Origin of the sequence: Paraburkholderia sp. SIMBA_030, from assembly GCF_046535245.1 — a bacterium.
Lineage (GTDB): Bacteria > Pseudomonadota > Gammaproteobacteria > Burkholderiales > Burkholderiaceae > Paraburkholderia.
In genome coordinates this window covers 1-57,671 of record NZ_JAWRXB010000003.1, presented here as the reverse complement: position 1 = coordinate 57,671, position 57,671 = coordinate 1, and the positions used below count along the sequence as shown (strand labels likewise).

The following is a 57,671-nucleotide window of genomic DNA, read 5'->3' as shown; positions in this document are numbered from 1 at the left end:
TGCCCGCACGCGCCATTGCGGTGTGGGGCGCGCCGCGGATCGACGCTGGATGAGCGGCGGAAGCGGCCAGCTTCAGGACAAACCCGCATTCGGGAGAGAGTCTATTGACCGTGGATGATGCAGAACGCAATACTACTAACATGTTAGTGGTTTGTATGCGCGCAAACACACGCACAAAATCGCAGTAGCGGTACGCAGCAGGGGAGAGGGTATTCGCGCTGAGCAGGGAAAACCATGCTTGGCATGCCTGAACCCTATAACTAGATTCAGACACCCGGTTCGTGAGCCGGATTACAGCTACGCGCTTCAAAGCGTTTGGAGACTTGCAATGAAAAAGACAAAGCAATGGGTGCGCACCGGCGTCGCAATGGCACTGATGTGCGGCGCGGGCGCAACCTTCGCGCAGGTGAAAATCGGTGTCACGTTGTCCACGACGGGGCCGGCCGCATCGCTCGGGATTCCTGAGAAGAACACGATTGCGCTGCTGCCGAAGGAAATCGGCGGCAAGACCGTGCAGTACATCGTGCTCGACGACGCATCCGACACCGGCAAGGCCGTGCAGAACACGCGCAAGCTGATCGATGAAGACCACGTCGACGCGATCATCGGTTCGACGGTCACGCCGAACTCGCTTGCGATGCTCGATCCTGTCTCCGAAGGCAAGACGCCTATGATCTCGCTGGCGGCCTCCGCGGCGATCATCTCGCCGATGGATGCGAAGCGTAGCTGGGCCTTCAAGACGCCGCAGAACGACGATCTGATGGCCGACGCGATCGCCGACTACATGGAAAAGCATGGTATCAAGACGGTCGGCCTCATCGGCTTTGCCGATGCCTATGGCGACAACTGGAGCAAGGTGTTCGGCGCGGCGGCCGCCGCGCATCACCTGAATATCGTGTCGAGCGAGCGCTACAACCGCACCGATGCGTCGGTGACGGGCCAGGTACTGAAGACGATGGGTGCGAATCCGGATGCGGTGCTGATCGCCGGTTCGGGCACGCCGGCGGCGCTGCCGGCCAAGACGCTCAAGGAGCGTGGCTACAAGGGCAAGGTCTACCAGACTCACGGCGTCGCCAACAACGACTTCCTGCGCGTGTGCGGCAAGGATTGCGATGGCGAGCTGTTGCCGGCCGGCCCGATCCTCGTGGCCGATCAGTTGCCGGAATCGAATCCCGTGAAAAAGTCGTCGGAAGCGTACAAGAACGCCTATGAGAAGGCGTACGGTGCGGGCTCGGTGTCGACCTTCGGTGGCCATGCATGGGATGCCGGCCAGTTGTTGCAACGGGCGATTCCCGAAGCGCTGAAGACCGCGCAACCGGGCACGGAAGCGTTCCGCGTCGCACTGCGCGCGGCGCTCGAGAACGTCAAGGAGCTGCCGCTCGCGCACGGCATCATGAACACCACCACGACCGACCACAACGGCCTCGACAAGCGTGCACGCGTGATCGTGCAGATCGTCGACGGCAAGTGGAAGCTGCAGAACGACTAAAGCCAAAAACGGTACGCGCCTCTCGCGCAACGTGCGGCTGCTGACGCCGCATTGCCATTCTGTTCGATGACAATGGCAACGACCGCCGCGCCGTGTTCCGGCGCGGCGGTCGCCTTTTCAGGCATTGCAGGTCGATGGCCGGCCGCAGGTTTTGCCGCCACGACGCTTTCCCGGTTTCGATTTCGACGCTTCAGGACGAGGAAGTATGGATCTATCAATTGCGGCGATCCTCGCGCAGGATGGCATCACCACCGGCGCGATCTACGCGCTGCTCGCGCTCGCGCTGGTGCTGGTGTTCTCCGTGACGCGGGTGATTTTTATCCCGCAGGGGGAGTTTGTTTCGTACGGCGCGCTGACGCTCGCTGCACTGCAGACACAAAAATTTCCGGCGACGTGCTGGTTGCTGATGGCGATGGGCGCCGCCTGTTTCGTCGTCGAGACGGCGGGGCTGGTGCGGCATCCCGAACGGCGCCGGCATGCAGCACGCACGCTGGTGATGCTGGTCAGCAAATATCTGCTGTTCCCGATCGCCGTGTATGCGCTCACGCGCGGTGTTTTCCTACAACCGCTGCCGATGCTCGCACAGATCGCGCTGACGCTGCTGATCGTGATTCCGATGGGACCGTTCGTGTACCGGCTCGCGTATGAGCCGATCGCGGAGGCGACCACGCTGTTGCTGCTGATCGTCGCGGTGGCGGTGCACTTCGCGATGGTCGGCCTGGGGCTCGTGATGTTCGGCGCGGAAGGCTCGCGTACCACCGCATTCTCCGATGCGACCTTCAATCTCGGCAGTCTGTCGATCTCCGGGCAGAGCTTGTGGGTGGTCGGCACGGCAGTCGTACTGATCGGCGCGCTGTACCTGTATTTCGACCGCTCGATCTCGGGTAAGGCTTTGCGCGCGACGTCGGTGAATCGCCTCGGCGCGCGACTGGTGGGCATAGGCACGACGCAAGCAGGGCGCCTCGCGTTCACGCTCGCTGCGGGGCTCGGTGCGCTGTGCGGGATTCTCGTTGCACCCTTGACCACCATCTACTACGACTCGGGCTTCCTGATCGGTTTGAAGGGCTTCGTGGGCGCCATTATCGGCGGCCTGGTCAGCTATCCGCTAGCGGCGGCCGGCTCGGTTCTGGTCGGCCTGCTGGAGTCGTATTCGTCGTTCTGGGCGAGCGCTTATAAGGAAGTGATCGTGTTCACGCTGATCATCCCGGTGCTGCTATGGCGAAGTCTTGCCAGCCCGCACGCCGAAGAGGACGAGGAGTGACACGATGAAACGGATCATGCAAAACAAGTTCTTCTGGCTGTTCCTCGTGGTGCTGTTCGCACTGCCAGTGTTGCCGCAGCCGATCCATGTGCCCGAGTACTGGGTGACGCTGCTTAACTATATCGGCCTGTATTCGATTGTCGCCATCGGGCTTGTGCTGCTTACCGGTATCGGCGGGATGACGAGCTTCGGGCAGGCGGCGTTCGTCGGTATCGGCGCGTATGCGACCGCGTATCTGACGACGCGGTATGGCATGTCGCCGTGGCTCGCGCTGATCGCGGGTGTGGTGGTGACGGCGTTGATCGCGCTGATGCTGGGGCTCGTGACGATGCGCCTATCCGGTCACTTTCTGCCGCTCGGCACGATCGCGTGGGGACTCGCGCTGTTCTATCTGTTCGGCAATATGGAGATGCTCGGCAAGTACGACGGCATCAACGGCATTCCGGTGTTGAATGTTTTTGGCATCAATCTGGAGTCGGGCCGGCATATCTATTACCTGATCTGGCTGGCCGTGCTGGGCGCGGTGATCTCTGTTCAAAATCTGCTTAATAGCCGGCCTGGGCGGGCGATTCGCGCATTGCGCGGCGGCGGCATGATGGCCGAAGCGATGGGCGTGAATACAGGCTGGATGCGTGTGGTGATCTTCGTCTACGCAGCGGTGTTGGCGTCGATCTCGGGCTTCCTGTACGCACACTTGCAACGCGCGGTGAATCCGACGCCGTTCGGTCTGAACCATGGCATCGAGTTTCTGTTTATGGCGGTGGTGGGCGGGGTGTCGCATGTGTGGGGCGCGGTGCTCGGCGCGGCAATTCTCACCGTGTTGCAGGACTACCTGCAAACGCTGCTGCCGAAGCTGCTCGGTGAAAACGGCAACTTCGAAGTGATCGTGTTCGGCATCTTGATGGTGCTGTTGCTGCAATACGCTCGCCAAGGCGTGTGGCCGTTCGTCGCGCGGTTTTTCCCGCGCGGGCCACGCGCGCATCTGCCGGATCATGCGGATCCGTTGCCGCAACGCAGCAAGCCTGCGGCCGGCGAAAGCCTGTTGATCGTCAATAAAGCACGCAAGCAATTCGGCGGACTGGTGGCGGTGAACGACGTCAGCTTCGAGGTGAACGCAGGGCAGATCATCGGTTTGATCGGGCCGAACGGGGCGGGCAAGTCTACGACCTTCAATCTGGTCACCGGTGTGCTGCAAGCGACCAGCGGTGAGATCACGTTTCGCGGCGAGCGGATCGACGCGCTGAGTTCACGTGAAATCGTCAAACGCGGGATCGGCCGGACCTTCCAGCACGTCAAGCTGTTGCCGGCAATGACGGTGCTGGAGAACGTCGCGATCGGCGCACATCTGCGCGGCCATGCCGGCGTCTGGCGCAGTGTCGCGCGGCTGAACGGTGCGGAAGAAGCACGCCTGATGGCAGAAGCGGCCCGGCAGATTCGCCGTGTCGGACTCGAGCAGCATATGTACGATGAAGCCGGCAGCCTGGCCTTGGGGCAGCAGCGGATTCTCGAAATCGCTCGGGCGTTGTGTTGCGATCCCACTTTGCTGCTACTGGACGAACCGGCGGCGGGTCTGCGTTATCAGGAAAAATTGCAGCTTGCCGACTTGTTGCGCCGGCTCAAAGCTGAAGGGATGAGTGTGCTGCTGGTCGAGCACGATATGGATTTTGTGATGAATCTGACCGACCGCCTGGTGGTCATGGAGTTCGGCACCCGGATCGCGGAAGGCTTGCCGCAGGACGTGCAGCAGGATCCGGCCGTGCTTGAGGCGTATCTGGGCGGGGTGGAATGATGGAGACAACAATGAGCCACACTACGCCCATTCTCGACGTCGATGGATTGTCGGTTCGCTATGGCAAGGTCGAGGCGTTGCATGGCGCGGGGATCAAAGTGCAGCCGGGGCAAATCGTCTCGGTGATCGGTCCGAATGGCGCGGGTAAGTCCACGCTGCTCAACGCGATCATGGGCGCACTGCCGTCGACCGGACACGCCCAGGGCACAATCCGTTATCAGGGTGAAGACGTCAGCGTGGTGCCGGTTGAAAAACGGGTGGCGCGCGGCATGTGTCTGGTGCCGGAAAAGCGCGAGCTATTTTCAACGATGACGGTCGAGGACAATCTCGTCCTCGGCGCGTATCGGCGCAAGCGGGCAGGGGAGCGTAACTTTCTCGACCAGATCGAGCCGGTTTTTACGTTGTTTCCGCGGTTGAAGGAGCGCCGCAAGCAGGCGGCGGGGACGTTGTCCGGTGGCGAGCGGCAGATGTTGGCGGTTGGGCGCGCGCTGATGGGTAAGCCCGATTTGCTGATGCTCGACGAGCCGAGCCTGGGTCTGGCGCCGTTGATCGTTAAAGAGATTTTTCACATCATCAGTGCGCTGCGGCAAACAGGTGTAGCGACACTGTTGATCGAGCAGAATGCGCGCGCTGCGTTGCAAATTTCCGACTATGGCTATGTTCTGGAAACTGGGGAACTGGCGCTAGAAGGGCCCGCGGCGGATCTGGCGCAGAATCCGCGGGTTATCGAGACGTATCTGGGGTTGGCCAAGAAAGTGGCTTGATTCCGCAGTCTGCGTTTGCTCGCGTTTGTTCAAAGCGGTGTGTTTCACGTGAAACACACCGCTTTTTTTCATGGTTAGGCGTTCGGCCGAAATTCGGGCCTAAACCGAACCCGCTATAATTCGCCCATACATTTTCCTCTGAAAGGCTCACGCGACGATCTGGCGTGAGATCCGCAATGCTTTATCCCACAGAATTTGACGTAATCGTCGTCGGCGGTGGTCATGCCGGTACCGAAGCCGCCTTGGCCTCGGCGCGTATGGGCAATACCACCCTCCTGCTGACGCATAACATCGAAACCCTCGGTCAGATGAGCTGCAACCCGTCCATTGGCGGTATTGGCAAGGGCCATCTGGTGAAAGAGGTCGATGCGCTCGGCGGGGCGATGGCCGCTGCGACGGATGAGGGCGGAATCCAGTTCCGTATCCTCAATTCGTCGAAGGGTCCGGCCGTCCGTGCCACGCGCGCACAGGCCGATCGTCTGCTGTACAAGCAGGCGATCCGGCATCGTCTGGAGAATCAGCCTAACTTGTGGCTGTTCCAGCAAGCCGTCGACGATCTGATGGTGGAGGGCGACCGCGTCGTCGGTGCCGTCACGCAGGTGGGAATTCGCTTCCGCTCGCGCGCTGTCGTGCTGACGGCCGGGACGTTCCTCGACGGCAAAATTCACGTGGGTTTGAACAACTACACCGGCGGCCGCGCGGGTGACCCGGCCGCAGTTTCGCTGTCGGCCCGGTTAAAGGAGTTGAAGCTGCCTCAAGGTCGTCTCAAGACCGGTACGCCGCCACGGATCGACGGCCGCACGATTGATTTCTCGAAGCTCGAAGAGCAGCCGGGCGATCTTGATCCGGTGCCGGTCTTCTCGTTTCTCGGGCGCGTCGAGCAGCATCCGCGGCAAGTGCCGTGCTGGGTCACGCACACGAATGAGCGCACGCACGACATCATTCGCGGCGGGCTCGACCGGTCGCCGATGTACACGGGCGTGATCGAAGGGGTGGGGCCGCGCTACTGTCCGTCGATTGAAGACAAGATCCATCGCTTCGCATCGAAGGAATCGCACCAGATCTTCCTCGAACCAGAAGGGCTGACGACCAACGAGTTCTACCCCAACGGTATCTCGACCAGCCTGCCGTTCGATGTGCAGTTGGAACTCGTGCGTTCGATGCGCGGGTTGGAGCACGCCCATATTCTGCGACCCGGCTATGCGATCGAATACGATTATTTCGATCCGCGCGGGTTGAAGGCATCGCTGGAAACCAAGGTTATCAACGGGTTGTTCTTTGCCGGTCAGATCAACGGTACGACCGGGTATGAAGAAGCCGCGGCGCAGGGGCTGCTGGCGGGGATCAATGCCGGCTTGCACGTGCAGGGCAAAGAAGCCTGGTGCCCGCGTCGCGATCAGGCATACCTTGGCGTTCTGGTCGACGATCTGGTGACGCGCGGTGTGTCGGAGCCGTACCGGATGTTCACGAGCCGCGCCGAGTACCGCCTGAGCTTGCGTGAAGACAATGCGGATATGCGTCTGACTGAAATAGGGCGCGAACTTGGCGTCGTCGATGACGTTCGCTGGGATGCGTTCAGCCGCAAGCGCGACGTTGTTTCACGTGAAACAGAACGTCTTCGCGCGACGTGGGTTAATCCTAAGACGTTACCGGCCGAAGAAGCGACTGCATTACTCGGCAAGCCGATCGACCACGAATACAGCCTCGCCGATCTGTTGCGCCGTCCGGGCGTCACCTACGACGGTGTCTGCGGTTTGCGGGAAGGTGGATGCGCCGCGCCCGAAACGCTGGCCGAGGACGAATTGCTGCTTGCCCAGATCAAGGAGCAGATCGAGATCGGCATCAAGTATCAGGGTTATATCGACCGTCAAGCTGACGAGATCGAGCGAAATGAGGCGCATGAAAGTACCCGTCTGCCAGAGGGATTGGACTACGCGGAAGTAAGAGGGCTGTCGTTCGAGGCCCGCCAGAAGCTGACGCAATTCCGCCCGGAAACAATCGGCCAGGCATCACGGATCTCGGGCATTACACCGGCGGCGATCTCGCTATTGATGGTGCACTTGAAGCGCGGCTTGGGGCGTCGTTCGACAAAGCTGGCCGAACCCGGCACCGACAGCGGCACGCCGGTGACGCAATGACGGTACGCCAGAAGGGAAGCGGCGGAGAAGCGTTGGCGCCGTTGTTGGCGGACGGCGTTCGCGAACTTGGCCTCGATTTGACTGACGCCCAACTTGGCCAACTGCTCGACTACGTCGCATTGCTGGGAAAGTGGAATGCGGTCTACAACCTGACGGCGATCCGCGAGCCGCGTCAAATGCTGATTCAGCACATTCTGGATTCACTGTCGATCGTGCCGCATCTGGCGACGCGCGGCCCGTCCTCCGTGCTCGACGTGGGTTCCGGTGGCGGCTTGCCGGGAATCGTGCTGGCCATCGTCATGCCCGAATGGACTGTCACCGTGAACGACATCGTTCATAAAAAGACGGCTTTTCAGGCCCAGGCCAAGGCCGAGCTCGGTCTTGTGAATCTGTCGGTTGTCACCGGCCGGGTCGAAACATTGCAGCCCGGCGCCGAAGTACCGGCAAAGTTCGACGTAATCGTCTCGCGCGCATTCGCAGAGCTCGCGGATTTCGTTACACTGGCCCGTCACCTGGTCGCGGAGCGGGGCGCGATCTGGGCGATGAAGGGGGTGCGCCCGGACGGCGAGATCGAGCGCTTGCCTGCGGGCGCCCACGTGGAGCAGATCATTCGCCTGAATGTGCCGTCACTCGACGCCGAGCGGCATTTGATCAAGGTGCTGGTGGATGCCGAAAGTTGACGACGGCCGGTAGCCCGGCACCGCACCGAATACCAGAAGCACGAGCGCTTTCCAATTTACTCAAGCAGCAAAAGGGACACACCAACGATGGCAAAAATCTTTTGCGTTGCGAACCAGAAGGGCGGCGTCGGCAAGACGACGACAACGGTCAATCTGGCCGCTAGCTTGGCAGCGCAGGGGCAGCGTGTCCTTCTTATCGACCTGGATCCGCAGGGCAACGCCACGATGGGCAGCGGTATCGACAAGGCCGCTTGCGCGAACACCGTCTACGAAGTGCTTGTGGATGGCGTGTCGGTGGCAGAGGCGCGGGTGCGTCCTGAGGCTGTTAATTACGACGTGTTGCCGGCCAACCGTGAGCTGGCTGGCGCCGAGGTCGAGCTGGTCAGCGTGCAGAGCCGCGAGCGCCAATTGAAGGTTGCGCTGGCGGTTGTCGAAGGCGAATACGATTTCGTGCTGATAGACTGCCCGCCGGCTTTGTCGTTGCTCACGCTCAACGGCTTGTGCGCCGCACACGGCGTGGTGATTCCGATGCAGTGCGAGTACTTCGCGCTCGAGGGTCTGTCGGACCTTGTCAACACGATCAAGCAGGTGCACGCAAACCTGAATCGGGATCTGAAGGTAATCGGCTTGCTGCGCGTGATGTTCGATCCGCGTATCACACTGCAACAGCAAGTCTCCGATCAGCTGAAAGAGCATTTCGGCGACAAGGTGTTCGACGTGGTGATCCCGCGCAACGTACGTCTTGCCGAAGCGCCGAGCTACGGTTTGCCGGGCGTGGTGTTCGACCGGGCGTCGCGCGGTGCGCAAGCATATGTGCAGTTCGGCGCAGAAATGATTGAGCGGGTGCGCGCGCTGAATGACGCGCCCCAGGCATCCTAAGCGGATCGAGGAAGCACGATGAATGCAGTAGCAAGAAAGAAGGGACTGGGCCGGGGTCTGGAAGCATTGCTCGGCGGCAGCCCGGATATCACCGAGGCAGTAGTGATCGAGGGCGCGCCCAATGTGCTGCCGCTCAGTAAACTTCAAGCAGGTAAGTACCAGCCGCGCACGCGCATGGACGAGGGCGCGCTGCAGGAGCTAGCGGCGAGCATCCGCGCGCAGGGGTTGATGCAGCCGATCCTCGTGCGGCCCGTTTCGGCGGACAGGTACGAGATCATCGCCGGCGAGCGGCGTTTCCGTGCGGCGCGCCTCGCCGGACTCGACGAGGTGCCGGTACTGGTGAGGGACGTGCCGGACCAGGCCGCTGCCGCGATGGCGCTGATCGAGAATATTCAGCGCGAAGACCTGAACCCGCTTGAAGAGGCGCAGGGCATTCAGCGCTTGCTCGACGAATTCAACTTTACGCATGAGCAGGCGGCTGAATCGGTCGGCCGTTCGCGCAGCGCAGTGTCGAACCTGCTGCGCTTGCTGAACCTGGCGTCGCCCGTGCAAACGATGCTGCTGGCCGGCGACCTCGACATGGGGCACGCGCGCGCGCTGTTGGCCGTCGACGCCGCAACACAGATCACGCTGGCCAACCAGGTCGTCAACAAGCGCATGTCGGTGCGCGAAACCGAAAAGCTGGTGACCACCACCACCAAGGCGGCGCCGGCAGTGAAGGCGCGCGCGAATCAGGACGGCGGCCGTGATACACGACGCCTCGAAGAAGAATTGTCCGATTTGCTCGCCGCAACGGTAAAGATCAAGCTCGGCCGGCGCGGCCGCGGCCAGGTGCTGGTGGATTTCGGCGACCTCGATGCGCTGGAAGGCATCCTGGTCCGGTTGCGCGGCAACGCCACGGCCTGATCGCGACGGCGAGTTGAACGTGAAGAGTGCCGAACGTGCTTGCGGACTGTCCGGATGGATACCGCTCGCAAGCTGTTCGGCAGCGGTAGGTTTATTGCAGCGGCTGCAATCGCAAGCTTGGGCGGTTCACCGCGCTCCCTGATTGTTTGCAAGCCGTATTGATATCTGGCGAATTCCTAAGTTTTAAATCAGCAGAATATACTTTGGATTCCTAATGTAAAAGCTTTGTTGCGCTTGTGGCATCTTGTCTGACCGCCACGCAGCCGAATGTCCCGTAGCTGCTGCGAAGTCATCGCGCTGCGGCGAAAGAGTATCCGCAGTAACAATGCGCGCTCTGCCAAAAGCGCCAGCATTCGGACGCCCCTTTCACCGCTAGCCGGTACAGTCCTACAAATCCACCGCGCCACGCCAGAATTTACTTCTGTTGCATTTTTGAGACGCACGCCATAGCGTCGAAACGACGCATCTACAAGATCGAGCATGCCCAATTCATCGCGCATGTTTAGCCACCCCCCGACCGCCTTACATTTGCCGTGTATAACCACGCGAACCCGCCGCTGCCGCATGGTGAATGCCGGTTTCACGCAGTTTATTGGACGGCCTAAAGTCTTGAATTGCCTGCAACTATCGCTTACAATCGCCCGGATTTAATTGCACTGCAACCCCGTAAGCGCAGCGTAAGCTCGCGGGCTGAACAAGACTTTCGGAACACTGCGATGGCGGGCAAAGCGTCGAATCAAGCGCCGAAGAATGGGCACGACGAACACCGCGCAGAACGCACCGTTTCCGATGCGTCCACCGGTCAGCCCGTTGCAACTGACGATGCGTGGGATGTCGAGCAGCAAGATAACAATATCGTTCCGCTCACCCGGGTCGAGGCTGAAAAGCTGTTTGGCCCGAATGTGAGTCGTCCATCGCGTGTCACGCCTTTCAAGGTCGTGGCGGCGCAAATGGTTTTGTCCCTGGGTGCGACGCTGGTGTGGTGGCTGTTCTACAAGCCGCCGGGCGCTGCTGCGCTGTCCGCGTTCCTGGGGGGGGCGATCTGCTGGGTGCCGAGCGCGCTGTTCGCGGCACGTCTTAGAACGCTGAGCGGCGCCAAAACAGCGATGAGCTGGATGATCGGCGAAGCGCTCAAGATGGGGACAACGATTGCGATGTTTGTAGCCGTCGCCTTCTGGTATCACGACGTATGCTGGGTGCCGCTGCTCGTGACTTACCTCATCGCGCTTAAGACTTATTGGATCGCCCTCGCGTGGCGTTAAGGTCGTAGCAGAGAGTAGCAGCACAAAATTCAGGCTGGCGCGCAGCGCTGGCGTAAGGAGTGCGGATATGACACGATCCGCACCCGGTGTTTTCCCGCAATACAGCATGGCGGCGGGAACGGCCTAAGACGATTTTCGACAATTTGGGTGGCTTTAACGATATGGCAGCTAGCGAAGGCACGCGCGCAATGGATCCGTCCGAGTACATCGCGCACCACTTGCAAAACCTTTCCACCGCGCACCAGACGTCGATTTTCGACATTCACGTGTGGAATCTGGACACTCTCTTCTGGTCGATCGTTTGCGGTCTGGCCACCATCTTCATTCTGCATCTCGCCGCCCGTAAGGCGACGTCCGGCGTGCCGGGCCGTTTCCAGTGCGCGATCGAAATGCTGGTCGAAATGGTCGAGGATCAATCGAAGTCGATGATCCACGGCACGCGTACTTTCATCGCCCCGTTGGCACTGACCGTGTTCGTCTGGGTTGCCCTGATGAACTCGCTCGACTTCATCCCCGTCGACCTGCCGGGCCGCGTGATCGGCTGGCTGGGCCTGTCGGAAGTCATCCCCCATCACCGCATCGTGCCGACCGCCGACCTGAACGGTACGCTCGGCATCGCACTCGGCGTGTTCGCGCTGATGATTTACTACAACTTCAAGATCAAGGGCGCAGGCGGCTTCATGCATGAACTGCTGTCGGCTCCGTTCGGCGCGCATCCGTTGCTGTGGATCCCGAACCTTGCATTGAACATCATCGAGTTCGTCGCAAAGACGGTTTCGCTCGGCATGCGGCTGTTCGGCAACATGTACGCGGGCGAGCTGTTGTTCCTGCTGATTGCTCTGCTCGGCAGCATGTGGGGTTTCGGCGCGGACGCGTCAGTGCTCGGCTTTATCGGCCACGTCATCGCAGGCACGGTTTGGGCGATCTTCCACATCCTGATCGTTCTGCTGCAGGCATTCATTTTCATGATGCTGACGCTGGTGTACATCGGACAGGCACACGACAGCCACTAATCACGGCGTGTCGAACGACGAATTGTTTTAGTTTTTGTTTTATTAAATCCCAGTTCCAACCAGTTCTAAAAGACTTTTCACAAAGGAGTGATCATGCAAGCTTTCATCGCCAACATCCAGGGTCTGACCGCCATCGGTATCGGCATCATCATCGGCCTGGGTGCAATCGGCGCCTGTATCGGTATCGGCCTGATGGGCGGCAAGTACATCGAAGCATGCGCTCGTCAGCCGGAACTGATGAACCCGCTGCAAACCAAGATGTTCCTGCTGGCTGGTCTGATCGATGCGGCATTCCTGATTGGCGTTGGTGTGGCAATGCTGTTTGCGTTTGCGAACCCGCTGCTGTCGAAGCTGGCAGGCTGAGGTTCCTCGGAAGTTTGCGCTTGAGCTATAACTAGTAAAAGCGCAGGGCGAAACGCGCACTTAGGCGCTGATCGAATCCAGAATCGATGAGCGCCTTGCCGTTTCACTTTCCGAACTAGCAACGTTTAAGGAAACACCGTGAATCTCAACGCAACCCTGTTTGCGCAAATGGTCGTGTTCCTGATCCTCGCGTGGTTCACGATGAAGTTCGTGTGGCCGCCGTTGATCAACGCCCTCGACGAGCGCTCGAAGAAGATTGCCGACGGTTTGTCTGCCGCTGAAAAGGGCAAGGCTGAACTCGAAGCCGCTCACAAGCGCGTCGACCAGGAACTCGCTCAGGCACGCAACGACGGTCAGCAACGCATTGCTGACGCAGAAAAGCGCGCTGTGACAGTCGCTGACGAAATCAAGGCTCAAGCACAAGCCGAAGCCGCTCGTATCATCGCGCAAGCGAAGGCCGACGCGGAACAGCAAGTGGTGAAGGCGCGCGAAACGCTGCGCGGCGAAGTCGCTGCACTCGCCGTGAAGGGCGCTGAACAGATCCTGAAGCGCGAAGTCGACCAGGCAGCTCACGCTGACCTGCTGAATCAACTGAAAGCCGAGCTCTGATCATGGCCGAACTTGCAACCATCGCCCGTCCGTACGCAGAAGCGCTGTTTGGCGTGGCCGAAGCTGGTGACATCGCCGCCTGGTCCACGCTCGTGCAGGAGCTGGCACAGGTTGCGCGTCTGCCCGAAGTGCTGTCGATCTCCTCGAGCCCGAAAGTGAGCCGCGCCCAGGTCAGCGAACTGCTGCTGGCCGCGGTCAAGTCGCCGCTCAAGGACAATGCGCAAGCGAAGAATCTGGTGCAAATGCTGGTCGATAACCATCGCCTGCCATTGCTGCCGGAAATCTCCACGCAGTTCGAAGAGTTGAAGAACGCCCGCGAAGGGGCGGCAGATGTGCTGATCGTTAGCGCATTCCCGCTCGAAGGCGCGCAGTTGAACGACCTCGTCGCAAGTCTCGAACGCAAGTTCAAACGCAAGCTGAAGCCGACGGTCGAAGTCGATCCGTCGCTGATCGGCGGCGTGCGCGTGACGGTCGGCGACGAAGTGCTCGATACCTCGGTCCGCGCGCGGCTTGCCAGCATGCAAACGGCCCTAACGGCCTGAAGCGCCTGAAGCGCTTCAGCGGCTGGCACGCAACAGAATTGACTATCAGGAGCGAATAATGCAACTCAATCCCTCTGAGATCAGCGAGCTGATCAAGAGCCGGATCCAGGGCCTTGAAGCGAGCGCAGACGTTCGCAATCAGGGTACTGTGATCTCCGTGACCGACGGTATCGTGCGTATCCACGGCCTGTCGGAAGTGATGCAGGGCGAAATGCTCGAATTTCCGGGCAACACCTTCGGTCTCACACTGAACCTCGAGCGCGACTCGGTTGGCGCCGTGATTCTGGGCGAGTACGAACACATTTCGGAAGGCGACATCGTCAAGACGACGGGCCGCATTCTCGAAGTGCCGGTGGGTCCGGAACTGCTCGGCCGCGTGGTCGACGCACTCGGCAACCCGATCGACGGCAAGGGCCCGATCAACGCGAAGAAAACCGACGCAATCGAAAAGATTGCGCCGGGCGTGATCTGGCGTAAGTCGGTTTCGGAACCGGTCCAAACCGGTCTGAAGTCGATCGACGCGATGGTGCCGATTGGCCGCGGTCAGCGTGAACTGATCATCGGCGACCGGCAGTGCGGCAAGACCGCAGTCGCAGTCGACACGATCATCAACCAGAAGGGCAAGAACCTCTTCTGTATCTACGTCGCAATCGGCCAGAAGGCTTCGTCGATCATGAACGTGGTGCGCAAGCTGGAAGAAACCGGCGCGCTGGAATACACGATCGTCGTGGCCGCCTCGGCTTCGGAATCGGCTGCGATGCAATACCTCGCACCGTACGCCGGCTGCACGATGGGTGAGTATTTCCGCGACCGCGGTCAAGACGCGCTGATCGTTTATGACGATTTGACCAAGCAAGCTTGGGCATACCGCCAGATCTCGCTGTTGCTGCGCCGCCCGCCGGGCCGCGAAGCATACCCGGGCGACGTGTTCTATCTGCACTCGCGTCTGCTGGAACGTGCCGCTCGTGTGTCGGAAGACTACGTCGAGAAGTTCACGAACGGTGAAGTGAAGGGCAAGAGCGGTTCGCTGACGGCACTGCCGGTCATCGAAACGCAGGCAGGCGACGTGACTGCATTCGTTCCGACGAACGTGATCTCGATTACCGACGGCCAGATCTTCCTGGAAACCGACCTCTTCAACGCAGGTATCCGCCCGGCAATTAACGCCGGCGTGTCGGTGTCGCGGGTCGGTGGTGCGGCTCAAACCAAGGTCGTGAAGAAGCTGTCGGGCGGTATCCGTACCGACCTCGCGCAGTACCGTGAACTCGCGGCGTTCGCGCAGTTCGCCTCGGACCTCGACGAAGCTACCCGCAAGCAGCTGGAGCGCGGCCGTCGCGTGACGGAACTGCTGAAGCAGCCGCAGTATCAGCCGCTGCAAGTGTGGGAACTGGCGATCGCGCTGTTTGCCGCGAACAACGGCTACCTCGACGACCTGGAAGTCTCGCAAGTGCTGCCGTTCGAAAAGGGCCTGCGCGACTACCTGAAGACGAAGCAGGCTGACCTGATCAAGCGCATTGAAGATACCAAGGAACTCTCGAAGGACGACGAAGGCCTGCTGCATACGGCCCTCAAAGACTTCAAGAAGTCCGGCGCTTATTGATCCGCAAGTGATCCGCAAGGCATAAACGGACCTTGAAGCGGCGCGGGCCGCAGGCAACTGAACCCGCGCTGCTTCGATCGCTTTGCATGGGACCCGGGTAAGCGCTAAAGCGCTAACTCGGGCCGACAAGGAGCAAGCAATGGCTGGAATGAAGGAAATTCGCGGCAAGATCAAGAGCGTGCAAAACACGCGCAAGATCACGAAAGCGATGGAGATGGTGGCCGCATCGAAGATGCGCCGCGCTCAGGAGCGCATGCGCGCTGCTCGCCCGTATGCCGACAAGGTCCGCGATATCGCTGCACACATGAGCCGTGCGAACCCGGAGTATCGTCACCCGTTCATGGTGTCGAACGAAGGCGCGAAAACGGCCGGCATCATCCTCGTCACGACCGATAAAGGTCTGTGCGGCGGGATGAATACGAACGTGCTGCGTGCGTCGTTGCAGAAGTTCAAGGAACTGGAAGGCCAGGGCAAGACGATCGAAGCAACTGCGATCGGCACCAGGGGCTTGGGTTTCCTGAACCGTCTGCGCGCCAAGGTGGTGTCGAATGTCGTGAATCTGGGCGACACGCCGCATCTGGAAAAACTGATCGGCGCGGTGAAGGTGCAGCTCGACCTGTACTCGGAAGGCAAGGTTTCGGCGGTGTACCTGGCGTACACGCGCTTCGTCAATACGATGAAGCAGGAGCCGGTGATCGAGCAACTGCTGCCGCTGTCGGCAGAGCAGTTCGAGCGCAGGGAAGAAGACGGCACGATGCCGAGCACGCAGTGGGACTACATCTACGAGCCGGATGCACAGGTAGTGGTGGACGAACTGCTGGTGCGCTATGTCGAAGCGCTGGTCTATCAGGCCGTCGCGGAAAACATGGCATCGGAGCAGTCGGCACGAATGGTCGCCATGAAGGCCGCTTCGGACAACGCGAAGACGGTCATCAACGAACTGCAACTCGTGTACAACAAGAGCCGTCAGGCCGCGATCACGAAAGAACTGTCGGAAATCGTCGGTGGCGCAGCGGCAGTCTGACCTTGACGGTCGAAAACGCCGCTTCGTGTGCGACCGTGAGGCGCACCCGTCCAGGCGACCCCATCGAAACTGCGCCTTTGCGCGAGTGAAGAATTGAGTATCTAAAGGAAAAGCGATGAGTACTACTGCTTTGGTAGAAGGCAAGATCGTACAGTGCATCGGCGCGGTGATCGACGTGGAATTTCCGCGTGAAACCATGCCGAAGATTTACGACGCGCTCATTCTCGAAGGTTCGGAACTGACCCTCGAAGTCCAGCAACAACTGGGCGACGGCGTCGTCCGTACCATCTGTCTGGGTTCATCGGACGGCCTGCGCCGCGGTACGACGGTGAAGAACACCGGCAAGCCGATCAGCGTGCCGGTCGGCAAACCGACCCTCGGCCGGATCATGGACGTGCTGGGTCGCCCGATCGACGAAGCCGGCCCGATCAATTCGGACGTGGTTCGCGGTATTCACCAGAAGGCTCCGGCGTTCGACGAACTGTCGCCGTCGACCGAACTGCTCGAAACCGGCATCAAGGTTATCGACCTGATCTGCCCGTTTGCCAAGGGCGGCAAGGTGGGTCTGTTCGGTGGCGCCGGTGTGGGCAAGACCGTGAACATGATGGAACTGATCAACAACATCGCTAAGGCACACGGTGGTTACTCCGTGTTCGCCGGTGTTGGCGAGCGTACCCGCGAAGGGAACGACTTTTATCACGAAATGAAGGACTCGAACGTTCTCGACAAGGTCGCGCTGGTGTACGGCCAGATGAACGAGCCGCCGGGCAACCGTCTGCGCGTCGCGCTGACCGGGCTGACGATGGCCGAGCACTTCCGTGACGAAGGCCTCGACGTGCTGTTTTTCGTCGACAACATCTACCGTTTCACGCTGGCAGGCACGGAAGTGTCGGCACTGCTCGGCCGTATGCCGTCGGCAGTGGGCTATCAGCCGACGCTCGCTGAAGAAATGGGTAAGCTGCAAGAGCGTATTACGTCGACCAAGACGGGCTCGATCACGTCGGTGCAAGCCGTGTACGTCCCTGCGGACGACTTGACCGACCCGTCGCCGGCTACGACCTTCGGCCACCTGGACGCAACCGTCGTGCTGTCGCGTGACATCGCTTCGCTGGGTATCTACCCGGCAGTGGATCCGCTCGATTCGACCTCGCGTCAGATCGACCCGAACGTGATCGGCGAAGAGCATTACTCGATCACGCGCGGCGTGCAGCAAACGCTGCAGCGCTACAAGGAACTGCGCGACATTATCGCGATTCTGGGCATGGACGAACTGGCGCCGGAAGACAAGCTCGCCGTGGCGCGCGCTCGTAGAATCCAGCGTTTCCTGTCGCAGCCGTTCCACGTCGCCGAAGTGTTCACGGGCTCCCCGGGCAAGTACGTGCCGCTGAAAGAAACGATCCGTGGCTTCAAGATGATCGTTGAAGGCGAGTGCGACCACCTGCCGGAGCAAGCGTTCTACATGGTCGGCACGATCGACGAAGCCTTTGAAAAGGCCAAGAAGATCCAGTAAAGGTCGGGTGTAACGAAGCGGGCGCCGGCCTCGCGCGTATCGATACCTAACGGTATCGGAACGCAAAGCCGGCGCCTCTTACTACGCTCAACCAGCCTTGCATGGGACCCGAGTAAGCGCTAAAGCGCCAACTCCGGTCGAGCCTTGCATGGGACCCGAGTAAGCGCTAAAGCGCTAACTCCGGTCGAGCCTTGCATGGGACCCGAGTAAGCGCTAAAGCGCTAACTCGGGTCGCAACAGGAGTCGATATGGCAACTATTAAAGTAGACGTCGTCAGCGCGGAAGAGCAGATCTTCTCGGGCCAGGCGAAGTTCGTCGCGCTGCCGGGCGAAGCGGGTGAACTCGGCATTCTGCCGGGCCACACGCCGCTCATCACGCGGATTCGTCCGGGTGCGGTGCGCATCGAAGCTGAAAACGGCGAAGAAGAGTTTGTGTTCGTCGCCGGCGGCATTCTCGAAGTCCAACCGGGTGCAGTGACGGTTCTCGCCGACACCGCTATCCGCGGCAAGGATCTCGACGAAGCCAAGGCCGAAGATGCGCGCAAGCGTGCGGAAGAAGCGCTGCAAAACACGGGCTCGAACCTCGAATACGCCACCGCGCAAGCGGAACTGGCGTATGCGACGGCTCAGCTCGCCGCGATCCAGCGTCTGCGCCGACTGCGCGGTCAGAAATAAGCAACGCGTATCAGAAAGAAAGCGGCCCTCATGGCTGCTTTTTTTTGACCTCCACTTGACGTTTACGGAAAGGTCAGCGAAATTCTGCCTTCAGATAAGCGCGGTCCATTCATGCGCTGCGGGTAAGACTTGATGCCTCACGGACATACGCCGGTGGCACAATCGGTTTCAAATTGATTTCACAAGAAAACGCCGTGCCGCCCCAAGTTTTCCGCTTCGCAGGAAGTCCCCCGCCCCGAAGGAAGTCCCCTTGGGGATTGGGGATTGCACCCCCGGAGAGCCCGGCGCGAAGCGACAGGTTTGGGGACACTCAATAGAGCGAGCTTCCGCTCACGGAGACAACACCATGGCAATGCAAGTGTCAGGCGAAGGCGCCCTCATCGAGCCGAAGGACGGTCTTTCGTACGTCCGTGGTTCGACCGACATCCCCTTGAGCAAAGCAACGGTCAGCCAGTTTCTGCGCGACACCGCGCAGCGTTTTCCTGACCGTCCGGCTGTGGTGTTTCGCGAGCAGCGCATTCGCTGGACGTGGAAAGAATTCGCGGAAGAGGTCGACGTGCTGGCGGCCGGGCTGCTCGCGCTCGGCATCGAAACAGGCGATCGCGTGGGGATCTGGTCACCGAACCGGGTGGAGTGGCTGCTCACGCAGTTCGCCACTGCGCGCATTGGCGCCGTGCTGGTCAACATCAATCCGGCTTACCGGCTCGCGGAACTCGAATACGCGTTGAACAAAGTCGGCTGCAAGGCGATCGTCGCCGCAGAGCGGTTCAAAACGTCGATGTACCTCGAGATGCTGCAGGAACTCGCGCCGGAACTGGCCACTCAGGCGCCGGGCGACTTGCGCGCCGCACGCCTGCCTGATCTGCGCTATGTGATCCGCATGTGCGACACGGAAACAGCCGGCATGTTGACCTTCTCCGATGTGATCGAGCAAGGCCGCGCGACGCTCGACGTCACGAGGCTCGACGCCATCGGCGCGACGCTGTCGTGCCACGATCCGATCAACATCCAGTTCACCAGCGGCACAACCGGCAATCCGAAGGGCGCGACGCTGACGCACAGCAACGTCGTCAACAATGCCCGCTATATCGCGATGGCGATGCGCCTGTCCGAGCAGGACGCCCTGTGCATCCCCGTGCCGCTCTATCACTGCTTCGGCATGGTGTTGTCAGTGCTGGCGTGCGTATCGGTCGGCGCGAATATGGTGTTTCCGGGCGAGGGCTTCGACCCTGCCGCCACGTTGGCCGCGGTCACCGAAGAACAATGCACCGCACTACACGGCGTGCCGACCATGTTCATCGCCGAGCTCGATCACCCCAACTTCGCCACCTACGACTTTTCGCATCTGCGCACGGGCATCATGGCCGGCTCACCGTGCCCAATCGAGACGATGAAGAAAGTCGTCTCGAAGATGCATCTGAACGAAATCACCATCGCGTACGGCATGACGGAGACCAGCCCGGTGTCGTTCCAGAGTTCGACGACCGATCCGCTCGACAAGCGCACCACGACGGTCGGCCGCATCCAGCCTCATCTGGAAGTGAAAATCGTCGATCCACTCGGCCAAATCGTGCCGGTGGGCGAGACGGGCGAATTGTGCACCCGAGGCTATTCGGTGATGCAAGGCTACTGGGGCGACGAGGCGAAGACGCAGGAAAGCATTGTCGATGGCTGGATGCACACCGGCGATCTGGCGACGCTCGATGCCGAAGGCTACTGCAACATCGTCGGCCGTCTGAAGGACATGCTGATTCGCGGCGGTGAAAACATCTATCCACGCGAGATCGAGGAGTTTCTGTTCCGCCACCCGAAGATCCAGAGCGTGCAGGTGTTCGGCGTGCCCGATCCGAAGTACGGCGAAGAGGTGTGTGCGTGGATCGTCCTGCGTTCAGGCGAGCAGGCGACGGCTGAAGAGATCCAGCAATTTTGCCAGGGTCAGATCGCCCACTACAAGGTGCCGAAGCATATTCGCTTCGTCGACGAACTGCCGATGACGGTAACCGGCAAAGTGCAGAAGTTCATCATGCGCGAACGGATGATCGGTGAGTTGAAGGTGAAGGAAGACAAGACGGCGTAACGCGCACGCAGGGTTCGGCGCGGCGCAGATTCTTGCGCCGCGCCGGCCGACATTTTGGGAAAAACCGTTTGCCGCCCGAGCCGAAGATGGCCCTGAAAAACGCGCAAACGTTTGACCAGACGAAAAAAAAGCGGGCCTGGAGCCCGCTAAAAACCACACGCTACGGGGTTAGCGCGAGGAGACCAAAGGAGGAACCGACTGAGACGGCGTCCCAGCGCCGACTACGGCCCCAGCAGGGATGCCCCTTCACAGGGCTTCGGCGTACGCCGACCGGCAAGTGCATCGTATCCGCTCACACCACGCACCCAGCCACATCCGTGTTGAAACCGTTGAGGGCATTGTGTGCGAATTACCCTACGAGCGCGGTAACAAAGTGTTTCAGGTTGTAACGCCCGCCAGATAAGGCGTTGCGGGATTTATTGCCAATCGGAAACGTTTTAAACGTAAGTTCTACCGATGGCCGACTCGCAATTTAATACGCCTGATTGATGCCATTCGCGACGCATATCGCGGAACAATCCGTTCAGTCGATTCCGCATGAAATGGTTGCATGATCATCTTTTTCGCGAACGATTGTCCGCGTTACAGGGCCTTGCCGGATCCATGCACTTCATCTTTCCGCGTGCGAGTGTTCGCGCTGCGATGCAGCACGCATGAAGTGCGGACAGGAAAGAAAGCCGCTTGCCCCGATCGCAGCGACAGCTCGACGGCATTGTCCTGCTTTTGCTTACATCCGACGGTCCAGTTACACGGGTGCGCCGGCGCAGTGGAATTATTTAAAAGGGCTATATCCACCCAGCTCGACGGTGACGTTCGCGTGCGGAAAATACTGCTTCGCGAAGGCGCCGCGGCGGTTGCGCTGGCCTGTGCGTGGGCCACGCCGATTTGCATCAAAACACCGGCCAAAGCGCCGAGCAGTGCGAGTGCTGCCTTGTTCCTCGAGCCTCCTTGATTGCGCGTAGTTGTTTGGTAAGGCTGCCGGATGATAGCCCGGCCAATTGCTTGAACATTGGCCGTTCAGTCCGAGTCATGGCGCCCCAGACGAGGTGTCAAAGCCAGGCAAACACGATCTGCGATGCAGTTATTGCCCGCATCAAGCGCGATGCGGCGAGCCGGGTCCGGTAAAATAGCGCTTTGCCTTCAGTCGCACGCAACGTGGCCCATAAACTCCTGAACGATACTTTCCTGCGCGCGCTACTGCGCCAGCCGACCGACTACACGCCGATCTGGCTGATGCGACAGGCGGGCCGCTACCTGCCGGAATACAACGCCACGCGCGCTCGCGCGGGGAGTTTCCTCGATCTGGCGAAGAACCCCGCCTACGCAACGGAAGTCACGCTGCAGCCGCTCGAGCGTTATCCGCTCGACGCCGCAATCCTGTTCTCGGACATCCTGACGGTACCCGACGCGATGGGCCTCGGCCTCGAATTCGTCGCCGGCGAAGGCCCGCAATTCGCACGCCCGGTGCGCACGGAAGACGATGTGGCACGTCTCGCGGTGCCCGACATCGACGCCACGCTGCGCTACGTCACCGACGCGGTGCGCGAAATCCGCATCGCGCTCACCGACGCCCAAGGCTTTCAGCGTGTGCCGCTGATCGGTTTTTCGGGCAGCCCATGGACCTTGGCGTGCTACATGGTCGAAGGCGGCGGCTCGGCAGACTTCCGCACCGTCAAGTCGATGCTCTACGCGCGCCCGGACCTGATTCACCGCATTCTCGATGTCAATGCGAAGTCGGTTGCGGCGTACCTGAACGCGCAGATCGAAGCCGGTGCGCAAGCCGTGATGATTTTCGACACGTGGGGCGGGGCGCTGGCAGACGGCGTCTATCAACGCTTCTCGCTGCATTACATTCAGCAGGTCGTGAGCCAGTTGAAGCGCGATCACGACGGCGAAAAAGTGCCGGTGATCACCTTTACGAAGGGCGGCGGCCTGTGGCTCGACGAGATCGCCGATACCGGCGTCGATGCCGTCGGACTCGACTGGACGGTGAATCTGGGCAAGGCGCGCGAGCGTGTGGGCGGCAAGGTGGCGCTACAAGGCAATATCGATCCGTCGGTGTTGTTCGCCCCGCCGGCTTCAATTCGCATGGAAGCGCGCGCTGTGCTCGATAGCTTCGGCAACCATCCGGGCCACGTTTTCAATCTCGGGCATGGCATCTCGCAATTTACGCCGCCGGAGCATGTTGCCGAACTGGTCGATGAGGTTCACCGCCATAGCCGCGCCATTCGCAGTGGTGCACATGCACCAACGTGACGCTGTAACCGTTACCAGTTCTGCTGCAATGCAGCGAACTGGGCTCTCGGTCTAAGGGCAAAACAGCGGGCTGCGGGCCGCCGGATGGCGGTCTTGCTGTTGTCAAGACTTGACTTATGCACATTCATCACGTTGCGGCGCGGTAGAAGCTTTCATTGTGCCCTAGCCCTTGCACTTTGCAGGCGCATTAGATCTAAGCCTTGTCTGGCAAGGGTTTCACGGCCTCACGACAAAGTGTGCGGAATCCCACAGAAGGTCGGCGCGGCGCGGTTCTTGGCCCTTCAGAGCGAAGTTCTCAACAAAGTTATCCACAGGCACGCGGACCGATTGCAATTGTTCAGCCGAATCCAAAACTTAGCGCCGAAATTGAAGTTTTACTTTAACTTCGACGGGTTCGCCTTCTGCTCAATGCGTACCGCGGCGCGGCATCGTGCCGCATCACCTCACCAGGCCCAGACCGCCGCGTGAGTGCCGTGTTCGTCCGCGTCGCGCTGGATCATCCGCTGCCGACCTTATTCGACTATCGTTGCGACACGCCCGGGCGCGTCGCGCCGGGCTTGCTGGTGAGCGTGCCGTTCGGCAAGCGCCGTGTGGTGGGCCTTGTCTGCGAAGTGACCGCTCACAGCGACGTTCCTGCGGAGCGCTTGCGCGCGGTCGACCATGTTTGCACCGCGTGTTCGCCGGTGTCGGCGGAATGGCTGGCGCTGGCAGCCTTCGCGGCCGACTACTATCAGCGCGGCCTCGGGGAAGTGGCTCTGCCCGCGTTGCCGCAAGCCTTGCGCGACGCATCGCGCTGGACGCGTCTGTTCGCACCGGAAGAGCGTTACCGGCTCACGTCCGAGGGCCGCGACGCGTTGCCGGACGCGTTGCCTGCCCGAGCCAGCGCCCTGAGAAAGCTTGCGCAGGCGCTCGCGGACACCGACTTCCTGCTGGCAGCCGATGCCCGTGCGATCCACCCCAAAGCAATCGCGACCCTCGACGCCTGGCAGGCCGAAGGCTGGGTCGCGCTGGACGTTATCGACGCTGCCGCGGCGCTTGCCGCGCCAAGGTTGCCGGATGCGCCGGCGCCTACATTGCCCACGCTCACCGACGAACAAGCAGCCGCCGTCGGAGCGATCCGCAACGCCAACGGCTTTGCGCCGTTCCTGTTGCACGGCGTGACCGGCAGCGGCAAGACCGAAGTCTATCTGCGCGCGCTCGCCGAAATCCTCGCTGCGAAGCCCGACGCGCAGGCGCTTGTCCTCGTCCCTGAAATCAATTTGACGCCGCAGTTCGAAGCGGCCTTCCGGGCGCGCTTCGCTGCGCTGGAAGGCGCATCGATCGTCACGCTGCACAGCGGCCTCGCGGAAGGTGAGCGCGCCCGCAACTGGTTTGCCGCACACACCGGGCGCGCCCGCATCGTGCTCGGCACGCGGCTAGCGGTGCTGGCATCGCTGCCGAAGCTCGCCATCATCGTCGTCGATGAGGAACACGATCCGGCCTACAAGCAACAGGAAGGCCTGCGCTATTCGGCGCGCGACCTCGCGATCTACCGCGCCAAGCAGCTTGGCTTGCCAGTGGTGCTCGGCTCGGCCACGCCGTCGCTCGAAAGCTGGTGGCAGGCCGATCAGGAGCGCTATACGCGTCTCACGTTGTCGCGCCGCGCCGTTGCTGAAGCCGTGCTGCCGACCGTCAAACTGATCGATCTCGAAGAAGAGCGACGGCGCGGGCGGGCATCGGTGGAAGGGTTGTCCGGACCGTTGATCGCCGCCCTGAAAAACCGGCTGGAACGCGGCGAGCAAAGTCTAGTGTTTCTCAACCGCCGCGGCTACGCGCCTCAACTCGCCTGCGACGCCTGCGGCTGGGTTGCCGGTTGCCCGCGTTGCAGCGCGTATGTCGTCCTGCACAAACCCGAGCGCGCGCTGCGCTGCCACCACTGCGGCTGGGAATCGCGCATTCCGCGCGCGTGCCCGGATTGCGGTAACGTCGACATCGCGCCGATGGGACGCGGCACGCAACGCGTCGAGGAAACGCTGGCGAGCGCGGTGCCCGGCGCCCGCGTGCTGCGTATCGACGCCGACAGCACGCGCCGCAAGGGCAGCGCGCAGGCGCTGTTCTCCGATGTGCACGCGGGCGAGGTCGATATTCTTGTCGGCACGCAGATGATCGCAAAGGGTCACGATTTTCAACGGGTGTCGCTGGTCGGCGTGCTCAACGCCGATACCGCATTGTTTTCGCACGACTTTCGCGCGAGCGAGCGCCTCTTCGCGCAATTGATGCAAGTAAGCGGCCGGGCCGGCCGCGCCGGTTTGCGGGGTGAAGTGCTGGTGCAGACCCGCTATCCGCGCCACGCGCTCTATCACGCGCTGGCCCGGCACGATTACGTCGGCTTCGCCAATTCGACGCTGACCGAGCGTCGCGACGCGCACTTGCCGCCGTTTGCCTATCAGGCGCTACTGCGCGCCGAAGGGCGCACGCTCGAAGCGGCGCTCGCTTTCTTGCAACAGGCGGCTGCGGCGCTGACGGAGATTCCGGCGGCTGAGCGCGTGACCGTCTACGACGCCGTGCCGCTCACCATCGTCAAGGTGATGCACGTGCATCGCGCGCAGTTGCTGATCGAAAGCACGTCGCGTGCGGCGCTGCAAGCGACCTTGCGTGGCTGGCAACCGATGCTACGCAGCCTCAAGGGCGTGCTGCGCTGGAATCTCGAAGTCGACCCGCTGGACATCTAGCGCCAACCCACGTCTAACTTCGGCGTTACTCCTTTAAGTCATATTCATAGAGCGAATGGTCGTTTCGTTTTGCGACTTCGCTCGCCTATATTTCGCCGAATCGGCGCAAGTTTCACAACAATTCCGAAATCCGCGCGTCGATGCACCTCAACTTTTCCCGAGGCATTGCGATGAGCGATACCGACCGCACCCTTCCAACCGGCGCCGCACCTGACAGGCAGCAAAGCACGCGCGGCGGCGGTCTCTTTTCCACTGAAGACTGGTGGGCCGTTTGGGTCGGCCTGTCAGTCATCGTCGTTGCCTGGGCGCTGTTCGCGTCGGGCAGCAGCATCAAATGGCTGGCGGTTGCGCCGGCCAAATGGTCGAGCGCCGGCCAGACCGCTCAGGACTTCGGCAGGCATCTGACGAACTACGTCGCGCTGTTTATCGTGTTCTCGCTGCTGTTCGGCGTGAGTCTCGCCGCGCTGAAGCAGCGGGTCGGATCTTTTCTTCGCGCGTTCCTGATTCTGTTTATTGTGTCGACGCTGATCCTCACGCTCGGCGCGTGGGTCAACGCCTCGAAGTACAACCTCGAGCCGCCGCTGGTGGCGCTGGCGCTCGGCCTGTTGGTCTCGAACGTGTTCAAGCTGCCCGAGTGGTTTTCGGCGGGTTTGCGCGTCGAGTTTTATATCAAGGTCGGTATCGTGCTGCTTGGCGCGACGCTGCCGTTCACGCTGCTGGTATGGGCCGGCCCGGTCGCGGTCGGGCAGGCAACCATCGTCTCGCTCGTCACCTTCTTCGTGATTTTCTTCGCCAGCAAGGCGTTCGGCCTCGACCGCCGCTTTGCCGCCGTGCTGGGCGTGGGCGGCGCGGTGTGCGGCGTGTCGGCGGCGATCGCGATTGCCGGTGCGGTGCGGGCCAAGCGTGAGCAGGCGTCGATAGCGATCACTTTGGTGGTGTTGTGGGCGATCGTGATGATTTTCGCGCTGCCGTTCGCGTCGCGCTCGCTGGGACTATCGACGGGGGTCGCGGGTGCGTGGATCGGCACCTCCGAATTCGCCGATGCCGCGGGCATTGCCGCCGCGCAAGCCTACGGCGACTTCGCGAAACACGCCGGCGGCGCGATTGCCGGCGCACCGGAAGCGTCGTTGCAGGCGTTCACGCTGATGAAGGTGGTCGGCCGCGATATCTGGATCGGCATCTGGGCGTTCCTATTGGCAATCGTCGCGACGACGCGCTGGGAGTCGCTGAACAGCGGCGTCCAGACCAAGGCTAACGCCGGTGAGATCTGGGCGCGCTTTCCGAAATTCGTGATCGGCTTCGTGATGGCGTCGGCGCTGGTGACGTGGATCGCCAGCCACTATTCGCTGGCCGACTACCGCAAGATAGTCACGCCGGAATTCGCTGCGCCGATTACCGCGCTGCGCACGTGGGCGTTCACGTTCTGTTTCCTGAGCATTGGACTGACCACGCGCTTGCGCTCGCTGACGGCCACCGGCCTGAAGCCGTTCCTCGCCTTCACGGCGGGCGTGGTGGTCAATATCGCCATCGGTTACGTGCTGTCCGCGCACGTGTTCGCACCGTACTGGCGTAGCTTGGGGCAGGGCTCGTGACAAGCGTGGCCGGGCGCGTTGCCGGCACCGCGGACGCACGCGATGAAGCGTGCGGGCCGTGCTGCGCAAGCTGCCGGTACCGCGCCGACGATCGGCACTCACTGGAGCAGAGCATTGCGGGCCTCGCCGTGTTCGGTTCCGGGTTTAGTGCGAGCGTGGCGGGCAGCCGGCTATGCCGTCTGCACGACCAGCTCGTTTCCCCCGGCGACGCGTGCGCGCAGTTCGAGCCGATTCCGCGGCATTGACGCGCGCGCTCACATCGCCGCCTGGCTAAACCGGGCGGCGCACTCCCAATCGGAAACCGGCGCCTCTACTTCTTCAATCCCAGCTCGCCGGACTCGATGACTCAATCCCGCAAGGCCGTCCGCGTATCGCCTGCCGACGCGCGCGATGCCTGTCGCGTGCTTCCTTCCTCGGCCGCGCGTTTGCGCGCGCCACCCGTCGCACCGCGGATGAACAGCACCGCGCAAGTCGCGCACATTGCCCAGATGCCCAATATCACCAACCACTTTTCCATTTCGCCTGTCCTCTAAAACCCCGTACCGTTTTTTATTTGCGTGCCCTGCGGCCGCGACCATCCAATCTGTATAACGGCGCGCCGCGCGATTCGATGAGGGTAGATGCGAAAAGAATCACGCCAGGGAAACTACTGATCGCAACCGGTGTCGCCCGGCCCGGCACGATCCTACGGAAACCCCGGCTGCACAAGGCTTTCATCTAGGTGCAACCATGCGTCGCGAATGGTTGCACCTTTTTATTGGGAGGCGTACGATTCGGCGAACTTTTAGTCTTTCGCCAGCTTACGTTGACTGGTATCCGAAGAAGGAAACATGGCTAGCACCACCCTTGGCGTCAAGGTCGACGACCTCCTGCGTTCCCGGCTGAAAGATGCCGCCACTCGCCTCGAACGCACCCCGCACTGGCTGATCAAGCAGGCGATCTTCGCGTACCTCGAAAAGATCGAGCACGGGCAATTGCCGCCCGAACTGTCGGGCGTAACGGGCTCTGCCGATCTGGCCGATGGCGCCGCGGTCGAAAGCGAGGAAGACGGCGCGTCGCACCCGTTCCTCGAATTCGCGCAGAACGTGCAACCGCAATCGGTGTTGCGCGCGGCGATCACCGCCGCGTACCGCAGGCCTGAGCCGGAATGCCTGCCGTTCCTGCTCGGTCAGGCGCGTTTGCCGGCGAATCTCGCGGGCGAAGTGCAGACCATGGCGGGCAAGCTGGTCGAAACGCTGCGCACCAAGAGCAAGGGTGGCGGTGTCGAAGGACTGATTCATGAATTCTCGCTGTCGAGCCAGGAAGGCGTGGCGCTGATGTGCCTCGCCGAAGCGCTGCTGCGCATTCCCGACCGCGCCACCCGCGACGCGCTGATCCGCGACAAGATCAGCAAGGGCGACTGGAAATCGCATGTCGGCCAGGCGCCGTCGCTGTTTGTCAACGCCGCGACGTGGGGCTTGATGATCACCGGCAAGCTGGTGACGACCAACAGCGAAACCGGCCTGTCGTCGGCGCTCACGCGCCTGATCGGCAAGGGCGGCGAGCCGTTGATCAGGAAGGGCGTCGATATGGCGATGCGCCTGATGGGCGAGCAGTTCGTCACCGGCGAGAACATCTCCGAAGCCCTCGCCAATAGCCGCAAATACGAAGCACGCGGCTTCCGCTATTCGTACGACATGCTCGGCGAAGCGGCAACCACCGAAGCCGACGCGCAACGCTACTACGCATCGTACGAACAGGCGATCCACGCGATCGGCAAAGCGGCCGGCGGCCGTGGCATCTATGAAGGTCCGGGCATCTCGATCAAGCTGTCGGCGTTGCACGCACGCTATTCGCGCTCGCAGCAGGAGCGCGCGATGAGTGAACTGCTGCCGCGCGTGCGCTCTTTGGCGATCCTCGCGCGCCGCTATGACATCGGCCTGAACATCGACGCCGAAGAAGCCGACCGCCTCGAAATCTCGCTCGATCTGCTCGAAGCGCTGTGCTTCGATCCCGAACTGGCCGGCTGGAACGGCATCGGCTTTGTGGTGCAGGCATATCAAAAGCGCTGCCCGTTCGTGATCGAATACCTGATCGATCTGGCGCGCCGCAGCCGTCACCGCATCATGGTGCGCCTCGTGAAGGGCGCGTACTGGGATACCGAAATCAAGCGCGCGCAAGTGGACGGCCTCGAAGGCTATCCGGTCTACACGCGCAAGATCTATACGGACGTATCGTACCTGGCGTGCGCAAAGAAGCTGCTCGGCGCGCCCGACGCGGTCTATCCGCAGTTCGCGACGCATAACGCGCACACGCTGTCGGCGATCTATCACCTCGCCGGCAACAACTTCTATCCCGGCCAGTACGAGTTCCAGTGCCTGCACGGCATGGGCGAGCCGTTATATGAGGAAGTCACCGGCCGCGATAAGCTGAACCGTCCGTGCCGCGTGTACGCGCCGGTCGGCACGCATGAAACGCTGCTCGCGTATCTCGTGCGCCGTCTGCTGGAAAACGGTGCGAACACGTCGTTCGTGAACCGCATCGCCGATGAAAGCGTCGCGATCAAGGACCTGATCGCCGACCCGGTCGACGAAGCGTCGAAGATCGTCCCGCTCGGCGCGCCGCACGCGAAAATTCCGCTGCCGCGCAATCTGTATGGCGCCGAGCGCCTCAATTCGATGGGTCTCGATCTGTCGAACGAACATCGTCTGGCGTCGCTGTCGTCGGCGTTGCTGGCGAGCGCGCATCATCCGTGGCGCGCCGCGCCGATGCTCGAAGACAACGAGATCGCCGCCGGCGCCGCCCGCGACGTGCGCAATCCGGCTGATCATCGCGATCTGGTCGGCACAGTCGTCGAAGCGACCCCGGAACACGTGAGCGCCGCACTCGCCCACGCGGTTGCCGCCGCGCCGATCTGGCAAGCGACGCCGGTCGACGCGCGCGCCGATTGCCTCGCACGTGCCGCCGACCTGCTCGAAGCGCAGATGCATACGCTGATGGGGCTGGTGGTGCGCGAAGCCGGCAAATCGCTGGCGAACGCGGTGGCGGAAATCCGCGAAGCGATCGACTTCCTGCGCTACTACTCGACGCAGATTCGCGACGAGTTTTCCAACGACACGCATCGCCCGCTCGGTCCGGTCGTGTGTATCAGCCCGTGGAATTTCCCGCTGGCGATTTTCATGGGCCAGGTGGCCGCGGCATTGGCTGCGGGCAACACCGTGCTCGCGAAGCCGGCCGAACAAACGCCGCTGATCGCCGCACAAGCCGTGCGTATCCTGCGCGAAGCCGGCGTGCCGGCAGGCGCGGTGCAACTGCTGCCGGGCGACGGTGAAACGGTTGGCGCCGCTTTGGTGGCCGACCCGCGCACTCGCGCGGTGATGTTCACCGGCTCGACCGAAGTCGCGCGCCTGATCAACAAGACGTTGTCCGGCCGTCTCGATCCGGACGGCAAGCCGATTCCGCTGATCGCCGAAACCGGTGGTCAGAACGCGATGATCGTCGACTCGTCGGCGCTCGCCGAGCAGGTGGTCGCGGATGTGCTGCAGTCGTCGTTCGATTCCGCCGGTCAACGGTGTTCCGCGCTGCGCGTTCTTTGTCTACAGGATGATGTTGCGGACCGCACACTGGAAATGCTGACCGGCGCGATGCGCGAGCTGGCCGTGGGCAATCCGGATCGTCTGTCGATCGACGTCGGCCCGGTGATCGACCTCGACGCGAAGCGCGGCATCGACGCGCATATCGCGGCGATGCGCGAGAAAGGCCGCAAGGTCGAGCAGCTGCCGACGCCGGAAGGCTGCGCGCAAGGCACCTTCGTGCCGCCGACGCTGATCGAACTCGACAGCATCGACGAACTGAAGCGCGAAGTGTTCGGCCCGGTGCTGCATGTGGTGCGTTACCGCCGCAGCCAACTGGACAAGCTGCTCGAGCAGATCCGCACGACCGGCTACGGCCTGACGCTCGGCATTCACACGCGAATCGACGAAACGATCGCGCACGTGATCAGCCGCGCGCACGTCGGCAACATCTACGTGAACCGCAACGTGATCGGCGCGGTGGTGGGGGTTCAGCCGTTCGGCGGCGAAGGTTTGTCGGGCACGGGGCCGAAGGCGGGTGGCGCGCTCTATCTGCAACGTCTGTTGGCCACGCGTCCGGCCGGTTTGCCGAAGTCGTTGGCGGACGCATTGATGGTGGATGCACCGCAAGCCGCGGAAAACAGCGACAATCCGTCCGCGGCGTTGACGATGCTGCGCGACTGGCTGATCGCCGAACGCCAGCCGGTGTTGGCCGCGCGCTGTGACGGCTATCTGTCGCATGTGCTGGCGGGCGCGACGGCGGTATTGTCGGGGCCCACCGGCGAGCGCAACACCTACACGTTGGGCGCGCGCGGCACGGTGCTGTGCGTGGCGTCGACGGCAAGCGGCGCCCGGGTGCAACTGGCGGCGGTGCTCGCCACCGGCAACCGCGCGCTGTTCGACGGCGCGGCCGGCGAGCAACTGGTGTCGACGCTGCCCGCCGCATTGAAGTCTCATGCAAGCGTGAGGAAGAGCGCCGATACGCCTTTCGACGCGGTGTTGTTCGAAGGCGATAGCGACGAATTGCTGGCGCTGGTCAAGGAAGTCGCGCAGCGCCCGGGGCCGATCGTCTCGGTGCAAGGCGTCGCGGCTCGCGCGCTGGAAAGCGGCGATGAGGATTACGCGCTCGAGCGTCTGTTGACGGAACGCTCGGTCAGCGTGAATACGGCAGCAGCCGGCGGTAATGCAAATTTGATGACGATCGGTTGAGCGAACCTCATCGATTCTCTCAATAAAACGGAAGCGGTACGGCGATCCCGAAACCGCTCCATCCACACCTGGTACCAAGGAGAAGCTATGCAATACAAGATGAAACAGCTGGCAGGCGCAGCGCTGGTTGCAGCGATGTCGCTGGCGGGGACGGCCAACGCTCAATCGACGGAAGACGTGAAGATCGGTTTCGCCGGTCCGATGACGGGCGCGCAGGCGCACTACGGCAAAGACTTCCAGAACGGCATCACGCTGGCTGTCGAGGACATGAACGCGACCAAGCCGGTGATCGGCGGCAAGCAGGTCCGCTTCGTGCTGGATTCGGCCGACGACCAGGCTGACCCGCGCACCGGCACGACCGTTGCACAAAAGCTGGTGGATGACGGCATCAAGGGCATGCTCGGCCACTTCAACTCGGGCACCACGATTCCGGCTTCGCGCATCTACGCGAACGCGGGCATCCCCGAAATCGCGATGGCGACGGCGCCGGAATACACGCAGCAAGGCTTCAAGACCACGTTCCGCATGATGACGTCCGACACGCAGCAAGGTTCGGTCGCCGGCACGTTCGCGGTGAAGAGCCTGGGCGTGAAGAAGATCGCGATCGTCGACGACCGCACGGCTTATGGCCAGGGTCTGGCCGATCAGTTCGAAAAGGCAGCGAAGGCGTCGGGCGCGACCATCGTCGATCGTGAATACACGAACGACAAGGCTGTCGACTTCAAGTCGATCCTGACCAAGCTGAAGTCGGTCAATCCGGACCTGATCTATTACGGCGGCGCGGATTCGCAAGCGGCACCGATGGTCAAGCAGATGAAGGCACTGGGCATCAAGGCGCCGCTGATGGGCGGCGAAATGGTCCACACGCCGACGTTCATTCAGATCGCGGGTGACGCAGCGAACGGCACGGTGGCATCGCTCGCCGGCCTGCCGCTGGAAGAAATGCCGGGCGGCAAGGACTACGTCGCGAAGTACAAGAAGCGTTTCAACGAAGACGTGCAAACGTACTCGCCGTACGCCTACGACGGCGCGATGGCCATGTTCGACGCAATGAAGAAGGCTAACTCGACCGATCCGGCCAAATACCTGCCGCTGCTCGCGAAGACCTCGATGCCGGCCGTGACGTCGGCGAACCTCGCGTACGACGGCAAGGGCGACCTGAAAAACGGCGGCATCACGCTGTACAAGGTTGTCGACGGCAAGTGGACGACGCTGCAAAGCGTGGGTGGAAAGTAAGCTGTTTTTGCTTGAGCGTGCGAGTGTCGAGCGCGGTTTTGGCGTGGCGCTCGACGCACAAAAAAGCCCTGCGGAGTGATTAGCCGCAGGGCTTCTTCTTTGACGCTTAGCTGTTCTGTGCAAATCGCACTATCGCCGCCTTCACGACTCCCCTCGCAGCTTCCTTCCCTGCTCGCGAATTTGCTCCAACGTAGCGCCCGGCGTGCTCGCTTCCTGCGGCATACGAATCTCGATCACCGCGGCACGCTTCGCCGCCATCGAACGCTGCAACGCCGGCAGAAAATCCTCAGTCCGCTCCACCGTCTCACCATGGGCGCCGAACGAGCGCGCGAACGCCGCAAAATCCGGATTCGTGAGACGGGTGCCGTGCACCCGATTCGGATAGTGCCGTTCCTGATGCATCCGGATCGTGCCGAAGTGGCTGTTGTTCACCACGATAAAGATCACATGCAGGTCGTACTGGATCGCGGTCGCGAGTTCTTGCGCGGACATCATGAAACAGCCGTCGCCGGCTAAGGCGACCACAGCGCGTTGCGGATACAGCGACTTCGCCGCGATCGCCGCCGGCACGCCGTAGCCCATCGCGCCGCTGGTCGGCGCGAGTTGCGAGCGGAAATGCCGATACGAGAAATGCCGATGCAGCCACGTCGCGTAATTGCCCGCGCCGTTTGTCAGAATCGCGTCCTCCGGCAGATGCGCGCGTAATTGCTGGATTACTTCGCCCATCTGCACGTCGCCTGGGATCTGACGCGGTTTGCGCCACTCGAGATACGCACGATGGGCTTCTTCCGCCGTGCCGGCCCACGCGGGCTTGTCGGAAGACGGCTTTAACCCGGCAAGCAGTGCTGCTAGTTCCGGCATGCCGGAGACGATCGGCAGATCGGCGGCATACACACGTCCCAGTTCCTCCGCGCCTTGATGCACGTGCACAAGCGTTTGTTTGGTTTTCGGAATGTCGAGGAGCGTGTAGCCGTTCGTCGTTGCTTCGCCCAGGCGAGGGCCGATCGCGAGCAACAGATCCGCATCGCGGATGCGTTGTGCAAGCGCCGGATTGATGCCGAGGCCGACGTCTCCCGCATAGTTCGGATGTTCGTTGTCGAGCGTGTCCTGGAAGCGGAACGCGAGGCCGATCGGCAGTTGCCAGTTCTCGACGAAGCGCTGCAGGTCCACGCACGCTGCGGGCGTCCAGCCGCTGCCACCGGCAATCACCATCGGCCGTTGTGCAGCTTCAAGTAGCCGCCGAAACTGTTCGATCTGCGCCGAGGACGGCGATGCCGCCACTCGCTTATAGGCCGGCGCTCCGGCGACAGCGTCGCATGCGTCGCTCAACACGTCTTCCGGCAACGACAGCACGACCGGCCCCGGACGCCCCGACGTCGCCGTGTGAAACGCATGGCTCAGGTATTCGGGAATGCGCTTGGGATCGTCGATTTGCGCGACCCACTTCGCCATCTGACCGAACATGCGCCGGTAGTCGATTTCCTGGAAGGCCTCGCGGTCGAGATGCTCACGTGCGCATTGACCGATCAGCAGGATCATCGGCGTCGAATCCTGAAACGCGGTGTGCACGCCGATCGACGCATGCGTCGCGCCCGGTCCGCGCGTGACGATCGCCACGCCTGGGCGGCCGGTCAATTTGCCGACTGCTTCGGCCATGTTTGCCGCCGCTGCTTCGTGCCGGCAGACGATGGTCTGAATACGCCCGGTTTCGTCATGCAGCGAATCCAGAACGGCGAGAAAGCTCTCGCCGGGTACACAGAACACACGTTCGACACCGTGGGTGAGCAACGCATCGACCAGCAGACGCGCGCCAGTGGTTTGAGTGGTGGGAGAATCAGAAGCGAGCGGCATTGCGATGAAGCCTCCAGTGTGACGATGGGTGCGATCGGTGCAGTCGGGTCGACATCAACACTCCACAATATTCACCGCCAACCCGCCGCGCGAGGTTTCCTTGTACTTGGTCTTCATATCCGCGCCGGTCTGCATCATCGTCTTGATCACGGAGTCCAGCGACACGTAATGCGTGCCGTCACCGCGTAGCGCCATTCGCGCGGCATTGACGGCTTTTACCGAGCCCATCGCATTACGCTCGATGCACGGAATCTGCACCATCCCGCCGACCGGATCGCACGTCAGCCCAAGGTTGTGCTCCATGCCGATTTCGGCCGCATTCTCGACCTGCGCCGGCGTGCCGCCCATCACTGCTGCGAGCGCGCCCGCCGCCATCGAGCAGGCGACGCCCACTTCGCCCTGGCAACCGACTTCCGCGCCCGAAATCGACGCATTCAGCTTGTACAGAATGCCGATCGCCGCCGCCGTCAACAGGAAGTCGATCACGCCTTGCTCGTTCGAGCCCGGCATGAAACGCGTGTAGTAATGCAGCACCGCTGGAATGATGCCGGCCGCACCATTGGTCGGCGCGGTCACTACACGCCCGCCCGCGGCGTTTTCTTCGTTGACGGCGATCGCGTACAGGTTGATCCAGTCGACCATCGACAGCGGATCGCGCAGCGCCAGTTCAGGATTGCCCGACAACGCGCGATACAACTGCGGCGCGCGGCGCTTCACCTGGAACGGGCCGGGCAGATTGCCGTCGGCATCCGGATTGTTGATGCCGCAACCGCGCGACACGCATGACTGCATCACGTCCCAGATCTTCAGCAAGCCCGCGCGCGTCTCTTCTTCCGTGTGCCAGACGCGTTCGTTTTCCCACATCAGTTGCGCGATGCTCTTGCCGGTCGATTGACATAGTGCGAGCAACTCGCTGCCGCTGCGGAACGAATGCGGTAGTTGATCGACGGCGCTCAGCACCTTCGTGTTCGGCGCGCCTGCCGTCACCACAAAGCCGCCGCCAACCGACAGATAGGTCGACTCGCGCAGCGTCTCGCCTTGCGCGTCGAACGCACGCAGCTTCAGACCGTTCGGATGTTCGGGCAGCGCCTGGCGATAAAACGAAATGTGATCTTTCTGCACGAACGGCACGTCGTGCGTGCCGAGCAGCGCGAGCTTGCGCGACGCACGCACCGCTTCGAGCCGCTGAACGATCGTGTCGGGGTCGACGGTGTCGGGCGCATCGCCCATCAGCCCGAGCATCACGCCGCGATCCGTGCCGTGGCCCTTGCCCGTCGCGCCGAGCGAACCGTACAGGTCCACTTTCACCGATGCCGTCGCGCCGAGCAGCCCGTCGCGTTCGAGCCCCTGAACGAACATCAGTGCCGCGCGCATCGGCCCGACCGTATGCGAACTGGACGGGCCAATGCCGATTTTGAAGAGGTCGAAGACGCTGACTGCCATTGCTGCTCCCTGCTGATAAAAGTGAGTTTAGCGCGCCGGCAGCGGTAAGCACACGGCGAGCCACGCGGGCGGCACCGGTGCGAGCTGCAGCGCGATCGGCGTATAGCGTCCGTCGAGACGCGCCGCCAGGTGAAACAGTTCCGTCGCATTCTTCGGATCCCACTGGCCCGAATAGCCGGGCAAACCGGCTTCGCGACGTTTGGCATCGAACGGGACGTTCGAATGCACGAATTCTTCATGCGTCTTGCTGCCGTCCGCATACGGTGTGAGCCAGTTGAGCGCGCCCGCGAGCGACGCACCGTTCGTGCCCTTTTCCGGCAACCAGTTGCGGTTGTGGCGGCGCGCGGCGAGCGCGGCGGTCACGAGCGGTTGCAGGTCGTAGGTGACGTAATGCAGCGCATCGCGTTCGCCGAAGTCGAACGTCGAACCGTCCGGCGCGATGTTGTCGCCGATATGCTCGTCGAACAGACGCTGGGCCGCGTTGATCATCTTGCGGTTATCGAGCGTGAACGCGGCCATTGCGATCAGCTTGATCCGGTGACTCTGCCAGTTGTTGCGATAGGTGTCCTTGAGCGGGCGCGGCTGCGCGTCGATCTGCGCGATGTAGCCGTTCGCGAGTTTCGTCAGAAACGCCATCGATGCGTTGCGGGTTTTCACCGGCAGCGCGCTCGCGGTCATGTCGTAGGCGAGGATCAGGCCTTCGAAATGGGTTTCGTCGATCGGATTGAAGCTCGGCTGGTAAGTCGTGACCCACGCAAACAGCAAACGGTCGACCAGCTTCAGATAACGGTCGTCGCTGGTCGCACGCCATGCGAGCGCGGCGTTGCGCAGCAGATCCAGATCCTTCTCCGCCTCGACGCTCTGATCGTAGATGCCCTCGTGCGGCAGCGTGCCTTCGGTATGCAGTTTGGCGAGCGCTCGCGGCGGGTCGTTCAGATGCGCCTGCACATTGTTCACCAGTGCCTTGACGCCGGGATCGGCGTTGGTCCGCTCGCTGGTTTGCAGCGCGGGCGCCGCACAAAAATTCATCGCGGCCCGCGCTTGCCGCAGCGGCAGCAACACGGCCGCGCCAGCCAACAATAGCGCGCAGGTCTGCTGCCACGTCTGGGCTCGCCTTATTGCGGTCCGGCTTTGCATCAATCGCACCTTTCGCGCCATGCGAAACTCCTCGTTAGGCTGATTCGGTGTGTGATGTTAGCCGTTTGCGGGCACAAACGACAGAACCGCGCACCACCCGCTTACAACGTGCGGGCGGTGCGCGGTCATGCAGGCAATGTCGACGATTACGCGTAGTCGGCGACCGGCACGCAGGAACAGAACAGATTGCGGTCGCCATACACGTTGTCCGCACGGCCGACCGGCGGCCAGTACTTGTTCGCGATCAGCGTCGGCAGCGGATATGCGGCGGTTTCGCGCGCATAGGCATGCTTCCATTCGTTCGCAATGACGACCGCTGCCGTATGCGGCGCATGCTTGAGCGGATTGTCTTCGCGGTCCGAGCGGCCCTCTTCGACTGCGCGGATTTCCTCGCGGATCGCGATCATCGCTTCGACGAAACGGTCGAGTTCTTCCTTCGATTCCGATTCGGTCGGCTCGACCATCAGCGTGCCCGGCACCGGGAAGCTCATGGTCGGCGCGTGGAAGCCGTAGTCGGCGAGACGCTTGGCGACGTCGTCGACGGTGATGCCGCTCGTCTCCTTGAGTGGACGCAGATCGAGAATGCACTCGTGCGCGACCAGGCCGCCGGGGCCCGAATACAGCACCGGATAATGTGGCGCGAGTTTCTTCGCGACGTAGTTCGCGTTGAGGATCGCGGTTTCGGTGGCGGCGGTGAGGTTCTTTGCGCCCATCATCGCGATGTACATCCACGAGATCGGCAGGATCGAAGCGGAGCCGTACGGTGTGCCCGACACTGCACCGATGCCGTTCGGCGCGCGCTCGTAGCCCGACGAGATCTGGTTCGGCAGGAACTGCGCGAGATGCGCGCCGACCGCGACCGGACCGACGCCCGGGCCGCCGCCGCCGTGCGGGATGCAGAACGTCTTGTGCAGGTTCAGGTGCGAGACGTCGCCGCCGAACTGGCCCGGCGCGCACAGGCCGACCATCGCGTTCATGTTCGCGCCGTCCACATAGACCTGGCCGCCGTGCGCATGCACGATCTCGCAGATTTCGCGGACGTTCGCCTCGAACACACCGTGCGTCGACGGATACGTGATCATGATCGCCGCGAGCTTGTCGGCGTGTTGCGCGGCCTTGTTCTTCAGGTCTTCGATATCGACGTTGCCTTGCGCGTCGCACGCGACCACGACCACCTGCATGCCGGCCATGTGCGCCGAGGCCGGGTTCGTGCCGTGCGCCGAGGCGGGAATCAGGCAGACGTTGCGGTGGCCTTCGCCGCGCGACGCGTGGTACGCGTGAATGATCAACAGACCCGCGTATTCACCTTGCGAGCCGGCATTCGGCTGCAGCGACACGGCTGCGTAGCCGGTGGCCGCGACCAGCATCTGTTCGAGCTGATCGATCATTTCGCGGTAGCCGACCGTTTGCTCAGCCGGCGCGAACGGGTGAATCTGACCGAATTCGGGCCACGTGACCGGCAGCATCTCCGAGGTCGCGTTCAGCTTCATCGTGCAGGAGCCGAGCGGGATCATCGAGCGGTCGAGCGCGAGGTCCTTGTCCGACAGGCTGCGCAGATAGCGCAGCATTTCCGTTTCCGAATGGTGGCGGTTGAACACGTGGTGCGTGAGGTACGCGCTGGTGCGTTCGAGCGCGGCAGGCACCGTGTTCTCGGCGGGGAGTTCTGCGTCGAGGGCGTCGATTTGCGGGACTTCGTCGACAAATGCCGCTTGCGCAAATGCTGCGAGCAGATCGGCCAGATCGCTGCGCTTGGTGGTTTCGTCGATCGAGATGCCGACGCGCGTGTCGCTCACGCGGCGCAGATTAATGCGCTTTGCCGTGGCCGCATCGTGCAGTGCCTGGGTGCGCGGGCCGGTTTCGAACGTGAGCGTGTCGAAGAACGTGTCGTTGACGAGCGTGTAGCCGAGTTTCTTCGCGCCGGCTGCGAGCAGGGCCGCGATACGGTTCACGCGCAACGCGATCGTCTTCAGACCGTGCGGGCCGTGATAGACCGCGTACATGCTCGCCATGATCGCGAGCAACGCTTGCGCGGTGCAGACGTTCGAGGTCGCCTTTTCGCGGCGGATATGCTGTTCGCGTGTTTGCAGCGCGAGACGCAGCGCCGGATTGCCTTGCGCATCGACGGTCACGCCGACCAGACGTCCCGGCATCTGTCGCTTGAACTCGTCGCGCACGGCGAGGTAAGCCGCGTGCGGGCCGCCGAAACCGACCGGCACGCCGAAACGCTGCGTATTGCCGACGGCCACGTCCGCGCCCCATTCGCCCGGCGGCGTGAGCACGGTCAGCGCGAGCAGATCGGCGGCGACAACCACATGGCCGCCTGCGGCGTGAATCGCTTCAGTGAGTGCGCGGTAGTCGCGTACGTCGCCGTTCACGCCCGGATATTGCAGCAGCACGCCGAACGCGTTGGCGTTCGCCGCATCCGCTGCCGGGCCCACTTTCACTTCGATGTCGACCGGCGTCGCGCGCGTTTTCACCACTTCGATGGTTTGCGGCAGCACGTCGTCAGCGACGTAGAACACGTTCGACTTCGGTTTGCCGATGCGTTGCAGCAGCGTCATCGCTTCGGCGGCGGCGGTGGCTTCGTCGAGCAGCGATGCGTTCGAGATCGCCAGACCCGTCAGGTCGACGATCATCTGCTGGAAGTTCAACAGCGCTTCCAGACGGCCTTGCGAGATTTCCGGCTGATACGGTGTGTACGCGGTGTACCACGCCGGATTTTCCAGCACATTGCGCAGGATCACCGTCGGGGTGTGCGCGTTGTAATAGCCCTGCCCGATGTACGAGCGGAACACCTGGTTCTTGTCCGCCAGTTCACGCAGCGCGGCGAGCGCTTCGGCTTCGCTCTTCGGCTGGGCGAAGGGGCCGAGCGGCAGCGTTTCGCTGCGGCGGATCGTCTTCGGAATGACGGCGTCGATCAGCGCGGCGCGCGAGGCGAAGCCCAAGGCTTCGAGCATCGCATGCTGGTCGGCCGAATCCGGGCCGATGTGCCGTTCGGCGAAGGCGTCATGCACTTCGAGCGCGGCGAGCGAGAGAGGAGTGCGGTTCATCAGACGATCCGGGTGTTCGAGCTTCATGGGGTGTTCCTGGCGGTGCGGCACGCCATGCCTGGCGGACGCCGCACCTGACGGTTTAAACGAGTAGGTGGATCAGGCGCCGATTGACTTCGCGTACGCGTCGGCGTCGATCAAACCATCTTGCGTTGCGTCGGCGGCCGGCTTGATCTTGAAGAGCCAGCTGTCGTACGGCGCGCTGTTGACCGAATCAGGCGTGTCGGCAACGGCCGTGTTCGCTTCGATGATTTCGCCCGAGACCGGCGCGTAGATATCGGAAGCGGCTTTCACCGATTCGATCACGGCGACGGTGTCGCCTGCGTTGACGGTCTTGCCCAATTCCTGGACTTCGAAGAAGACGATATCGCCGAGCGCTTCCTGCGCATGGTCGGTAATGCCGACCGTCAGCGTGCCGTCCGCCTCGGTGCGGACCCATTCGTGCGATTCGGTGTATTTCAGATCGGCCGGGATGCTCATCGGATGCTCCTATGCGGTGTGATTCGGTATTGACTTCATAAAGGGGATTCCCAAACCTGGTGCTTTGCGCCAAGCCCCCGAGAGGGCCATCCCCCAATCCCCCAAGGAGACTTCCTTCGGGGGGATTTCCTGCGGGGCGGAAAACTTGGGGCGACCCGGCGTTTTCCTATGGGAAACGAACGCACCGGCCGCTTAAACCGCAAGCACTTTGCCGTTGCGCACGAACGGCAGTTTTACCACGCTTGCGGGAAGGGCTTTGTCACGAATCTGAACGTGAACGGTGTCGCCCGGCTGCACGCCTTTCGGCACGCGCGCGAAGGCGATCGATTCCTGCATCGTCGGGGAAAAAGTGCCGCTGGTGATTTCGCCGTCGCCGTGCGGCGTGACGACTTTCTGATGCGCGCGCAGCACGCCTGCCGCCTTGCCGTTGTCCTTCAGCAGGATCAGCCCGACGAACGCGGCTTGCGAGCCGTTCGCTTCGAGTTTCGATTTGCCGACGAAGTCGCGCGGCGAGGTCAGATCGACGGTCCACGCTAGGCCGGCGTCGAGCGGCGAGACGTTGTCGTCCATATCCTGGCCGTACAGATTCATGCCGGCTTCGAGGCGCAGCGTGTCGCGCGCGCCGAGACCCGCAGGGCGCACGCCTTGCGTTTGCAGCGCGTTCCACAGTGCTTCGACGTGATCCGCCGGGACGATGATTTCGAAGCCGTCTTCGCCGGTGTAGCCGGTGCGGGCGACGGTCAAGTCGCCGAACGGCGTGTCGGCGACGCGCGCGGCGTTGAAAGGTTTGAGCGATTCGGTGGCGGCGCGCGCGGCCGGCACGGTTTGCCAGACTTTTTCGCGGGCGTTCGGGCCTTGCACGGCGACGATCGCGTAATCGCGGCGCGGCGTGATGGTCAGGCCGAAGCCGCCTTCGGCGTTGAGTTGGCCGAACCAGGCGATGTCTTTGTCGGCGGTGCCGGCGTTGACGACCACGCGGAAGTGATCTTCGCCGAAGTAGTAAACGATCAGATCGTCGATCACGCCGCCGTTCGGGTTCAGCAGACAGGAGTAGAGCGCGCGGCCCGGCGTTTGCAGCTTGGCGACATTGTTCGCCAGTGCGTATTCGAAGAAGGCGCGTACGCGCTCCCCGGTGAAATCGACGACGCACATGTGCGAGACGTCGAACATGCCGGCGTCGGTGCGCACGGCGCGGTGTTCGTCGATCTGCGAGCCGTAGTTGACAGGCATATCCCAGCCGCCGAAATCGACCATGCGGGCGTTGAGCGCACGATGGGTGGCGTTGAGCGGGGTGTGTTTCAGTTCAGTCATGGGGCCTCGGGCGTCTCGCGAAACAAAAAAGGCCATGCGGCGCTACGCCTCGCGGCCTGATGCCTGCGAGCGATGCGTTGCATGACCCCTCTGTCCTCGATACCTGAGAGATTGCGCTACCGGGCGATGCGATGCGAATCGCTACGGTGAAACGCGCGCCCCTTCGGTGGGCAGCTTGCCTAAGTCTGAGTCATATGCACGACGCAGACGGCTACTGCCGCTCTCCAGAGTGCGAAAAACCTGAGCCGTGAGGCGGGTTTTTCGACGCGGTCGGTCCTTTTGCCTGAGAGTTTGCGGGTGTGCCCCTTCGGCGGCGCGGCCTGCTGAAAAAATGCGGCCTGCGCGCTCTCCCGACGCGTGCGGCGAATTTACGCGAGGGCCGGGGGCTTGTCAAATAAAGGTCCGCGAGAGGCTTGTCGATTGGTGCGGCGGGATGGCGCGCGTCAAAAAAAGCGCGGGACGTGGGGAGCCCGCGCTGTTGCCGCTGTTGTTTTAGCGGCTGAGCGGGCGCGTGATTATTCGCCGATGGCGCGGGCTGCGTTGTCCAGTTCCTGGTTCAGCACGCGCTGTTCGTCGCCGGAGATGCCGCCGCCGTGTTGCGCGGCCATGTCGTGCGCTTCCTGATGGATCACGTCGAGCCGATGGTGCAGGGCGCCGCCTTGCGGGGGCGGGTAGTAGCCCTCGTTCACGCGGGCGTCGATGCGGCGGCTGAGATTATCGATGCGGCCGTCGACCTGATGGAGACGCTGATCCGCGATTTGCTGCGGATTGGGGCGCGGCGCCGGCGCCGGCGCGGGTTGAGGGGTCACCACGCAGGCGGCCAGCGAGGTGAGCAATGCGCATGCGGTTAGTGCGCGGATAGAACGATGCATGGATTCTCCGGGTTTTGTTTTGTTGCCAGGAATGGATTAGCAACGGTTTTGCTTTGCCGGGGGCTGACGTCCTGCATGCGTTTTTTGTAACGGGATGTTCCTTTCGGGTTGTCAGTTTTGGTTTTTATTGCCTTTCGCGACGCTTATTGTCTGTGCGCCTGCGGCGGTGGCAGTTTCTTTTTTTGGGGGGGGTATTGGCGCTGCCCCCGCACAGGGGGAATCCACAAATTTCCCTCCCTCCCGTCAAACCATTATCTAGCAAGGGTTTCCGCGATTCCGGCCGATTCCGGCATTCCCCGGAAGAAGATTTTTATTTGCTTCAGGACAATCCCGGGACAATTTTCGCGGCTTTTCCGCAACATCCCAGTGCATCTCGGCGCACGTCCTAGGTACACCAACCGTCGCTCACGGAGCGCGGCAAAGCCCGGGTTCAGGCAACTGCCGCGCAGCACTGACGTCTTCGCGCCCGTGTCGCCGTAAACGGAAAAGGCGCGATCTGCTCGCGCCTTCCTGATTAGAACTGCACCGTCATCTGAAACCCGACCGTCACCCGTGAGGTCGGGAATCCAGCCGGTTTGTAGATCGGCGTTCCGGCGAACAGGTCATAGGAAAGTCCCATGAAGCGCGACGGCATACCGCCGCGTATGCCGATCACCGCACCCGCCAGTTGCGTGCCCGCCAGAAATGCCGTGTTCGGCCCGAACACGCGCCCGTAGTCGATCCCCGCGTATAGCGTCTGCCCCGTCTGAAAGACCGGCCATTGCAACTCGTTGCGCCAGTAGAAGCCGCGCTCGGCCGCAAGCATCGTCTCGCCGTCGAAACCGCGTACCGTATAGCGGCTGCTGATCGTCAGGTCGTCAATGTAGTTGAGCGTGTCGTCGGTGAACTGCCCGTGCACCGTGGTGACGTACCGCAGTGGCTGGCTCGCGATCTGGAACGGCACCGACAGGTTCGCGTCGAGCACGGCCATGTGAAACCGGTAAGTCGGGCCATCCGGGTAATAGTCCGGGGTTGCCCCGAGTCCACCGATGCCCTGACGGTACGCGAGCGCGCCGTCCAGCTGCGCATTGTCGAAGTAATGCCGGTCAGTCAGCCCGGCTTCGATGAAGGTATTGTTGCGCCGCTGCTGCGGGATATTGACATCCTCGATAAAGCTGTCGCCGAAACGCTTCGTCAGCCGGAACTGCATGCCGAACACGTCGTTCTGGCTGCGGTGCAGTACGCGGTTCAGCCGCAGGTCAACGGTCTGTGAATTGCCGCTCGACACGAACGTCTGGTTCACGCCCGCGATCTGCTGGTAGTAGGTGTTCGTGTTGCCGAAAAGGGTCGCGGTCCAGTAGCCCCATGGAACGGAATAGGAGCCGTTGAACCCGTGCGAACCCAGTGACTTGTTACCGAACGACAGGTCCTGATTCGCGCCGACCGTGAACACGTCGTTCAGGCCGAGCGGGTTGTCGATGCCGAGGCTGACATTACCCTGCCATTTGCCGGTTGCCTCCGTGCCGGAGTTATCGACCGATGCGACGAAACTCCAGGGTTTCGCGCGCTTCACGGTAATCACGACATCGCTCTCGCCGGGTGTGTCGGTCGGTTCGATCTTCATGTCCACGTCCTGGCTCGCGACGCGCTTCATCTGCTCAAGTCCCTGTTCGAGGTCGCGCAGGTCGAGCAGGTCGCCGCCACGGGCAGGAAAGGCCGTTTTCCACGTGCCGCGCGTATCGGGATCGGCGAAGGCCAGTTGCCGGATCACGCCGGGCACGAGCGCGAGCTTCAGCGTGCCGGATGACAGGTCCTGTTCGGGCAGCAGCACGCGCGTCGTGATGAAGCCACGACTGAGGATCGCCTGCTGCAAGCCCTTGACGATCACGTCGAGCCCCTGTTTGCCGATGCACTGGCCGGTGTAGTAGGCGAGCCAGTCGCGGGCGAACGCAAACGGGTCCTGGGGCAATGCCGAGGTGCCTTTCGCACGCACGATCCTGGGCAGGGTTTCCGGCGTTTCCAGCGCGAACGACTGGATGGGGAAGCATGGCTGTTCGACGGGCAGTTCGGGATACTCGCCGGCCTTCGGCACGGTCGAGCGCACCGAAGGCGCGCTAATGGTCTTCTCGCGTTCCTGCGCTTCGCGCTGCTGCTGGACCTGCTGGTTCTGTTCGGCGTTCGCGCGGGCCGCATTGGAGATGTCCGCTGGCGATGGTGTTTGTGCCACAGCGTGAGGCACGGCGAATAGGAGCGCCGACACGGTGATCGTCGCGGGAACAAGCGCAGCGCTGCCCGTACCAGCAAAGGGAAAGATGCGCTTCTTCATGCCTGCCGCGTGACGAGCCAGATGCCGGACAGGATCACGAGCGCGCCGACGATCTGCATCGGCTTCAGCGCATGTTCGTGTATGGCAGTAAACGCCAGGACGGCAAGAATCGACATGGCCACCATCAGCGGATAAGCGGTACCAAGATTGATCTTGCGCAACGCGAGCGCGTACAGCACGAAGCCAAGACCGTAGGAAGCGACAGCGGCACCCCGCAGGGCGAGCGGCAACCAGGAGGCCGCCGTCGGACCTATGCTTTCAAGCGCTGCGAGGCGCAGCAGGATACCCGAGAGACCACCGAATGTGCCGCTAGCGGCAAGCATTAGCCAGACCATGGTCACACCTCCGCGTCTGCAGTTGCAACAATGGAAACGTGGCCGCTGGCGTGAATCAGCACCTCACGCGTCCCACCGCAAAAAATCTCTTCGAAGCGCGTGGCACCGTGCAACGCGATCAGCACGATCGCTGGAAACGCGATCGAGAAGTTGCGTGCCTCGTCCTGATAGCCGAACAGCACGAACAACGGCAGCACTGGCAGAAAGGCAGCCACGAAATACCGCCGGTACAGGGTCGGCGACGATTGCCACGCAGCGCGGAAAAACACGGCCAGTGGCACAAGCATCAGCGGATTCTGCAGACTCGGCGTCAGGATGCCCTTGGCTATGAGGTTATAGAAACGGAGGTAGGACTGCGGGTTGAGCCAGAACAGCAGGTTTTCCTTCGCATGTAACTCGACGAAACCGCCACCGTTCGCCTCGTAGCCGTTCATGATGAAATGCCGGCTCACGAAGCAGCAACCCAGCTGGAACACCAGCCAGCCCATCCGCCGGCGCATCGGGACGTCCTGCTGGTGCAGGAAGAACAATCCGAGGGGCGCGAGGAAGAACGTTTCCTTGTTGAACGAGAAGAGGGCGATAACCACCGTGCATGGGATCATCCACCGTTTCAGCAGGAAGTAGCATGCGCTGAACACACCCAGCATTTCGATGAAGTCGTAGTAGTACGCTCCCTGCTGGAACGTAAGCGGATAGACGAAGCTGAACCCGGCCAGAAGCCCCAATGCCGGCAATGGCGTTCCTTGAACGCTGCGCGCCCTCCCAGCAGCCATAGGGGCAGGCGAATGATGTTCAGGGGATTGTGCTTGACGGCCCGGATCACGGATTCGATCAGCGTGTCCGTTAATGTCAGCGTACCGTCCAGGTCTACGACCAGTGGCAAATTTTTAGTTTCTTGCACCAGATTTTTCAATCGCCTAAAGGATGCAGGGCGAACAGATTTCGCCGTCGCAATTGGGTCGCCACAAGAGGACTGCCAGCCTCTTGAAAATTTTCGTTGTTATTCGAAAACGTTGATTCGGTTTTTCGTGTGAGAGAAGCGAGCTGCGGCAAGCTTGCCGCAGCTTTGAAGTGTTACGTTTCAAGTCTCAGCGGTTGGATCGTCTTCTGGCAAGAACACGAACAGCCTTGATGGCTTCAATTGCGAGCGCGAAGCCAAACACGATTTTGAAAATGAACAGGATCGCGCCATGCTTCTCTATTTGCTTCGGCGACATGGCACTTACATGCCAATGAATCGAAGACCATGCAACGGCGTCTGGTAGGTATTTGAGACCAAGGTACACAAGCGCGATTCCCAGTACTCGCGTGCAAGCTCCCTTCCAGCTGTCGTCGAGAATTAGTCGGTCAATTTTTGAGGGTTTCACTTCGGTGCTTCCTTACCCGGAACAAACGATGACGTGCCAGCGGCCAAGGAACCTGTCATTGCGCCGGACAGTCCCGGAATTACATTGGGACTACGAGGTTGCAACAACGCGGGAATTGCAGGATTCAGGTTTCCATATGCAAAAGGCCTGAGCACTTGAGCCAGTCCCGCTGTCGTAACAGCCCCTACGAAGTACCCTCCTGACGCAGCAAGAGCGCCTAAACCGGCTGAATACGACAGGCTGTTTGACTCTCCATAGAAGACGTTATTGAAAGCCGTATTTATGCTACCGCCAGCAGCACCAAGCAGAACGTTATTTATAAAACCGACGTTAGCGCCAATTGGCCCTGCAGCCGCACCAGTTGCTGCTGCAAAAACTGCTTCTCCCGGTCGAACGGTTGCTGATTGAACATACTGACCCGCCGCATCCATACCACTACTCGTTGCGGCCCCGATAGCGGCATATCCCAGACTTCCGATCGCAGCCGCGACGGGGCCACCAGCGACCAATACACCGCCGGTCGCAGCTGCTATTACGCCACCGCCCATGAGGTTGCGATTTGCCTGCTCGCTTTGCACGCTATTGTTGATATTTGCCGCAGACGGGTTGTTCGGCCCAACGCCATTCGGGTAGTACTTGGCATACATATTCGGATTCGCCTTCTGGTCAGGCGTCGCATAGAACATGTAGCCGGGACCGCTGTTGCCGTCGGCAGGCAGCATGCCGTGCGCCTGATCAAGGAATGCGCTCGCGCTCTGATCCCATGTGCCGGGCGAACCGTTCTGCACCTGGCGGTTTGCCTGCGCCGTCAGTTCATTCACGGCCTGATCGACAGAAATTCCCTTCTGTTTCGCGTATGGCGCGGCGGTGTCCTTGATCCACTGCTGTTCGGTCGGATGCAATTGCCGGTTAAAACGGTCGACGTTCATGGCTTGAACCAAGGGCCGAATCTTTCCGGCTCGTCGCTCAGCATTCCAGCCTTACGGAGGGGCTTCGGCAAAAATCGAATATGTATAACCAGAAGAACAATAAAGAATGGAAGGCCTATGGCAAATACAGAGATGCCATCACTTAGCCCCATCAGCCTCCGGCAGATGCCGATTACGATGACCGTATAACATCCCGCACTGAACACGGACATCAGGCAAACCATGAACCATATCTGAACCGTTGCGTAGAGCCGTCGCCAGTTCATTTCCGACCTTTCATATGACGGACGTCATTGATGACAGTTGCTCCCTTTGAGCCAATCCCAAATAGCAAAAGGCCTTGCGTCGTCCCATAGGGCGCAGTCTGGTTGACGAACGGAATCAGGGAGGTGTTGTTTATACGTGGCACCGTTACGTCGAACATCGAACCCGGTCGGTTCAGTCCATCGGCAACACCCATCTTGAGCGGAACGGGCGCTCTCAATGCCGCAATCGCAGCCGCAAGGTTCAATCCATCATATGCCACATTTCCCCAACCGGCGGGCAGTGCCTCATTGAATCCATATCGCAAAGGATTCACTCCAGCAGAATTAATCCCGTTATAACGGTTGTACAGCCCATCCGCACCTTCGGCCATATCGCTTAGACCAAAGACCACCATCCCTCCACCACCCAACACGCACCCTGCGCCAGTCGTCGCGCAAATACCTGCCCCGGTCTTCGCCGTCACACCGCCCAGCACCATCTTGGCTGCGTCGTTTCCAACGCCCAGCGGATCACTCTTCACCATGTCCGCGATCTTCTGTCCCGGTGTGTAGTTGAACAGTCCCGCTTCCTGCTGACGGTTCACCCACGCAATCTCTGGCCCGAGCTGAGACGCCTCAAGCTGGCTCACGTAGTTTGCGTTGTATGCATCGCTACCCACCGGATACTCCGCCCAGCACTTCACCGCAAGGCACGCGGCCTTCGTCAGTTTGTCCTGTTCGGCCTGGTCGCCGTTCGCCTGTTTCGCTATCGTGCTCTTCTCGTCAGGATGTAGTTGTCTGTTGAACCGATCAACGTTGTACCCCGAGAATGCACCAGCGTTTCCGCCGACCGCAGCTCCAGCACCCGTCGCAATCGCATTCGCGACGATGTTACCAAGCGCCTGGTCGATATCGGAATTGCCAGTCGGATTCGTGCCGGAAATCGCGCTGCTCAACTCGCCCAGCTTGCCCGCTGCGATCGAGGCGACGCCCGCGCCAGCCGCCGCGCCGATTACATTGCCGCCGCCGAGCCCAGCCACCAAGCCCGCGCCCGCCGCCTGCATCAGTGCACGGTTTACACCACCCTCAGCCCATACAGCTGCGCCCGCCGTATCGCCCGAAGCCAGCGCCTCTTTCTCCTTCGAATCGGCATAGTCGCCAACGCGTCTCGACACGGCTTCGCCGGCCGCACTCGCGGCACTCATCATGTCCGCCTGGTTGTTCAGCAGGTTGTTCAGGTCCGGCGTTTTCGCCACTGTCCCGTTCGTGTTCGACGTGTCGCGGTTCAGGCTCGCGATATCCTGTTGCTGGTTCGCCGTATCGGTGACATTTATGGTGCCGGTGCTGATCCCGCTTTGCGTCGTCGCACTGCTGCTGCCGCTATCGTTCTGGCTCAACATCGGCGCGGCGCCACCCGCGTTCTTGCCCGACGTCGGGCCGTGCGTGCTGTAGTTCGCGCCGCCGTCGCCGGTCGTCACGCCCGCGCTGAAGCCGCCCGAATGCGCGTTGTAGTCCGACGAGTTCCGGATATCACTGAAGGTTAGCGTGCCGGTCGTAAGCGTGTTCTTCGACGCATCGGCATCGCTCGCGATCACCGCCCCCTTGAGATCCGTGTTGCCCTTCACGGTGATGTCGAAACCGCCCGTGCCCGCCTGGATGCCGGCCTGTTCATTCACGCCCGCATAGCTGCCGTTCGCGTTACCGCTGCTCTGGCTGAAGCTGGCGCTACCGCCCCCCATGCTCACGCTGAAACCACCGCCCGAGCTTTCCTGATGCGCGCTGCTGGTGAGCGTGTCCTGCACGCTGGCAATGTTCAAGTTGCCACCGACGTCCGCCGACACCTGTTTGCCGCTGACGTTCGAGCCGATGATGTTGGTATCGCCGCCCGAGACGATCGTGACGCTGTTCGCCGCCGTGACGTGCGTGCTGTTCTGCATGGCAGCGTCGCTGTTGCCGTTGCCGCTTGCCTTCGACGCGGCCGCGTCGACGCCCCAGCCACCGGTGCCGTATGAGATGCCCACGCTCGCGCTGCTCGACTGGTTCGTGCTGCGCGTCGAATCGGTGTCGGTCGTATTGAGCAGGTTCACCTGGTTCGTTGCCGCCAGCACCACATCGTTCGCACTGACGTTCGATCCCGCGATGGTGACGTTGCCGCTGCCCGGCGTGCCGTTACCGGTCGCGACGAACGCCGCCGTGCCGCCCGCGTTCACGCCCGAACCCTTCTGCGTCGTGCTGGTTTCCGAGAACGTGCTCGTCGAACTGCTCGATCCATAGCTAAGTTCGACCTTCGCCTGGGGCGTGCCGCCCGACGCCAGACTGTTTGCCAGGCCGGCTGCGGCCCCCGCCGCATCGATCGCCCCGCTTGCTGCGGCGATCCCGTGCAGCGCGGCCGCACGGCTGTCCTGACTCTGGCCCGCGGACTTCGACTGCTGCACGGTGTTCTGCAACGCATCGAGCACCGGCGCCTTGACCGCAAGCGTGAAGCCGCTCTGCTCCACCACGTGCGTCTCGTCATGCTGCATGGTGTCGGTCGCCGCATCAATCGTCACGTTCGCGCCGGTGCCGGTGATGTTCTTCGCGGCGATCAGGTCGCTGCCCGTTACGTGCAGGTCATTGCCCGCCGCGATGTTCACGCTGCCGTTGAGCGACCCGATCGTGCTGCCGTTGTTCGTCACCAGCGACGTGTTCGACGTGTCGGTCTGCGTCTTGCTGCCCACCGAAATGCCGATGCCGCCGCTCGTGCCGAAGCCGGAATCGTGTTTCTGGTAATAGCTCGATGTGTTCTCGGTGTCCTGCGAGGTCGTGATGGTCATGTTGCCCACCGCCGCGAGGCTCACGTCATTGGTGCCCACGACCGTTGAACCCTGAACCGTCAGATTCCTGCCCGAACTGATATTGACCGTGTCGCCCGATACGGTGCTGCCGACGCCGATGTTGGCCTGCGTGCTCTGCATCGTGTCGGTGGTCGAACCGCTCACCACGCTGCCGCGTTTCGATTCGGTGGCGGTATAGCTGTCGTGTTCCTCGCGTGCTTCATTGATGCTGATGTTACCGGTGGAAACAATCGCCGCCGTGCCGGTGCCGTTGTCGATACCGTTCGTGACGCCCGCGGTGAGCGACGAGCCGGTCAGCGTCACGTTACCCTTGCTGGCATCCGTGCTGATCGCGGCCAGCGCCGCATTGCCGCCCGCCGTGAAGCTCGTGCCGACCGCCTGCTCGTCATAGGTGCGATCGACTTCCTTGCGCGAACTGCTGTCGATGGCGACGTTGTTGTACTTCGCCGTGTCCGTGACCGTCGTCGCCGTCAGGTTGCCGCCGGCCACCGCCGCGAGGTCGCCGCCTGCCGTGACCGTCGCACCCTTGAACGTCATGTCGTTGCCGCTCTGCAACGCGAGACTGCCGCCCGACGTGATCGCGCTGGTTTCGTTGAGCGTCGTCGCCGCTTCCCAGTGATGCTGGTCGTTCTTGTTGACCGACTGGGTCGTGGTGGACTGCACCGCATCGACCATGATGTCGTGTCCGGCCGTGACCTGCGCGCCGCCGCCCGCGCTGATGTTCGCGCCGTGCACCAGCAGATCGTTGCCTGCGGCCACGATCATGTCGCCCGTCGAGATGATCGCGCCCTGCGCGCCGAGCAGGGTCTGGCTCACTTTGCTGTTACCTGCGGTCGAACTCACTCCGACCGCATCGACCAGCGTCGTGTTGACGATGTTGTTGCCCGCCAGCACCGCGACCCGGTTGCCGCTGATCTGGCCCGAGGCGTTGACCACATCGTTCGTCGCCGACACGACCGTGGTGCCGTTTGCTGAACTGCTGCTGATCGATCCGCCGCGATTCAGGATGTCGGTTGCGGCGATCACGGTCTGCGTGCCGCCCCTGATCGTGCCGGAATTGACCACGCTGCCGGTGGCGTGCATCTCCACGTCATCCGCTGTGATCAGCGCGCCGTTCGGTTGCAGGTCATTCGCATGCGTCTGCGCCAGATAGACGACGGGTGCGGGCACCGTCTGCGTGCTGCCATCGGGCAGCGTCACGGTCTGGCTCACCAGCCACACGATATCGCTCGTAAGCGCATCCATCTGCGCGGCGGTCAGCGCCAGGCCCGGCTCAAGATTGAACTGCTGCGCTGCATTGACGCCGGCGTTCATCAGCGCCTGGTATTCGTCAAGATTGTTCGTATAGCCTTGCAGATACACGCGGCCCGTCAGCTGCGTGATCTGGTTGCGCACCAGTTGTTCTTCGTACAGACCGTCGCCCAGCCGCTTGATGGTCTTCGACGGATCGAGGCCCAATGCCCCAAGCATGTAGTCGCTGGAGATGAAGCTCGTATAGCTCGTCAGGCGTGGGTCTGTCACGACGAGATACGATGCGCCGGGCGTGGTGTTGAACGTGTACAGGCCGCTTGACGGCAGCGTAATGTTGAGTGAGCCGGTCGGCCCCGCGACCGACTGCGGCGCGTTGATGGTCTGCGTCTGGCCGGTCGCGAGGTTTACCGTCTGCGTGCCGCCGCCGGCGACGCCGCCTGCCGCGCCATTCGCCCCGAGCGTGCCGCCAGTGGCGCCGGTCGCCGAGTTCGCCGCCGCGACGTTCGTGTTGTTGATATCCGTGCCGCTGATCTGGATCATGTTACCCGCGACGATCGTGCCGCCCAGGCCGCCGATCGCCACCGGCGCGAGCACGATCGAGGGCTCGACCACCGTGCCCACGTCGCGCGAAATGTTCTCGTTCCACGCGTAAGTCGAGACGATGTCCTGTTTCTGGTACCGGTAAAGCGTCTGGCCGGTGTTGTTCACGAGCGTGCCGCCGTAGCTGCCGCTACCGTTGCCGATCGTGCCGTCCTGGGCACTGCTGCCGATCTGGATCGAACCGCCCGCCGCGATCGCGCTGTAGCTGTTGTTGAGCGTGCCGACGTTGGCGAGCGTCAGGTTGCCGCCCGCGAGCAGTTGCGCCTGCTGTGCCTGCGGGCCGACGACCTGGTCCTGCTGCGTGGTGGTGGTCGTGTCACGTGCGATCTCGACGCGCTGATAGCCGTTGTGGCCGTCGCTGCGCGTGGCGTACTCGGTTGCCGGATCGTAGTTGACGTTCGGGTCGTAGCCGTCCCAGTAGTTGACGGTGATCGTGCCGTCGCCATTGGTCGTGATCGAGTTGTACCAGATGGTCTGCGGCTGACCGTTGACGTTCACCACCAGCAACCGGTCGGTCGCATTTGACCCGACCGTTTCGGTGACGATCTGCGAGACGGAATAGGTCGCGTCGATGGGCGTTTTGTAACCGTAGTCCCATACTGCCTGCGTGCAGGATGAATGGCTGTCAGCGTTGCCGGTCGCGCACGCCATGTACTTGTCGCGCTTGGTCTGGTGAAGTGTTTCAACGTCCGTCGTCACCGTCTCGACGGTGGGCGCCGGGCGGGTGTTCGTCAGCGTCTGCGCGGCGATTTCGATGTTGCCCTGCGCCTCGATGGTGGACTGATCGTTGGTGACTGAATTGCTGCGGTGCGCGAGCAGCCCGTTGGCGTCGCGTGTGGCGTCCGCCGCGATGTTGATATTGCCGAGGCTGAAAATATTCGCGCCACCCGTGTTCGAGATGTCGCCGGGCGAATACAGATTCAGTTCAGACGCGGCGGCCATCACGGCGGCCGCACCCGTGTTGAGGATGGACTGGCTGCCGCTGAGCGTGACGGTGTTGCCGATGATGGTGGCGGTATTGATCAGCGTCGCGCTGTTCGTCGTGACCGAATTGCCCTCGATGCGGCCCTCGTTGGTGATCGCACCGGCGGCGTTGACCGTCGTATTCGCCGAATTCAGGTCCGCGCCCGCCTGGTTATCGACGTTCGCTGAATTGACCGTCAGCGCGTTCACCGCACCCAGGTTTCCCTGGTTCGTGAAGTTGCCCGCCGTGGTGAAGGTCAGGTTGTGATTGGCCTGGATGCGGTTCGCGCCAGCGAGCGTGTAGTCGCCATTGACCGTCACCGTGCCGTCGTTGCCGGCGATGATCGTGCCGTCGCCGGTCAACTGGTTCGTGGTGAGGCCCAGGTTCTGGTCGCTGCCGATCGCGCCGTTCCGGTTCGCGAGCGTGCCGGTGGTGACGGAGATGCTGCCGCCCGAACCGGTGTCGTTGCCGATCCTGCCGGACGTGTTATCGAGCGCCGCCACGTTCAGGCCGATCGCGCCGTTCGCATGGATCGAGCCGTTCCGGTTCACGACCGCAGCGCCCGCCTGGTCGAGCGTCAGGTTGTTGACGCTGGAGAGCGTGCCACCGCTGTTATCGACCGCCTGTGTGATCGCCAGCGTCAGGTCGTGGCCGGCGACAACCTGTGCGCCCGCCGTGTTCGACAGCGCCTGCCCGGCCACCGGCACATCGCCGTTGCCGCCGATCGTGCCGGCGCCCGCCACGCCGTTCGTATTGGCGTTCGTGATCGACGCGGCGCTGATCGCCGTTGCACCCGTACCGGTATTCGCAATGCGGCCGTTCGTGTTGTCGAGCGACGCGCCCGAGACGGTGAGCGTCGCGGCAGGGTTGTCCACCGTCCCATCCGCCTCGATCTGGCCGCCGGTGTTCGTGATCGCGCCCTGCGCGCCCACCGACACGTCGTCATTGCCCTGGATCAGCCCGGCCGCGTTGGCCAGTGTGCTGCCCGACTGTACCGAGAGGGCGCGGCCCGCGACCAGCGTGCCATCCGAGTTACCGATGCTGCCTGCGGATGCCGTCACGGCACCATTGCCACCGATCAGGCCGTTGCGCGTATTGGTCAGCGCACCAGTGGCGCTCACGCTCGTCGCGCCGGTGCCGCCATTGGCGATGGCGCCGCCGTCATTCGCAATCGTTTGCGCGGAGACGCCAAGGGTGTCGTTCGACTGGATCGTCCCGTCCGTGTTGTCGAGCGCGCCCGCGTCGGAAATCGACACCTTCTGCGCGCCAAGGTAGCCGCCCGCGCTGTTGTCGAGCGACGCCACGTCGAGCGATGCGAACGACTGCCCCGCGAGCGTGCCGCCCCGGTTCGACACCGCGCCTCCGTGGACCGCGAGCCCGCCATTGGTCGCGATGGCGCCGCCATTGTTCGACAGCGAACCCGTGGTGACCGACAGCGTGCCGGTACCTGAATCCGTGATCGTGCCGTGGTCGTTGATGACGGTCGCCGACGCCAGCGTCAGGTCGGTGCTGTTCGTCTGTAACGTGCCGTTCGCGTTGTCGAGCGTGCCCGACACATCGACCGCCATCTCGCCGGTGCCTGTCTGCGTGATGCTGCCGTTATGGTTGACCAGGTTCGTTCCGTGCAGCGCGATCTGGCTTGCGCTGATTGCGCCCGCGCTGTTGTCTATCGTCGTTGCGCTCGCGCTCGCCTGCTGGCCGGCCGCGATCGTGCCGGAACTGGTCAGCGTCGTGCCCGCCGAGACAGTCGTGTTGCCGTTGGCCGCCAGCGTTCCACTGTTGAACAGCGTCTGCACGGCGCGGGCGACGAGCGACTGCGCCGCCGTGATCGAGCCTGCATTGACGAGCTGTCCGGCCTGCGCGGTCACGTTTCCGTTGCCGCCAATCGTGCCAGCCCCGGTGCCGCCACTGCCATTGTTCAGCAGGCCCGTCGTGAAGAGGCTCAGGCCGTCGGCATTGAGCGAGGCGATATGACCGCCCGTGTTGTCCAGGCTGCCGGCGTTCGTCGTGAGTGCCCCCGCCGCCTGCATCGTGCCGCCCGCGTTCGACACCGCGCCCGTGACGTTTTCCGTCAGCGTGCCGCCCGACACGATCTGGCCGTTGCGGTTCGACAGTGCGCCGGCCGTGATTGACTGTGCGCCGCCTGATGACAGCGCGCCATTGTCGTTCGTCAGTGTGCCCGTTGCGGTAGCGTTGAGCGTGCCGCCCGCCGTCACTGTCGCGCCCGATGTGTTCAGGTCACTGCTGTTCGCGGCAAGGGCGAGTGCGCCGTTCGCCGACGTGCTGCTGCCGGCGAGATTGACGCCACTGCCCGACAGCGACGCATGGCCGCCCGCGACGTTCTGACCGGTCGCGCTCAGCTGGCCGGATGCCGTCACGCTCAGGTCGCCATTGCGGCCCACCGAACCATCCTCGCCGTTCACGCCTGCGCCCAGCGTGCCGGTCGAATTCACGCTGCCGGCGTTGACCGTCGTATTCTGCTGGGCGGCCAGCGTGCCGCTGTTCGTGAACGTACCGCTGGCTGAGAGCGTCGCGTTCTGCTGCGCGTAGGTCGTGCCGCTGTTCTGGATATCGCTGCCGGTTGCGATCAGATTGCCGCTCGCGCTGGTCTTGCCGGTGAGGGCCAGCTGGCCGTTCGATTGCAGCGTCAGGTCGCCCGCCTGCGCGGCGATCACGCCCCGGCTTGAAACGCCTACGCCGTACTCGTTGCCAGCCAGAAAAATACGCCCGCTGTACATGCCGCCCAGCTGGCTTACGTCGATCGACACGGCCGGTGCCGGACCATTGCCCGCAATCGGCGTGGCCGCCAGCGAGTCGTGATCGATCTGGTTCGCGCCCGTGATGACATTTAAATTCTTTCCTGCATAGATCGCCGCATTAACCTGCACGGCACGGGCCAGTAAATCAACCTGATCGACAGCCGAACCGTCCAGCCCCGCGCCCTGCACGGTGATGTTGCCGCCGGTCACATTGAAACCCGCGAGCGAACCATCGGGTGCGAAGTTCGGTGAACCGGTCGTCAGGATCGCGCGCGAGGTGTTGATGAAGCCACCGCCGTTCACGCTGATGCCCGAACCGTTCGCTATGACGACTTCTGCGCGCTGGCCTGCCACTTCGAGATGGCCGTTGATCTGACTCGCTGCGCTGCTGTTGACCTGGTTGACGATGACCCGCGCGGACTGACCGGGGCCGAAGTTCGGGTTGCCGTTAATCATGCCCGCCTGCTGCGTCTGCACGATCGTCGGCGAATTGTTCAGGATCGCGCCGGGCCGCTGTACGTCGAACTGGCCGTATGTGTTCATCGAGACGCCAGCGCCGGACGGTCTGTTGATGTTCACCTGCGGCAGACCGTTCTGCGTCTGGATGACGGAAGGTGCGTGCGCGCCACCCGGTACGATCTGCGCGCCGGCCAGCAAGGGCGCCGCGCCCACGAGCCCCAGTGCGGCGAGCGCGATGGGGCGGAATGCGAACGGCGATCGGCGCCTCGCACCGGCCGGTGCATGGCCCGTTACTGTGGTTTCGCCATTGTTCCTGCCGGTCGTGCTGGCGGTCTCCGCGACAG

38 protein-coding genes and 2 riboswitches are annotated in these 57,671 nt (G+C 62.2%); of the genes, 24 read left to right on the top strand and 14 right to left on the bottom strand.

Annotation, left to right across the window (positions count from 1 at the left end; all coding sequences use genetic code 11):
- Positions 1-328 precede the first annotated feature (328 nt).
- The 22 genes from SB772_RS05585 (at position 329) to SB772_RS05480 (ending at position 27,384) form a co-directional block, all read left to right on the top strand.
- On the top strand, positions 329-1,489 hold the full coding sequence (locus SB772_RS05585) for an ABC transporter substrate-binding protein (protein ID WP_410832296.1): 1,161 nt from the start codon (positions 329-331) through the stop codon (positions 1,487-1,489).
- Between the two features lie 205 nt (positions 1,490-1,694).
- Positions 1,695-2,750 carry a branched-chain amino acid ABC transporter permease gene (locus tag SB772_RS05580; RefSeq protein WP_410832295.1) on the top strand — a complete coding sequence of 352 codons (1,056 nt, stop codon included), beginning with the start codon at positions 1,695-1,697 and terminating at the stop codon, positions 2,748-2,750.
- Positions 2,751-2,754: 4 nt separating this feature from the next.
- A complete protein-coding gene (locus tag SB772_RS05575) occupies positions 2,755-4,539 on the top strand; it encodes an ABC transporter permease subunit (protein WP_410832294.1) in 1,785 nt (594 codons plus the stop codon).
- A gap of 11 nt (positions 4,540-4,550) precedes the next feature.
- Entirely contained in the window at positions 4,551-5,303 is a 753-nt protein-coding gene (locus tag SB772_RS05570; RefSeq protein WP_410832293.1) for an ABC transporter ATP-binding protein, read from the top strand.
- Between the two features lie 176 nt (positions 5,304-5,479).
- Entirely contained in the window at positions 5,480-7,441 is a 1,962-nt protein-coding gene (gene mnmG / locus SB772_RS05565) for a tRNA uridine-5-carboxymethylaminomethyl(34) synthesis enzyme MnmG (protein WP_410832292.1), read from the top strand.
- Positions 7,438-8,121 carry a 16S rRNA (guanine(527)-N(7))-methyltransferase RsmG gene (rsmG, locus tag SB772_RS05560; RefSeq protein WP_410832291.1) on the top strand — a complete coding sequence of 228 codons (684 nt, stop codon included), beginning with the start codon at positions 7,438-7,440 and terminating at the stop codon, positions 8,119-8,121. The genes mnmG and rsmG overlap by 4 nt, the downstream gene beginning before the upstream one ends.
- Before the next feature lie 87 nt (positions 8,122-8,208).
- The gene (locus tag SB772_RS05555) at positions 8,209-9,000 is read left to right on the top strand and encodes a ParA family protein (RefSeq protein WP_410832290.1); all 792 of its coding nucleotides are present in this window, start codon (positions 8,209-8,211) and stop codon (positions 8,998-9,000) included.
- 18 nt (positions 9,001-9,018) lie between these two features.
- Positions 9,019-9,906, top strand: coding sequence for a ParB/RepB/Spo0J family partition protein (locus tag SB772_RS05550; protein ID WP_410832289.1), 888 nt, complete (start codon positions 9,019-9,021; stop codon positions 9,904-9,906).
- A 716-nt stretch (positions 9,907-10,622) separates the two neighbouring features.
- Positions 10,623-11,168 carry an ATP synthase subunit I gene (locus SB772_RS05545; protein ID WP_410832628.1) on the top strand — a complete coding sequence of 182 codons (546 nt, stop codon included), beginning with the start codon at positions 10,623-10,625 and terminating at the stop codon, positions 11,166-11,168.
- 161 nt (positions 11,169-11,329) lie between these two features.
- Positions 11,330-12,181: a F0F1 ATP synthase subunit A gene (gene atpB, locus SB772_RS05540; protein WP_410832288.1), complete on the top strand. Its 852-nt coding sequence runs from the start codon at positions 11,330-11,332 to the stop codon at positions 12,179-12,181.
- Between the two features lie 93 nt (positions 12,182-12,274).
- The gene (gene atpE / locus SB772_RS05535) at positions 12,275-12,544 is read left to right on the top strand and encodes a F0F1 ATP synthase subunit C (RefSeq protein ID WP_007180033.1); all 270 of its coding nucleotides are present in this window, start codon (positions 12,275-12,277) and stop codon (positions 12,542-12,544) included.
- Between the two features lie 138 nt (positions 12,545-12,682).
- Positions 12,683-13,153 (top strand): F0F1 ATP synthase subunit B, encoded by a 471-nt coding sequence (locus SB772_RS05530; protein WP_054038575.1) that lies wholly within the window; start codon positions 12,683-12,685, stop codon positions 13,151-13,153.
- Between the two features lie 2 nt (positions 13,154-13,155).
- Positions 13,156-13,695: a F0F1 ATP synthase subunit delta gene (locus SB772_RS05525; RefSeq protein ID WP_410832287.1), complete on the top strand. Its 540-nt coding sequence runs from the start codon at positions 13,156-13,158 to the stop codon at positions 13,693-13,695.
- Positions 13,696-13,753: 58 nt separating this feature from the next.
- Entirely contained in the window at positions 13,754-15,295 is a 1,542-nt protein-coding gene (atpA, locus tag SB772_RS05520; protein WP_410832286.1) for a F0F1 ATP synthase subunit alpha, read from the top strand.
- Between the two features lie 139 nt (positions 15,296-15,434).
- Entirely contained in the window at positions 15,435-16,319 is an 885-nt protein-coding gene (gene atpG / locus SB772_RS05515) for a F0F1 ATP synthase subunit gamma (protein ID WP_410832285.1), read from the top strand.
- Between the two features lie 115 nt (positions 16,320-16,434).
- Positions 16,435-17,829 carry a F0F1 ATP synthase subunit beta gene (atpD, locus tag SB772_RS05510; protein ID WP_410832284.1) on the top strand — a complete coding sequence of 465 codons (1,395 nt, stop codon included), beginning with the start codon at positions 16,435-16,437 and terminating at the stop codon, positions 17,827-17,829.
- Between the two features lie 248 nt (positions 17,830-18,077).
- Complete coding sequence (locus SB772_RS05505; protein ID WP_410832283.1) at positions 18,078-18,503, top strand: F0F1 ATP synthase subunit epsilon; 426 nt, start codon at positions 18,078-18,080, stop codon at positions 18,501-18,503.
- Between the two features lie 346 nt (positions 18,504-18,849).
- Positions 18,850-20,580, top strand: a complete 1,731-nt coding sequence (locus SB772_RS05500; protein ID WP_410832282.1) for an AMP-binding protein — start codon at positions 18,850-18,852, stop codon at positions 20,578-20,580.
- 1,155 nt (positions 20,581-21,735) lie between these two features.
- Positions 21,736-22,836: a uroporphyrinogen decarboxylase gene (gene hemE / locus SB772_RS05495; RefSeq protein ID WP_410832281.1), complete on the top strand. Its 1,101-nt coding sequence runs from the start codon at positions 21,736-21,738 to the stop codon at positions 22,834-22,836.
- Between the two features lie 464 nt (positions 22,837-23,300).
- Positions 23,301-25,547: a primosomal protein N' gene (locus SB772_RS05490; RefSeq protein ID WP_410832280.1), complete on the top strand. Its 2,247-nt coding sequence runs from the start codon at positions 23,301-23,303 to the stop codon at positions 25,545-25,547.
- A gap of 170 nt (positions 25,548-25,717) precedes the next feature.
- Complete coding sequence (locus SB772_RS05485; protein ID WP_410832279.1) at positions 25,718-27,139, top strand: YeiH family protein; 1,422 nt, start codon at positions 25,718-25,720, stop codon at positions 27,137-27,139.
- Positions 27,136-27,384 carry a hypothetical protein gene (locus SB772_RS05480; RefSeq protein ID WP_410832278.1) on the top strand — a complete coding sequence of 83 codons (249 nt, stop codon included), beginning with the start codon at positions 27,136-27,138 and terminating at the stop codon, positions 27,382-27,384. Before SB772_RS05485 ends, SB772_RS05480 begins: the two co-directional genes overlap by 4 nt.
- Before the next feature lie 101 nt (positions 27,385-27,485).
- Here SB772_RS05480 and SB772_RS05475 read toward each other — a convergent pair whose 3' ends face one another.
- Positions 27,486-27,656, bottom strand: a complete 171-nt coding sequence (locus SB772_RS05475) for a hypothetical protein (RefSeq protein ID WP_410832277.1) — start codon at positions 27,654-27,656, stop codon at positions 27,486-27,488.
- Between the two features lie 313 nt (positions 27,657-27,969).
- On the opposite strand from SB772_RS05475, the gene putA reads away from it, so the two are divergent.
- Positions 27,970-31,899, top strand: coding sequence for a trifunctional transcriptional regulator/proline dehydrogenase/L-glutamate gamma-semialdehyde dehydrogenase (gene putA, locus SB772_RS05470; protein ID WP_410832276.1), 3,930 nt, complete (start codon positions 27,970-27,972; stop codon positions 31,897-31,899).
- A gap of 87 nt (positions 31,900-31,986) precedes the next feature.
- Positions 31,987-33,135, top strand: a complete 1,149-nt coding sequence (locus SB772_RS05465) for a branched-chain amino acid ABC transporter substrate-binding protein (protein ID WP_410832275.1) — start codon at positions 31,987-31,989, stop codon at positions 33,133-33,135.
- Between the two features lie 141 nt (positions 33,136-33,276).
- On the opposite strand, the gene SB772_RS05460 is transcribed toward SB772_RS05465, so the two are convergent.
- The 13 genes from SB772_RS05460 to SB772_RS05400 all read right to left on the bottom strand — a co-directional run.
- On the bottom strand, positions 33,277-34,986 hold the full coding sequence (locus tag SB772_RS05460; protein WP_410832274.1) for a thiamine pyrophosphate-binding protein: 1,710 nt from the start codon (positions 34,984-34,986) through the stop codon (positions 33,277-33,279).
- A 54-nt stretch (positions 34,987-35,040) separates the two neighbouring features.
- Positions 35,041-36,429 (bottom strand): L-serine ammonia-lyase, encoded by a 1,389-nt coding sequence (locus tag SB772_RS05455; protein WP_410832273.1) that lies wholly within the window; start codon positions 36,427-36,429, stop codon positions 35,041-35,043.
- Between the two features lie 27 nt (positions 36,430-36,456).
- On the bottom strand, positions 36,457-37,566 hold the full coding sequence (locus tag SB772_RS05450; RefSeq protein ID WP_410832627.1) for an alginate lyase family protein: 1,110 nt from the start codon (positions 37,564-37,566) through the stop codon (positions 36,457-36,459).
- Positions 37,567-37,712: 146 nt separating this feature from the next.
- Complete coding sequence (gene gcvP / locus SB772_RS05445) at positions 37,713-40,643, bottom strand: aminomethyl-transferring glycine dehydrogenase (protein ID WP_410832272.1); 2,931 nt, start codon at positions 40,641-40,643, stop codon at positions 37,713-37,715.
- A 72-nt stretch (positions 40,644-40,715) separates the two neighbouring features.
- A complete protein-coding gene (gene gcvH / locus SB772_RS05440; protein WP_410832271.1) occupies positions 40,716-41,096 on the bottom strand; it encodes a glycine cleavage system protein GcvH in 381 nt (126 codons plus the stop codon).
- A gap of 192 nt (positions 41,097-41,288) precedes the next feature.
- Positions 41,289-42,407 carry a glycine cleavage system aminomethyltransferase GcvT gene (gene gcvT / locus SB772_RS05435; RefSeq protein ID WP_410832270.1) on the bottom strand — a complete coding sequence of 373 codons (1,119 nt, stop codon included), beginning with the start codon at positions 42,405-42,407 and terminating at the stop codon, positions 41,289-41,291.
- 80 nt (positions 42,408-42,487) lie between these two features.
- A riboswitch (glycine riboswitch) is annotated at positions 42,488-42,645 on the bottom strand.
- 22 nt (positions 42,646-42,667) lie between these two features.
- A riboswitch (glycine riboswitch) is annotated at positions 42,668-42,770 on the bottom strand.
- A gap of 152 nt (positions 42,771-42,922) precedes the next feature.
- Entirely contained in the window at positions 42,923-43,279 is a 357-nt protein-coding gene (locus SB772_RS05430) for a hypothetical protein (RefSeq protein ID WP_410832269.1), read from the bottom strand.
- A 514-nt stretch (positions 43,280-43,793) separates the two neighbouring features.
- Positions 43,794-45,584 (bottom strand): ShlB/FhaC/HecB family hemolysin secretion/activation protein, encoded by a 1,791-nt coding sequence (locus tag SB772_RS05425; protein ID WP_410832268.1) that lies wholly within the window; start codon positions 45,582-45,584, stop codon positions 43,794-43,796.
- Positions 45,581-45,919, bottom strand: coding sequence for an EamA family transporter (locus tag SB772_RS05420; protein ID WP_410832267.1), 339 nt, complete (start codon positions 45,917-45,919; stop codon positions 45,581-45,583). The genes SB772_RS05425 and SB772_RS05420 overlap by 4 nt, the downstream gene beginning before the upstream one ends.
- A gap of 2 nt (positions 45,920-45,921) precedes the next feature.
- Positions 45,922-46,653: a hypothetical protein gene (locus tag SB772_RS05415; RefSeq protein WP_410832266.1), complete on the bottom strand. Its 732-nt coding sequence runs from the start codon at positions 46,651-46,653 to the stop codon at positions 45,922-45,924.
- A gap of 354 nt (positions 46,654-47,007) precedes the next feature.
- Positions 47,008-47,286, bottom strand: coding sequence for a hypothetical protein (locus tag SB772_RS05410; RefSeq protein WP_410832265.1), 279 nt, complete (start codon positions 47,284-47,286; stop codon positions 47,008-47,010).
- Positions 47,283-48,215, bottom strand: a complete 933-nt coding sequence (locus SB772_RS05405) for a hypothetical protein (RefSeq protein ID WP_410832264.1) — start codon at positions 48,213-48,215, stop codon at positions 47,283-47,285. The genes SB772_RS05410 and SB772_RS05405 overlap by 4 nt, the downstream gene beginning before the upstream one ends.
- A 262-nt stretch (positions 48,216-48,477) precedes the next feature.
- Positions 48,478-57,671, bottom strand: a 9,194-nt coding sequence (locus SB772_RS05400; protein ID WP_410832263.1) for a hemagglutinin repeat-containing protein, incomplete at its 5' end; no start/stop codon positions are given.

What these genes read in the sequence shown, in the direction of transcription:
- SB772_RS05455 (WP_410832273.1), bottom strand. Translation starts at nt 36,429, where the DNA reads ATGGCAGTCAGCGTCTTCGACCTCTTCAAAATCGGCATTGGCCCGTCC.
- atpB (WP_410832288.1), top strand. Translation starts at nt 11,330, where the DNA reads ATGGCAGCTAGCGAAGGCACGCGCGCAATGGATCCGTCCGAGTACATC.
- SB772_RS05405 (WP_410832264.1), bottom strand. Translation starts at nt 48,215, where the DNA reads ATGAACGTCGACCGTTTTAACCGGCAATTGCATCCGACCGAACAGCAG.
- gcvH (WP_410832271.1), bottom strand. Translation starts at nt 41,096, where the DNA reads ATGAGCATCCCGGCCGATCTGAAATACACCGAATCGCACGAATGGGTC.
- atpD (WP_410832284.1), top strand. Translation starts at nt 16,435, where the DNA reads ATGAGTACTACTGCTTTGGTAGAAGGCAAGATCGTACAGTGCATCGGC.
- putA (WP_410832276.1), top strand. Translation starts at nt 27,970, where the DNA reads ATGGCTAGCACCACCCTTGGCGTCAAGGTCGACGACCTCCTGCGTTCC.
- rsmG (WP_410832291.1), top strand. Translation starts at nt 7,438, where the DNA reads ATGACGGTACGCCAGAAGGGAAGCGGCGGAGAAGCGTTGGCGCCGTTG.
- SB772_RS05545 (WP_410832628.1), top strand. Translation starts at nt 10,623, where the DNA reads ATGGCGGGCAAAGCGTCGAATCAAGCGCCGAAGAATGGGCACGACGAA.
- SB772_RS05475 (WP_410832277.1), bottom strand. Translation starts at nt 27,656, where the DNA reads ATGGAAAAGTGGTTGGTGATATTGGGCATCTGGGCAATGTGCGCGACT.
- SB772_RS05575 (WP_410832294.1), top strand. Translation starts at nt 2,755, where the DNA reads ATGAAACGGATCATGCAAAACAAGTTCTTCTGGCTGTTCCTCGTGGTG.
- SB772_RS05525 (WP_410832287.1), top strand. Translation starts at nt 13,156, where the DNA reads ATGGCCGAACTTGCAACCATCGCCCGTCCGTACGCAGAAGCGCTGTTT.
- SB772_RS05550 (WP_410832289.1), top strand. Translation starts at nt 9,019, where the DNA reads ATGAATGCAGTAGCAAGAAAGAAGGGACTGGGCCGGGGTCTGGAAGCA.
- gcvP (WP_410832272.1), bottom strand. Translation starts at nt 40,643, where the DNA reads ATGAAGCTCGAACACCCGGATCGTCTGATGAACCGCACTCCTCTCTCG.
- SB772_RS05460 (WP_410832274.1), bottom strand. Translation starts at nt 34,986, where the DNA reads ATGCCGCTCGCTTCTGATTCTCCCACCACTCAAACCACTGGCGCGCGT.
- SB772_RS05430 (WP_410832269.1), bottom strand. Translation starts at nt 43,279, where the DNA reads ATGCATCGTTCTATCCGCGCACTAACCGCATGCGCATTGCTCACCTCG.
- SB772_RS05570 (WP_410832293.1), top strand. Translation starts at nt 4,551, where the DNA reads ATGAGCCACACTACGCCCATTCTCGACGTCGATGGATTGTCGGTTCGC.
- atpE (WP_007180033.1), top strand. Translation starts at nt 12,275, where the DNA reads ATGCAAGCTTTCATCGCCAACATCCAGGGTCTGACCGCCATCGGTATC.
- mnmG (WP_410832292.1), top strand. Translation starts at nt 5,480, where the DNA reads ATGCTTTATCCCACAGAATTTGACGTAATCGTCGTCGGCGGTGGTCAT.
- SB772_RS05485 (WP_410832279.1), top strand. Translation starts at nt 25,718, where the DNA reads ATGAGCGATACCGACCGCACCCTTCCAACCGGCGCCGCACCTGACAGG.
- SB772_RS05555 (WP_410832290.1), top strand. Translation starts at nt 8,209, where the DNA reads ATGGCAAAAATCTTTTGCGTTGCGAACCAGAAGGGCGGCGTCGGCAAG.
- SB772_RS05500 (WP_410832282.1), top strand. Translation starts at nt 18,850, where the DNA reads ATGGCAATGCAAGTGTCAGGCGAAGGCGCCCTCATCGAGCCGAAGGAC.
- SB772_RS05425 (WP_410832268.1), bottom strand. Translation starts at nt 45,584, where the DNA reads ATGAAGAAGCGCATCTTTCCCTTTGCTGGTACGGGCAGCGCTGCGCTT.
- SB772_RS05585 (WP_410832296.1), top strand. Translation starts at nt 329, where the DNA reads ATGAAAAAGACAAAGCAATGGGTGCGCACCGGCGTCGCAATGGCACTG.
- SB772_RS05465 (WP_410832275.1), top strand. Translation starts at nt 31,987, where the DNA reads ATGCAATACAAGATGAAACAGCTGGCAGGCGCAGCGCTGGTTGCAGCG.
- SB772_RS05505 (WP_410832283.1), top strand. Translation starts at nt 18,078, where the DNA reads ATGGCAACTATTAAAGTAGACGTCGTCAGCGCGGAAGAGCAGATCTTC.
- SB772_RS05580 (WP_410832295.1), top strand. Translation starts at nt 1,695, where the DNA reads ATGGATCTATCAATTGCGGCGATCCTCGCGCAGGATGGCATCACCACC.
- SB772_RS05420 (WP_410832267.1), bottom strand. Translation starts at nt 45,919, where the DNA reads ATGGTCTGGCTAATGCTTGCCGCTAGCGGCACATTCGGTGGTCTCTCG.
- atpG (WP_410832285.1), top strand. Translation starts at nt 15,435, where the DNA reads ATGGCTGGAATGAAGGAAATTCGCGGCAAGATCAAGAGCGTGCAAAAC.
- SB772_RS05450 (WP_410832627.1), bottom strand. Translation starts at nt 37,566, where the DNA reads ATGCAAAGCCGGACCGCAATAAGGCGAGCCCAGACGTGGCAGCAGACC.
- gcvT (WP_410832270.1), bottom strand. Translation starts at nt 42,407, where the DNA reads ATGACTGAACTGAAACACACCCCGCTCAACGCCACCCATCGTGCGCTC.
- atpA (WP_410832286.1), top strand. Translation starts at nt 13,754, where the DNA reads ATGCAACTCAATCCCTCTGAGATCAGCGAGCTGATCAAGAGCCGGATC.